Source organism: Frankia sp. CcI49, from assembly GCF_001983215.1.
Classification (GTDB): domain Bacteria; phylum Actinomycetota; class Actinomycetes; order Frankiales; family Frankiaceae; genus Parafrankia; species Parafrankia irregularis.
In genome coordinates, this window is record NZ_MOWP01000008.1 from 1 (window position 1) to 57,671 (window position 57,671).

The 57,671-nt window shown below is 72.4% G+C and carries 40 protein-coding genes and 1 tRNA gene; 23 read left to right on the forward strand and 18 right to left on the reverse strand.

Annotated elements, in window-relative coordinates; all coding sequences use genetic code 11:
• From fxsT to CcI49_RS07605, 3 genes are all read right to left on the reverse strand, one after another.
• The coding region (gene fxsT / locus CcI49_RS42470) for an FxSxx-COOH system tetratricopeptide repeat protein (protein ID WP_076825335.1) at nucleotides 1–1,837 on the reverse strand (1,837 nt) is incomplete at its 3' end.
• 354 nt (nucleotides 1,838–2,191) lie between these two features.
• Nucleotides 2,192–2,264 (reverse strand) — tRNA-Arg (locus CcI49_RS07600).
• Between the two features lie 243 nt (nucleotides 2,265–2,507).
• Nucleotides 2,508–3,389 (reverse strand): aldo/keto reductase, encoded by an 882-nt coding sequence (locus tag CcI49_RS07605; protein WP_054566865.1) that lies wholly within the window; start codon nucleotides 3,387–3,389, stop codon nucleotides 2,508–2,510.
• Between the two features lie 418 nt (nucleotides 3,390–3,807).
• On the opposite strand from CcI49_RS07605, the gene ssb reads away from it, so the two are divergent.
• Entirely contained in the window at nucleotides 3,808–4,761 is a 954-nt protein-coding gene (ssb, locus tag CcI49_RS07610; protein ID WP_083473269.1) for a single-stranded DNA-binding protein, read from the forward strand.
• 97 nt (nucleotides 4,762–4,858) lie between these two features.
• Nucleotides 4,859–7,096, forward strand: a complete 2,238-nt coding sequence (locus tag CcI49_RS07615; protein WP_076825560.1) for a glycosyltransferase family 39 protein — start codon at nucleotides 4,859–4,861, stop codon at nucleotides 7,094–7,096.
• Between the two features lie 116 nt (nucleotides 7,097–7,212).
• Here CcI49_RS07615 and CcI49_RS07620 read toward each other — a convergent pair whose 3' ends face one another.
• On the reverse strand, nucleotides 7,213–8,697 hold the full coding sequence (locus tag CcI49_RS07620; RefSeq protein WP_076825337.1) for a DUF1254 domain-containing protein: 1,485 nt from the start codon (nucleotides 8,695–8,697) through the stop codon (nucleotides 7,213–7,215).
• Between the two features lie 180 nt (nucleotides 8,698–8,877).
• Here CcI49_RS07620 and ettA point away from each other — a divergent pair, with 180 nt between their 5' ends.
• Nucleotides 8,878–10,560: an energy-dependent translational throttle protein EttA gene (ettA, locus tag CcI49_RS07625; RefSeq protein ID WP_054566868.1), complete on the forward strand. Its 1,683-nt coding sequence runs from the start codon at nucleotides 8,878–8,880 to the stop codon at nucleotides 10,558–10,560.
• 220 nt (nucleotides 10,561–10,780) lie between these two features.
• On the opposite strand, the gene CcI49_RS07630 is transcribed toward ettA, so the two are convergent.
• Both CcI49_RS07630 and CcI49_RS07635 read right to left on the reverse strand, forming a co-directional pair.
• Complete coding sequence (locus CcI49_RS07630; protein WP_076825340.1) at nucleotides 10,781–11,200, reverse strand: globin; 420 nt, start codon at nucleotides 11,198–11,200, stop codon at nucleotides 10,781–10,783.
• Nucleotides 11,201–11,334: 134 nt separating this feature from the next.
• Nucleotides 11,335–13,383, reverse strand: a complete 2,049-nt coding sequence (locus CcI49_RS07635) for a glycoside hydrolase family 13 protein (protein WP_076825342.1) — start codon at nucleotides 13,381–13,383, stop codon at nucleotides 11,335–11,337.
• A gap of 169 nt (nucleotides 13,384–13,552) precedes the next feature.
• On the opposite strand from CcI49_RS07635, the gene CcI49_RS07640 reads away from it, so the two are divergent.
• A complete protein-coding gene (locus CcI49_RS07640) occupies nucleotides 13,553–15,871 on the forward strand; it encodes a SpoIIE family protein phosphatase (RefSeq protein ID WP_076825344.1) in 2,319 nt (772 codons plus the stop codon).
• 163 nt (nucleotides 15,872–16,034) lie between these two features.
• Here the strand turns inward: CcI49_RS07640 and CcI49_RS07645 are convergent, their stop codons facing one another.
• Both CcI49_RS07645 and CcI49_RS07650 read right to left on the reverse strand, forming a co-directional pair.
• Nucleotides 16,035–17,675 (reverse strand): SDR family oxidoreductase, encoded by a 1,641-nt coding sequence (locus CcI49_RS07645; protein ID WP_076825347.1) that lies wholly within the window; start codon nucleotides 17,673–17,675, stop codon nucleotides 16,035–16,037.
• Between the two features lie 234 nt (nucleotides 17,676–17,909).
• Nucleotides 17,910–18,446: an HNH endonuclease gene (locus CcI49_RS07650; protein ID WP_076825350.1), complete on the reverse strand. Its 537-nt coding sequence runs from the start codon at nucleotides 18,444–18,446 to the stop codon at nucleotides 17,910–17,912.
• Between the two features lie 576 nt (nucleotides 18,447–19,022).
• On the opposite strand from CcI49_RS07650, the gene CcI49_RS07655 reads away from it, so the two are divergent.
• The 6 genes from CcI49_RS07655 to CcI49_RS07680 all read left to right on the forward strand — a co-directional run bounded on the left by CcI49_RS07655 (nucleotide 19,023) and on the right by CcI49_RS07680 (nucleotide 26,587).
• Nucleotides 19,023–20,357: a mechanosensitive ion channel family protein gene (locus tag CcI49_RS07655; RefSeq protein WP_054567245.1), complete on the forward strand. Its 1,335-nt coding sequence runs from the start codon at nucleotides 19,023–19,025 to the stop codon at nucleotides 20,355–20,357.
• A 117-nt stretch (nucleotides 20,358–20,474) separates the two neighbouring features.
• The gene (locus CcI49_RS07660; protein ID WP_054566873.1) at nucleotides 20,475–21,206 is read left to right on the forward strand and encodes a response regulator transcription factor; all 732 of its coding nucleotides are present in this window, start codon (nucleotides 20,475–20,477) and stop codon (nucleotides 21,204–21,206) included.
• Nucleotides 21,207–21,213: 7 nt separating this feature from the next.
• Nucleotides 21,214–23,142, forward strand: coding sequence for a HAMP domain-containing sensor histidine kinase (locus CcI49_RS07665; RefSeq protein WP_076825562.1), 1,929 nt, complete (start codon nucleotides 21,214–21,216; stop codon nucleotides 23,140–23,142).
• Nucleotides 23,103–25,652 carry a 4-alpha-glucanotransferase gene (malQ, locus tag CcI49_RS07670; RefSeq protein ID WP_241839951.1) on the forward strand — a complete coding sequence of 850 codons (2,550 nt, stop codon included), beginning with the start codon at nucleotides 23,103–23,105 and terminating at the stop codon, nucleotides 25,650–25,652. Before CcI49_RS07665 ends, malQ begins: the two co-directional genes overlap by 40 nt.
• 229 nt (nucleotides 25,653–25,881) lie before the next feature.
• Nucleotides 25,882–26,187, forward strand: a complete 306-nt coding sequence (locus tag CcI49_RS07675; RefSeq protein ID WP_241839952.1) for a hypothetical protein — start codon at nucleotides 25,882–25,884, stop codon at nucleotides 26,185–26,187.
• Nucleotides 26,174–26,587, forward strand: coding sequence for a DUF5130 family protein (locus tag CcI49_RS07680; protein ID WP_054566876.1), 414 nt, complete (start codon nucleotides 26,174–26,176; stop codon nucleotides 26,585–26,587). The genes CcI49_RS07675 and CcI49_RS07680 overlap by 14 nt, the downstream gene beginning before the upstream one ends.
• 111 nt (nucleotides 26,588–26,698) lie before the next feature.
• Here the strand turns inward: CcI49_RS07680 and pepN are convergent, their stop codons facing one another.
• Nucleotides 26,699–29,254, reverse strand: coding sequence for an aminopeptidase N (pepN, locus tag CcI49_RS07685; RefSeq protein WP_054566877.1), 2,556 nt, complete (start codon nucleotides 29,252–29,254; stop codon nucleotides 26,699–26,701).
• A 532-nt stretch (nucleotides 29,255–29,786) separates the two neighbouring features.
• On the opposite strand from pepN, the gene CcI49_RS07690 reads away from it, so the two are divergent.
• The 3 genes from CcI49_RS07690 to CcI49_RS07700 all read left to right on the forward strand — a co-directional run bounded on the left by CcI49_RS07690 (nucleotide 29,787) and on the right by CcI49_RS07700 (nucleotide 32,403).
• Complete coding sequence (locus CcI49_RS07690; RefSeq protein ID WP_054566878.1) at nucleotides 29,787–30,992, forward strand: AI-2E family transporter; 1,206 nt, start codon at nucleotides 29,787–29,789, stop codon at nucleotides 30,990–30,992.
• Nucleotides 30,993–31,131: 139 nt separating this feature from the next.
• On the forward strand, nucleotides 31,132–31,800 hold the full coding sequence (locus CcI49_RS07695) for a hypothetical protein (protein ID WP_054566879.1): 669 nt from the start codon (nucleotides 31,132–31,134) through the stop codon (nucleotides 31,798–31,800).
• A 117-nt stretch (nucleotides 31,801–31,917) separates the two neighbouring features.
• Nucleotides 31,918–32,403 carry a ribose-5-phosphate isomerase gene (locus CcI49_RS07700; RefSeq protein WP_054566880.1) on the forward strand — a complete coding sequence of 162 codons (486 nt, stop codon included), beginning with the start codon at nucleotides 31,918–31,920 and terminating at the stop codon, nucleotides 32,401–32,403.
• Here the strand turns inward: CcI49_RS07700 and CcI49_RS41445 are convergent.
• Complete coding sequence (locus CcI49_RS41445; RefSeq protein WP_131831031.1) at nucleotides 32,349–32,819, reverse strand: hypothetical protein; 471 nt, start codon at nucleotides 32,817–32,819, stop codon at nucleotides 32,349–32,351. The genes CcI49_RS07700 and CcI49_RS41445 overlap by 55 nt on opposite strands.
• An 885-nt stretch (nucleotides 32,820–33,704) precedes the next feature.
• Between CcI49_RS41445 and CcI49_RS44095 the strand changes: the two genes are divergently transcribed.
• From CcI49_RS44095 to CcI49_RS07715, 3 genes are all read left to right on the forward strand, one after another.
• Nucleotides 33,705–34,994 carry a glycosyltransferase gene (locus CcI49_RS44095; protein WP_277872698.1) on the forward strand — a complete coding sequence of 430 codons (1,290 nt, stop codon included), beginning with the start codon at nucleotides 33,705–33,707 and terminating at the stop codon, nucleotides 34,992–34,994.
• 445 nt (nucleotides 34,995–35,439) lie between these two features.
• A complete protein-coding gene (locus CcI49_RS07710) occupies nucleotides 35,440–39,696 on the forward strand; it encodes an alpha-(1->3)-arabinofuranosyltransferase family protein (protein WP_241839968.1) in 4,257 nt (1,418 codons plus the stop codon).
• Nucleotides 39,697–39,762: 66 nt separating this feature from the next.
• Nucleotides 39,763–41,532, forward strand: a complete 1,770-nt coding sequence (locus tag CcI49_RS07715) for a chromosome condensation protein (RefSeq protein WP_241839953.1) — start codon at nucleotides 39,763–39,765, stop codon at nucleotides 41,530–41,532.
• Here CcI49_RS07715 and CcI49_RS07720 read toward each other — a convergent pair.
• On the reverse strand, nucleotides 41,518–42,453 hold the full coding sequence (locus tag CcI49_RS07720; protein ID WP_054566883.1) for a hypothetical protein: 936 nt from the start codon (nucleotides 42,451–42,453) through the stop codon (nucleotides 41,518–41,520). The two genes, CcI49_RS07715 and CcI49_RS07720, sit on opposite strands and share 15 nt — an antisense overlap.
• Complete coding sequence (locus tag CcI49_RS07725; protein WP_076825361.1) at nucleotides 42,453–43,502, reverse strand: SPFH domain-containing protein; 1,050 nt, start codon at nucleotides 43,500–43,502, stop codon at nucleotides 42,453–42,455. The genes CcI49_RS07720 and CcI49_RS07725 overlap by 1 nt, the downstream gene beginning before the upstream one ends.
• Nucleotides 43,503–43,735: 233 nt before the next feature.
• On the opposite strand from CcI49_RS07725, the gene CcI49_RS07730 reads away from it, so the two are divergent.
• The 4 genes from CcI49_RS07730 (at nucleotide 43,736) to CcI49_RS43125 (ending at nucleotide 46,029) form a co-directional block, all read left to right on the forward strand.
• Nucleotides 43,736–44,566, forward strand: a complete 831-nt coding sequence (locus CcI49_RS07730; RefSeq protein WP_076825564.1) for an NUDIX domain-containing protein — start codon at nucleotides 43,736–43,738, stop codon at nucleotides 44,564–44,566.
• 168 nt (nucleotides 44,567–44,734) lie between these two features.
• The gene (locus CcI49_RS07735) at nucleotides 44,735–45,130 is read left to right on the forward strand and encodes a DUF2267 domain-containing protein (protein WP_054566885.1); all 396 of its coding nucleotides are present in this window, start codon (nucleotides 44,735–44,737) and stop codon (nucleotides 45,128–45,130) included.
• Between the two features lie 461 nt (nucleotides 45,131–45,591).
• Complete coding sequence (locus CcI49_RS07745; RefSeq protein WP_054566887.1) at nucleotides 45,592–45,798, forward strand: hypothetical protein; 207 nt, start codon at nucleotides 45,592–45,594, stop codon at nucleotides 45,796–45,798.
• Nucleotides 45,799–45,894: 96 nt separating this feature from the next.
• Nucleotides 45,895–46,029 (forward strand): type II toxin-antitoxin system HicA family toxin, encoded by a 135-nt coding sequence (locus tag CcI49_RS43125; RefSeq protein WP_241839969.1) that lies wholly within the window; start codon nucleotides 45,895–45,897, stop codon nucleotides 46,027–46,029.
• Between the two features lie 15 nt (nucleotides 46,030–46,044).
• Here the strand turns inward: CcI49_RS43125 and CcI49_RS07755 are convergent, their stop codons facing one another.
• Nucleotides 46,045–47,259, reverse strand: coding sequence for an MFS transporter (locus CcI49_RS07755; RefSeq protein ID WP_076825367.1), 1,215 nt, complete (start codon nucleotides 47,257–47,259; stop codon nucleotides 46,045–46,047).
• A 128-nt stretch (nucleotides 47,260–47,387) separates the two neighbouring features.
• On the opposite strand from CcI49_RS07755, the gene CcI49_RS07760 reads away from it, so the two are divergent.
• Nucleotides 47,388–48,071, forward strand: coding sequence for a TetR-like C-terminal domain-containing protein (locus CcI49_RS07760; RefSeq protein ID WP_116437357.1), 684 nt, complete (start codon nucleotides 47,388–47,390; stop codon nucleotides 48,069–48,071).
• Between the two features lie 340 nt (nucleotides 48,072–48,411).
• Here the strand turns inward: CcI49_RS07760 and CcI49_RS41975 are convergent, their stop codons facing one another.
• The 3 genes from CcI49_RS41975 to CcI49_RS07770 all read right to left on the reverse strand — a co-directional run bounded on the left by CcI49_RS41975 (nucleotide 48,412) and on the right by CcI49_RS07770 (nucleotide 51,375).
• Nucleotides 48,412–48,573, reverse strand: a complete 162-nt coding sequence (locus CcI49_RS41975; protein WP_158230723.1) for a hypothetical protein — start codon at nucleotides 48,571–48,573, stop codon at nucleotides 48,412–48,414.
• A gap of 143 nt (nucleotides 48,574–48,716) precedes the next feature.
• On the reverse strand, nucleotides 48,717–49,640 hold the full coding sequence (locus CcI49_RS07765) for a HEAT repeat domain-containing protein (protein WP_076825372.1): 924 nt from the start codon (nucleotides 49,638–49,640) through the stop codon (nucleotides 48,717–48,719).
• A 16-nt stretch (nucleotides 49,641–49,656) separates the two neighbouring features.
• Nucleotides 49,657–51,375 (reverse strand): glycosyltransferase family 4 protein, encoded by a 1,719-nt coding sequence (locus tag CcI49_RS07770; protein WP_076825566.1) that lies wholly within the window; start codon nucleotides 51,373–51,375, stop codon nucleotides 49,657–49,659.
• A gap of 363 nt (nucleotides 51,376–51,738) precedes the next feature.
• Between CcI49_RS07770 and CcI49_RS07775 the strand changes: the two genes are divergently transcribed.
• Together CcI49_RS07775 and CcI49_RS07780 are read left to right on the forward strand one after the other, a co-directional pair.
• Nucleotides 51,739–53,256, forward strand: coding sequence for a polysaccharide biosynthesis protein (locus tag CcI49_RS07775; RefSeq protein ID WP_076825568.1), 1,518 nt, complete (start codon nucleotides 51,739–51,741; stop codon nucleotides 53,254–53,256).
• Nucleotides 53,257–53,556: 300 nt separating this feature from the next.
• The gene (locus CcI49_RS07780) at nucleotides 53,557–55,560 is read left to right on the forward strand and encodes a hypothetical protein (protein WP_076825374.1); all 2,004 of its coding nucleotides are present in this window, start codon (nucleotides 53,557–53,559) and stop codon (nucleotides 55,558–55,560) included.
• A 151-nt stretch (nucleotides 55,561–55,711) separates the two neighbouring features.
• Here the strand turns inward: CcI49_RS07780 and CcI49_RS07785 are convergent, their stop codons facing one another.
• On the reverse strand, nucleotides 55,712–56,497 hold the full coding sequence (locus CcI49_RS07785; protein ID WP_054566892.1) for an ABC transporter permease subunit: 786 nt from the start codon (nucleotides 56,495–56,497) through the stop codon (nucleotides 55,712–55,714).
• The gene (locus CcI49_RS07790; protein WP_076825377.1) at nucleotides 56,494–57,576 is read right to left on the reverse strand and encodes an ATP-binding cassette domain-containing protein; all 1,083 of its coding nucleotides are present in this window, start codon (nucleotides 57,574–57,576) and stop codon (nucleotides 56,494–56,496) included. Before CcI49_RS07790 ends, CcI49_RS07785 begins: the two co-directional genes overlap by 4 nt.
• Nucleotides 57,577–57,671 lie beyond the last annotated feature (95 nt).

Sequence of the window (57,671 nt, forward strand, 5' to 3'; positions counted from 1 at the left end):
TGCGGCTGGTGAGGGTGTCGGGGTGGTGGGGGCCGAGGTGGGTTTCGGTGAGGTTGAGGGCGCGTTGGTGGTAGGGGATGGCGGTGTCGGGTCGGCCGTGGTGGCCGAGGTAGATGCCGGTGCGGTCGGCGAGCCAGGCGGCGGATTGGCTGTTGTTGCTCCAGATGGTGTCAGGGTGGTGGTCGAGCAGGGCGCGGACGTGCGGGAGGAGCTGGCGCCACTGGGGCCAGTTCTGTGGGTGTCCGTCGATGTCTTCGGGGAGGGCGTCGGTGAGGAGGGCGGCAAGGGTGGTGGCGGTGCTGGTGTGGGTGGTAGGAGTCATGTGGGTGCGGATGGCGGCGGTGGTGAGGCGGTGGAGGGTAAGAGAAGACCCGTCGCGGTGGGCGAGTCCGTAGCCGACGAGGGCGCCGACAGTGTCGTTCCAGATCGGGGGGTGTTCGGCGGCGTGGCGGAGGCCTGGGTCGGGGACGAGGTCGGGTCGGTCGGTGAGGAGGGTGAGGGGGATGGGGTCGGGGGCGCAGAGAGCGCAGAGGTCGAGGAGGGTGGTGGCTGCGGGGTGGTGGGTGATGAGTTGGGTGAGGGAGTGGTTCCAGAGGGTGGCGAGGGTGGTGTGGGGTCGGTCGGGGATGTGGCCGCGGTGGAGCATGTCCCCGAGTTGGTCGGTGAGCATGGCGATGTAGTGGTCGGGGGGTGTGCCGGTTTGGTCGAGGTAGCCGGCTGCCTGTTCCACGGCGAGGGGGAGGTCGCCGAGCAGGTCCGCAATGGTGTCGGCGGTGTCGGGGGTGATGTGGGGGACGCGTCGAGTGAGGAGGTCGACCGCTTCGGGCCGGGTGAGTTCTTGGAGGTTGAGGGTGGTCCCGTGGCGGGCGAGTCCGGTGCGCCGGGTGGTGATTACCAGGCGGCCGAGGGTGTCGGTGGGTCGGAACGGGTCGATGACGTCGGGGTGTTCGACATTGTCGAGGATGAGCAGCCAGCGTCGTTGCTCGCGGCGTAGGTGGGTGTGGATGGTGGGCCAGTCCGCGTCCGCGTCGGGGGTGAGGCCGAGGGCGGTGGCGAGGGTGGCGAGGTGGTCGGGGATGAGTTCGGGGTCTTCGGCGGGGATCCACCAGGCGACTTCGAACGCTTCGGCGTTGCGGTAGGCGTACTCGATGGCGAGTGCGGTTTTCCCGACTCCGCCGAGGCCACGTACCGCGCACACCGACACGGTGGCGGCGACGGTGAGGTCGTGGTGGAGCTGGTCGAGGAGATCGGTACGGCCGACGAAGTGTGCCAGCCGTGGGGGGATGTTCCACACCTCGGGCCGGTCGCCCGGGAACGCCGGCTGTCCCGGCATCGCCTGTCGGCCGGACGGGAGCGGCGGTTTGGTGTCGGGTTTCGCCCGTGCTCCGGACACGGCGAGGCGTGCGGCGCGTAGCAGAGTGGCCTGTGTCTGCTGCTCGGGGAGGCCGAACAGGTCGACGGGCACGATCTGGGCGAGCAGCCCGGGCGGGGCGCAGTCTGCGACCCGGGCGACCAGGAGCTTGCGGGTCTGCCCGGCCGGATCCGCAGCCCAGGCGGTCTGCCATTCGGCGGTGCCGTAGACCGACCGGGTGTACTCCTCGGACAGGACAATGATCGTCTGCTCCGCGCGCTGCACCCCTTCATGGATCCACTGCACCCGGTGTGACCCGGGGGTGAGGTCCCAGTCCTGTACCAGCACCCGGTACCCGGCTTCTTCCAGGGTCCAGGCGATCCACTCCGCCCACGGCTGGTCGGCCTGGGCGTAGGAGACGAAGAAGTACCAGCCTGCACCCTCACGGTCGGTGCTGTCTGTGTTGCCCCCGTCGTTCACCCGCACAGTGTGCCACCGGGACAGGTCGGGGCAGACCGTGCTCGTACGGCGTTGTTGGCCCAGGGCCGGACCGCCGGCCGGTCGAGGCGGCGAAGCCGTGAGTGGTGTGCTCCCCGGAGCCTGATCCTACCGCACCCACGCGATCTTCTACGGCTGGTAAAAATGCGAAAGTATCAGGTGTCTGAGCGCTGTGCGCCGGCGCGGACGGCCGGTTCTGGGCTGAAGTCGCAGGTCACGGGGCCTGCCGGACCTTGGCGGAACCCGCCTGCGGGAGGTGATTTTCCCCTTGCGCCGCAGCGCTTACCGACGCCGCCCGGCGGATCTTGAAATGCGAAGCTGCAGGTCAGGGTGGGTGTTTTGTGCGCCCGGCAGGGATCGAACCTGCGACCCAGTGCTTAGAAGGCACTCGCTCTATCCGCTGAGCTACGGGCGCGCTACTCCATTGTGGGGTCCGCGGACGGATCCCGGGTGGGATGGACAGTGTCCACCTCACGTCATCTGATGTCGCAATCGGCCCCCGGTCTGTCGTGGGTGGTGGCCGTGTCGCCGCAGGGTGGGGCCACCATCCCACATACTGCCGCATGTGCCGGGGGTTGCGCGGGCGGCCGGTGGGTGGATGCCCGATCCGCATCCACCCACAGACCACGAGAGCTCGCGGTGAGGCGCTGGCTGGCTGTCAGCCGGCTGCTTTGGCGAGGTCCTCGTACTCGTCGTCGGTGAGGGTGACGCCGGCGGCGGCGACGTTCTCCTCCAGGTGGGCGACCGAGGACGTGCCGGGGATGGGCAGCATCACGGGGGAGCGGCGCAGCAGCCAGGCCAGCGCGAGCTGGGAGGGCTTGCTGCCGTGGCGCTTCGAGGCCTCGTCGAGGATTCCGCCCGGGCGGGCGAGGGTGCCGGTCGCGATCGGGAACCAGGGGATGAAACCGATGTTCTCGCGGGTGGCGTAGTCGAGGACGTCCTCGGAGGCGCGGTCGGCGAGGTTGTAGCGGTTCTGGACGCTGACGATGTCGGCGAGGGTCCGGCTGTGCTCCAGCTCGGCGACGCTGACCTCGGAGAGACCGATGTGGCGGATCTTCCCCTCCTGCTGGAGGGCGCGCAGCTCACCGAGCGACTCCTCGACGGGAGTCTTGGGGTCGATGCGGTGGAGCTGGTACAGGTCGATCCGCTCGAGCTTGAGCCGGCGCAGTGACATCTCGACCTGCTGGCGGAGGTACTCGGCGCGCCCGACCGCGGTCCACTTGTTCGGGCCCTGCCGGGTGAAGCCGCCCTTCGTCGCGATGACGAGATCTGTGGGGTAGGGGTACAGGGCCTCGGCGATCAGGTCCTCGCTGATCTCCGGCCCGTACGAGTCGGCCGTGTCGATGAAGTTCACGCCGAGCTCGACGGAGCGCCGCAGCACGGCGATGGCCTCGTCGTGGTTGGCGGGTGGGCCCCAGACGCCTGGGCCGGTGATCCGCATCGCGCCGAAGCCGAGCCGGTTGACCGGCAGGTCGCCGCCGAGCTGGAAGGTTCCGCTCGCCGCCGCGTTCACGTCGGAGCTTGCCGCTTGTGTCGACATACCGTCCCATTCTGTGTAGGCGCGGGGTTCTGCTGCGGAGCGTCAGCCCGTCTGGGAGCAACTTTGGCACGCACGCTCGATGTTCCCGTGTCCGCGCGTGCCGAGAGCTCATGGCGCTTGGCCAAGCTGCGACCGCGTTCCAGGTCGGTGCGTTGTGTGGTGCGGCGGGTGGCGACAGGTTCGAGCATTGTGGACGGATGCGGCGCAGACCAGTCGGGTCGCCGTCCTGTGGAAAGCACGCAGTTATCCACAGTGAGCGAAGAAGTTGTTCCCAACTCGGAGTCGGTGGCGCAGAGTCGTGGCGTGGCTGCGGACCAGTCTCCATCCGCCTCACGTGCGGCGCACGGGCGGCGGATGGGCTGGCCAGCGGTCACCGAGTCGTCTCCCTGCCCCCGAGATGCTCTCCGAGGAGTGCTCCATGCCTGACACCGAGATCACGATGATCGGCAATCTGGTCGAGAACCCGGTCCTGCGGATCACCGCGAGCGGGGTCTCCGTCTGCGGCTTCCGCGTGGCGTCCACGCCGCGTCGCTATGACCGTGCCGAGCAGCGTTTCGTCGACGGGAACACGCTCTACATGCGGGTGTCCTGCTGGCGTCAGCTCGCCGAGAACGTGGCGGCCAGTCTTTCCCGGGGCGACCGGGTGCTGGTCGTCGGCCGCCTGCGCCAGAACAACTACGAGACGCAGGACGGTGACCGTCGGGTCAGCTATGAGGTCGACGCCGAAGCAGTCGCGGCGGAGCTGACATGGCGGCCTGTCGAGGTGCGCAGGGTGGCACGCTCGTCGCCCGGGCCCACGGATTCGCTCGCCACGTCGTCGGGCTACCCCGACCCGCTGGCTGATCCCGGGGCGGCCCAGATGGATCCGTTCGGTCACGATGACTCGGCGTTCGACGCGGAGGAGGCCGCCGATCCCGGCGATCCCGGCGCGGCCGACGCCGTCCACCACGACGCCGGTTCTGGTGGTGCTGCCGGCTCCGGCGGCGCGGCGGGTGGCGGGGCCGCCCAGACGATCTCTGCGGCCCTGGCGGATCCGTCGGGGCAGCCGGCAGGGCACGGCCTTGCGGCGGAGCAGGGCCAGGCCGGTCAGGTCCATCTCGAGCGAGTAATCGGGGCCGAGCAGACGGTCGGGGGCGGCGCAGGGCCAGAGAGCGCCGACTGCACGGCCCCGCTGACGGATCAGGGGGAGCGGGTGGTCCCCTCTCCGCCGCCTCTGATCGAGGGGCGGCGGACCGTCGGGCACCGGGTGTCCAGCCGGAGGTCGTCCGCGCCTTCCCGCGGCGTGACCGGCCGGTTGGGGGCGGCGGGTTTCGGGCTTGCCGATGTCGTGGGGGAGCACCGCCTGCTGGGGCCGGGGGGCGCCGCGGGCTGATCGTGGCCCGATCCGCGGTGATGTCGGTCGGCACGGCGCGCCCGGCGAGCGGCAGGGGGGTGGTCGCAGTGGTCGCGGGCTGTGTGAGGCCGCCGACATGCTGTTACCGATAGGCCCACCTGCGGCATCGGGGCATGTTCCGCTCGGTACCGTGCCGAGGGTGAGCAGGGCGAACGAACCCCGTGGCGGAGCGGGCCCGGCGCTGGACGAACCGTCCGGGCAGCCGGGCGCCGCGGTCCCCCGGCAGGAGACGGGCAGCCCGGTGCCGCCGCCGGCTCCCACCGGGGCGGCCGGGCTGTCGTTCGACCGGCTGTGGCGGCGGGCCCGTGAGATCAGCGCCCCAGGTCGTTACGTGGCCGTGCTCGCGGTGCTCAGCGCGACCGTCGCGGTCGTGCTCCGGCACAACCTGTTCCCCTACCTGTCGATCAACAACGACGAGGTCATCTACCTCACCCAGGCCCGGGCGATGGCCGGCGGGCACCTGTTCCCCGCGGCGCCCGACCCGGCGGCCTCCTACGCGCCCTGGCTGGCCGCCGTGTCCGACGGTCACTACGTCCTCAAGTACACGCCGTTCGTCCCCGGGCTCTTCGCGCTCGGCCTGCTGCTGACGGGCAGCATCTCGCCGGTGCTCGCGCTGGTCGCGGCGGCCGCGGTGGTCGTCACGTACCTGTTCGGCGTCGAGCTGTCGGGTGATCGCAGGGTCGCGGCGCTCGCGGCGACCCTGCTGGCGTTCTCCCCGCTGATGATCGTGCAGAGCGCGCTGGTGCTGAGCTACCTGCCGGTGCTGGTCCTGCTGGAACTGACCCTGCTCGGCCTGCTGCGGGGCCTGCGCGGCAGGGGCCGGCGGGGCGGCGGGGTGGCACTCGCCGGCGCGGGGCTCGCCGCCGGGGTGGCCGTGGCGGTGCGTCCCTACGACGTGGTGCTGGTGCTCGCCCCGGTGGTGATCTGGGCGGTGGTGAAGGTTCGCCGGGACGCCCGGCTCGGGTGGGCGCTGCGCTGGGCGGCGGCGGGGCTGGCCCTGCCGGCCGGGCTTCTGCTGGCCTTCAACGCGGCCGCCACGGGAAGCCCGTTCAGGCTGCCGTTCGCGCTGCTGGAACCCGATGACAAGCTCGGGTTCGGCTGGCGCCGGCTGTACCCGTCGGATGGCGGGCACGACTTCGGCCTCGGCGACGGGCTGGCGTCCGTGGGTGATCATCTGTGGCTGCTCGGGGGCTGGGCCTGCGGCGGTGTCCTCCTGGCGGTCGCCGCGGTCGTCACGGTGGCCCGCCGGCGGCTGGACGCACCCGGTTACCTGCTGGGCCTCGGGTCGGTGCTGTTCCTGATCGGCTACCTCGGTTTCTGGGGCGCCTGGAACGCGGCGGAGCTGTGGGGTGGGATCCGGTACGTCGGGCCCTTCTACCTGATGCCGGTCATGATCGGGCTGGTGCATCTCGGTGCCCGCGGAGTCGTCGATCTGGCCACCTGGTCCCGGCGCCGGGTCGCGCGGGGCCTCACCGGGGTGGGAACCGCGGGCGTCGTCAGCCTCACGACCTTCATCCTGGTCGTCGCGGTCGACGCGAACGCGACGATGACCGGGCACGACCGGGAGCTCGCCGGCATGCTGCGCTCGCTGCCCGACCGATCCCTGGTGCTGGTCTCGGCCACCCCGGCCTACCTGGGCCATCCGAGTGCCGTCACCGCGAACGGCCCGGATCTCGACGGTGCGGACGGCGACGGTGACCTGCTGTTCGCCGTCTCGCGTGGGGTCGCGGACCTGAAGGTCGTGGCCGATCACCCCGACCGAACCCCCTACCTGCTGCGGATGCCGGCCGCCTACAACCGTTCGCCCCAGTCGCCGACACGGTCCCGGGTCGATGCGCTCACCCTCGCGACGGGCCGCACCGTCGACGTCGAGGTGAGCGTCGGTGCGGCTCCCGCCGGAAGCCGGGCGGCGCAGCTGGTGTTCGAAGCCGGCGGAACCAGGCTGTCCTACCCGGTGCCCGTCACCGGGCAGTCCGCCGCGCGGCTCACCGTCGACGCGGACGGACTTGATGCCGACGATGTCACCGACGCGGTCAGCTACGACGGTGCGCGCACCCGCGGATCCCCCACCGGGCGCGAGGCCGGCAGCCCGCTCGGCAGGCCGCGGATCAGCACGGTGCCCGGTGCCGGGACGTCCATCACCGTGTCTCTGCTGGCGACACCGGCGTCGGGAGGCCGGGCCCGGACCGTCGACCGCCAGGTGCTCCCCGTCCTGGTCGAGGAGGGCGCGGACATCGCCGTACTCGCGCCGAGCGCCCAGATCGACGAGGTCGGAACCGGCAGCACGCTGCCGGTACGCATCACGCTGCCCTGACCGGTCAGGACGCACCCCCGGGGGCCGACGGCACGCTCCCCAGGGCGACGCGCCAGCCTCGGGGCGCCACAGCGCCCGGCAGCCGTGCGTGGTGCCCCCGGCAGGGGTGGTGTGGGTCAGTCGAGCCGGTGGATCGCCGGTGGTGAGTAGGCGCCGCGCAGGACCTCCTCACCCGGGCAGTACATGCGCAGGACCAGGCGGAAGTCGCCGCCGGCCGCCGGCAGCCAGTTCGCCGTCCCGGCAGCACCCGCCGCGGACGTCGATCGGGGCGTCGACACCGGTCGCAGTGCCGAGGCCGAAGGTCCTTGTGGCCCCGACGGCGCAGCGGACGACTGTGACAGTGCTTCCGGCCGTGGGGGCTCGCTCTGGATCAGCACGGGAATGGACCCGTCCGGCTCGTGGACGAGATCGTCCAGGCTGCTGATCGAGTAGCGGCCCAGCGGGTTGTCGACGAGGTAGCCGTCGGGCTCGTCGTACATGGTGAGGGTCCAGAAGGAGTCCACGGGCGGCGGCCGCAGGCGTAGCCGGTAGTCGTGCGCGCCGGTGAGGTGATGGCCTTCCAGGTCCACCGCACAGTGCGCGGCGGTCTCCTCGTAGGCGTGGACGATGCCCAGCGGGCGCCGGGCGGCCAGCGCCCGGGCGATGCGGGCCTGCGCCCGGTCCGGAATCTCCCAGGCGCGGTCGTCGCGGACGCCGGGGCCGAACCGGTCGAGGTTGTAGTCGGCCTCATGCAGGGTGCTGGCCCATCCCAGGTTGGTCCGCCGGCCGGCGTCCGCCAGCCGCTCCAGCTCGTCCCGACCGGTGCGCAGACCGGTGCGCAGCGACCAGGCGAGCGTCGGATCAGGATCTATGTAGGGGGACGGGTCGGCGAGCAGGCCCAGCGCCTCGAACCTGCGGGCGTACTCGCGTTCCATCGGCGGCGGCGGGAAGGCGCGCATCCAGGTGCGCAGTTCCTCCCAGAACCGCAGGTCGTCGCAGACCTGCTTGGACCGGTCCGGTGGCCCCTCCGGTCGGCGTGCGTCCGGGTCGAGTGGGCTCACGGCGAGCTGGTCCTGAAGCGCGCGGACAGCGGGCAGGTCCTGTCGGCCCCGGAAGGCGAACCTGGCGACGATGCTGAAGACCCGCGCGGGAGCCTCGATCACAAGCCGGCCGCCCGAGCCCGCATCCGCATCCGCATCCAGATCGGCGTCGCCGCCAGGTGGGACCAGCAGGACCTCGTGGCCCTGCCCGTCGCCGTCGCCGTCGCCGTTCTCGGTCCTGGTGTCGGTGCGGGTGCCCAGATAGGCGAACACGTTCAGCCAGGGGTCGTAGAAGGCGAGGACGTGATACCTGCCCGGCGCCGGCGGGACCCGCAGCACCGCCGGGCCCGGGCCGAGATCCACCTGGGCCATCGAGAACAGGACGTCGGGGTTCACGTTCAGGAACGGCGAGAGCGGCCCCGGAGGGTCGGTCTGGTGGGCGAACGCGTTGAAACCGACCGGCCTGATCGGCCCGATGCCCTCCTCCGCGGCACGGATGATCTGCCGAACCGCGCAGACCATCGGATAGCCGAAGCTGAACGCCTCCGCCGCGAGCCCGACCCGCTGGTCATCCGCGCGCATGCCGCCTCCCAGCGAACCCTGTGCCTGATGGTGGCCGATGTTCGATGGTGTCTGATGGTGGTCGTCCGACTCCGGTTAGTACCCGGCTGGGGGTGGGGTGAACACGGGTGGATGTGTCCGCTGGTCATCCTTCGGATCACCGCCGTGAGGTATCCGGGCACCATGCCCTAGGGTTGGCACATGGCGCAGTACGTCTTCCAGATGCGCAAGGCCCGCAAGGCCCACGGCGACAAGGTGATCCTCGACGACGTCACCCTGGCGTTCCTGCCCGGCGCGAAGATCGGTGTCGTCGGTCCGAACGGCGCGGGGAAGTCGTCGCTGCTGAAGATCATGGCCGGCCTCGACCATCCGAGCAACGGCGACGCGATCCTCAGCCCCGGCTACACCGTCGGGATGCTGGCCCAGGAGCCCGTGCTCGACGAGAGCAAGGACGTCCGCGGCAACGTCGAGGACGGTGTCCGCGAGATCCGCGAGGTGCTCGCCGCCTACGAGGCGATCAACGAGAAGATGGCCGCGCCCGACGCGGACTTCGACACCCTCCTGGCCGAGCAGGCCGTCCTGATCGACAAGATCGAGGCGGCGAACGCCTGGGAGCTCGACAGCCAGATCGACCAGGCGATGGACGCGCTGCGTCTGCCGCCGGGTGACGCCGACGTCGCTCCGCTGTCCGGTGGTGAGCGCCGCCGGGTCGCGCTGTGCCGGCTTCTGCTGGAGGCGCCCGACCTGCTGCTGCTCGACGAGCCGACCAACCACCTGGACGCCGAGAGCGTCGCCTGGCTGGAGCAGCACCTGGCGCGCTACGCCGGGGCGGTGCTGGCGGTCACCCACGACCGGTACTTCCTCGACAACGTCGCCGGCTGGATTCTCGAGCTCGACCGCGGCCGCGCCCACCCGTACGAGGGCAACTACTCCACCTACCTGGAGAACAAGGCTGCCCGCCTCAAGGTCGAGGGCCAGAAGGACGCCAAGCGGCGGCGCATGCTCGCCCAGGAGCTCGAGTGGGTCCGGTCGAACCCGAAGGCGCGCATGGCCAAGAGCAAGTCGCGGCTGTCCCGCTACGAGGAGATGGCCGCCGAGGCGGACAAGGCGCGGCCGCGCGACTTCGAGGAGATCCAGATCCCGCCGGGCCCGCGTCTGGGCAGCCTGGTGATCGAGGCAAGGAAGCTGTCCAAGGGCTTCGGTGACCGGATCCTCATCGGTGACCTGTCGTTCACCCTGCCTCGCGGTGGCATCGTCGGCGTGATCGGCCCGAACGGTGTCGGCAAGACCACGCTGTTCACCATGATCTCCGGTGAGGCGACGCCGGACAGCGGCGAGCTGCAGGTCGGCGAGACCGTCGACATCGCCTACGTCGACCAGGGCCGTGCCGGGCTCGACCCGAAGAAGAACGTCTGGCAGGTCGTCTCCGACGGGCTGGACCACATCGTCGTCGGCAAGACCGACATCCCCAGCCGGGCGTATGTGTCGTCCTTCGGGTTCAAGGGGCCTGACCAGCAGAAGCCGGTCGGCGTGCTGTCCGGTGGTGAGCGCAACCGGCTGAACCTGGCGCTGACCCTCAAGCGGGGCGGCAACCTGCTGCTCCTCGACGAGCCCACCAACGACCTCGACGTGGAGACCCTGCGCTCCCTGGAGGACGCGCTGCTGGAGTTCCCGGGCTGCGCGGTGGTCGTCTCCCACGACCGGTGGTTCCTGGACCGTGTCGCGACGCACATCCTGGCCTGGGAGGGCACCGAGACCGACCCGGCCCGCTGGTTCTGGTACGAGGGCAACTTCGCCGACTACGAGACCAACAAGGTCGAACGCCTCGGCCCCGAGGCGGCGCGCCCGCACCGGGTCACCTACCGCAAGCTCACCCGAGACTGACCGCCCGGCGGCGCATGCCGCCCGTGGGCACCACCCGCCTGCTGAGGCCGGTCACGCCAACCGGCCTCAGCGGCAGGCGATGCCCCGCCGACCGGACATCCCCGCCGACCGGACATCCCCGCCAGGCGGACATCTCGACCCTGCCCGGACATCCAGGCAGGCGCGGACATCCAGGCAGGGTGGGGCCCGGCCGCGGGTCGGCAGCCAGGCCGGTGGCAGGTCAGCCGGGGCGGTTCTGCAGGGAGTTCGCGGCCATCAGCAGGTAGTCCCAGAGTTCCTTGTGCAGGTCCGCAGCGAGGTCGAGGCTGTCGACGGCCGCCCTCATGTGCTTGATCCAGGCGTCCCGCTCCGCCGGGCCGATCGCGAACGGCACGTGCCGCATCCGCAGCCGCGGATGCCCCCGCAGCTCGCTGTACGTCGACGGCCCACCCCAGTACTGGATGAGGAACATCCGCAGCCGCTCCTCGGCGGCGGCAAGCTCCTCGTCCGGATAGAGCGGGCGCAGGACAGGGTCGCTCGCCACACCCTCGTAGAACCGTGCCACCAGCGCCCGGAACGTCGCCTCGCCGCCGACGGCCTCGTAGAAGTCTGCTCGTGGTCGTACGGGTGACGGTTGGTTCACCCATCCATTCTGCGCCACGAGAGGGCGACGTCTCCGCCGTGGCACCGTCCGGTTTTGGCCTTCATGGCATACAACGGCGCCGGGCATCCCGCATCTGCAGGTCAAACAGTCAATCAGATCCGCAGGTGCGGATCTGTTCTCTGTCGGCCGAGTCAACCCGAACGGGGGACGACCCAGACAGTGGTGGCGGGTGGGAGAACGAGCGTCGCACCGTCGTAGCTGACGGGACTGCTCGCCAGGACCAGGCGCCCGGCCAGCGCGAGGCGCACCTCCTCGTCGGTCGACATGACGCAGGTCAGCGCGGAACCGAGCGGGTGAGCACCCGCGGCCGGCGGGGGAGTGTCGTCGGGTGGTGCTGTCCGGCCGGGCGGCGCCGTGTCGCCGGGTGGTGCTGTGTGGGTCGGTGGTGCTGTGCCGGCCGGTGGTGCTGTGTGGGCCGGTGGTGGTGTGCGGGCTGGTGGTGCTGTGCGGTCGAAGGCGAGGCAGTCGACGGGCAGGTCGGCGAGCCAGCGGAACCCGGGCTGAGCCTCGTCCGGGCCAGCCGAGCTGCCGAGGAACGGCAGCGCCCGGCGCAGCGCCAGCGCGCCGTGCACGAGCACCCGGGTGGACAGCGGGTCCTCGGACTGGGCGGCGGCGGTCAGCGCACCCCAGTCCGGCGGCTGCGGGAGCCAGGGCTCGACCTCGTCTGCGGTGAAGCCGTACGGAGGTGACTGGCCGGACCACGGCATCGGAATCCGGGTCCCGTCCCGCCCCGGTGACGTGTGCCCGGAGCGTTCCCACACCGGGTCACGGCGCCGGTCGGGCGGTACGTCGACCTGCGGCAGCCCGAGCTCGTCGCCCTGGTAGAGATAGGCCGTCCCGGGCAGCGCCAGCATGGCCAGCAGGGCCGCCCGGGCCCGGCGCAGGCCCGTCGCGCCGCCGCCGTACCGGCTGACCGGCCGGATGACGTCGTGGTTCGCCAGCACCCAGGTGGGCACCGCGCCGACCGCGGCCGTGGCGGCCCGAGCCGCGTCGATGGCGCTGCGCCACGCCGGTGCCGAGAACGGCGCGTACAGCAGCGAGAACGTGAAGGTCAGGTGAAGCTCGTCCGGGCGGACGTACCGGGCGAGCCGTTCGGGGTCGGCGACCCAGGTCTCGCCGACGAGCACCCTGTCCCGCCCGTCGCGACGGTCGTAGTCGTCCAGGATCGCCCGCCATTCGCGGTAGATCTCGTGGACGCCGTCCTGATCCCAGGAGTAGGGCTCGAACAGCTCCCGGAAACCCGTCTCCGGGGTGGGGACCGCACCAGCCGCACCAGCCGCTCCAGTAGCTCCGGTGCCCACACCGTCGGCTCCTCTGTCGCCTTCTCCGTGACCTTCGCGGTCGCCGGCGTGGCCGTCGGCAGCGGGGGTGGCGGGGACAGCAATGGGGTTGGCGGGGTGAGTGGCGAGGGCGGGGTGGTCGCGCAGCGCGTCGTCCTTGACCAGGCCATGCGAGACGTCGATACGGAACCCGTCGACGCCGCGGTCGAGCCAGAAGCGGAGGATCTCCCGGTGCTCCGCGCGCACCTGCGGATGCCGCCAGTTCCAGTCGGGCTGCTCCCGGGCGAACAGATGCAGGTACCACTGGCCGTCCGGAACGCGGCTCCAGGCCGGGCCGCCGAAGACCGAGATCCAGTTGTTCGGCGGCAGCGCGCCGTCGGGCCCGCGTCCGTCCCGGAACAGGTACAGCTCCCGCTCGGGTGAGCCGGGCCCGGCAGCGAGCGCGGCCTGGAACGCCGGATGCTGCTCGCTGGAGTGGTTGGGGACCACGTCGACGATGACCTTCAACCCGCAGGTGTGCGCGTCGCGCAGCAGCGCGTCGAGGTCGTCGAGCGTGCCGAACAGCGGGTCGACGTCGGTGTGGTCCGCGACGTCGTACCCGTGGTCGGCCATGGGGGAGCGGTAGAACGGGCTGATCCAGATCCCGTCGACGCCCAGGTCCGCGAGGTCCGGCAGCCGGCCCCGGATGCCTTCGAGGTCGCCGACCCCGTCGCCGTCGGTGTCGGCGAAGCTGCGGATGTAGACCTCGTACATCACGGCGTCGCGCCACCAGGGAGCCTGCGCCGCACCGGAGCCCGGCTCGCCGCCGCCGTCGCCCGGCCCTGCACCGCTGCCCGGCTTCGTCGAGGTGCCGTCGGTCGGTGTCGGAGCGTCCGCACGGTCCGTGACAACGGGATCCATGACCGCATCAAACCCTCTCCGTGGGTGTGAAGTAAACGGGGTGCATGGTTACGGAAAGTGGTGGCCGAGCTGCTCGTCGGGCGCGATATCCGACTACCGGCCTACACTTCCGCGAGTGGATGACGTCACAGTCCGTTATGGATTGCTTCCATGGGGTGGAGGTGGCCTGGTGGCGAAACGTCCCGGCACTGCCGTGCCCGATATGGCCGCGGCTGATATGGATCGGGCCTGCGCGGACCCCGCCGGTGCCGATCGGGCCGGCCGCGATCGCGCCGGGCCCGATCCGGCCAACGGTGGCTGGGCGGCAACGACAGCCTCGGTCGGGCGCGCGGTGGTCCGGGAGCTGTCCGGCGCGTGGCGGCACCGTTCGCGGTCCGCGGAGGAGGCGGCGCTGCGGCAGTGCTCCTTCCTCATCGACGCGAGCATGGTCCTGGGCACCTCCCTCGACCCGCAGCGGATCGTCGAGATGACGGCGGCGCTGGCGGTACCCCGGCTGGGGAGCGCGGCGATCGTCTGGCTGCGGGGGGAGGGCAACTCCGTTCCGATCGCCGCGTCGTCCTTCCTGGACCCGAAGGCCGCCGGCTTCGTCCGGGCCGCGTTCCAGATCCGCCCGGCCACCGTCGACCAGGACATCCCGCCGGGTTCCGTCGTCCGGACCGGCCAGTCGTACTACGTCCCGAAATACACCGAGAAGATCGTCGGGAAGCTGTTCGCCCGCGAGGCCTACGACAGGTTCTGGGAGTTCCCCTCCGGACCCACGATCACCGTGCCGATCCACTCGCGCGGAAGGGTGCTCGGCGCTCTCACGGTCGACCGGGCCGGACTGGAGCCGTTCTCGGCATTCGACATCCATCTCGTGGAGGAGCTCGCGCGGCGCGGCGGCGCGGCGCTCGACAACGCGCAGCTCTTCCGCGATGTGGAGGAGTCCGCGCTGACCCTGCAGCGCTCCCTGCTCCCCGCCCACCCGCCGGCCCTGGACGGGATGGAGATCGCGTTGGAGTACCGGCCAGGAACGGCCGGGACGGAGGTCGGCGGCGATCTCTACGACGTCATTCCGCTGCCCGGTGGCCGTGCCGGCATCGCCATCGGTGACGTGATGGGGCGCGGGCTGCACGCGGCGGCGGTGATGGGCCAGCTCCGGGCCGCGCTGCGGGCCTACGCGCTGGAGGACTGGGGCCCCGCCGAACTGCTCGCGCGGCTGGACCGGGTCGTCGACTCGCTGCCCGGGCTGCAGCTCGCCACGTCGATGTACGCCGTGTACGACCCGTACTCCGGCCGCGCGACGATCGCCAGCGCCGGTCACCCGCCGCCGTTGCTGCTGCTGCCCGACGAGCAGCCGGACTACCTCGTCCTCGAACCCGGTCTGCCACTCGGGACGGGGGAGGCGGACGCGTTCTCCGAGACGACCATCACGCTGCCCCCGGGCTCCGCCCTCGTGCTGTTCACCGACGGGCTCGTCGAGTCCCGTCGGCGCTCACTGGCCGACGGCCTGGAACACCTGCGGTCCGGCCTGGGCGAGCAGGTCACCCGCCCGCGGGCCGCACGCGACCTTGCCTCGTCCAACGGAGCCTCGTCCAACGGGGCGGGATCCAACGAGGCGGCATCCAACGGGGCCGCCGACAACGAGGCCGCCGACAACGGGGCCGCCGACACCGGGGCCGCGGCGGACGTCCTGCCAGCCGACTCGGTGGCCGGTGCCTCGGTGGCCGGTGCTGTGGCCGGCGGTACCGGTGCCAGCGGTGCTGCGGCCAGCGGTGCTGATGCCAACGGTGCTGATGCCGACGGCACGCCGGTCGGTGGCCCGGCGACCACGGCACCGGCGTCCGCTGTGCTGCCTGAGCGGCGGATCCGTGAGCGCCGGTCCGGCCGGGACCGCCGCGGCGGTTTCCGCAGGTCACGCACCGCCGGTGACCGCCGCCGTGCGGGCTCCTTCGCCGCCCGGAGCTGGTCCGGCCCCGACGCCGTGACGTGGGACGGTCCCGGCCCCATCGAGGAGACCGCGCGGACGGTGCTCGAACGCTGCCTGCTCGCCGCCGAGCTGCCGGCCCGCACGGATGACGACATCGCGCTGCTGGTGCTGGTGACCAGGCCGGTGCGCCCACCCCTGATCCAGCTCGCGCTGCCCGCGGTGGCGGCCTCCGCGGGCCAGGCGCGCACCTCCGTGCGCGCGGCCCTGCACGACGCCGGCATCAGCTCCCTCGATGATGCGATCCTGCTGGTCAGCGAGGTCGTCACGAACGCGGTCCTGCATGCGCGCAGTGACCTTGTGCTGCGGGCGACGCTGGAGCCCGGGCGGCTGCGGATCAGCGTCGAGGACAGGGAGGGATCGGCGCTGCCGAGGCCCGGTGACGAGTCGACCGACCAGATCGACGCCGAGCACGGCTGGGGCCTGCTGCTCGTCGAGGCACTCGCCCAGGCCTGGGGCGTCGAGACGACTCCGGATGGAAAGCGGGTCTGGTTCGAGATGGAGATCCCGGACGAGGCCTGACGGCCCGCCGCACGGCGCCTGCGGTGCCGACCATGGCTCTCTGCTGGCCGTGGCTCCTTGGCTGACCGTGGCTCCCGTGCCGGCTGGGCCTGCCGTGCCGGCCGGGGCTGCCGTGCCGACTGCACCTACCGGTGCGCCGACAGCTCCCTACCGGACCGCTCGATCACGCATGGCCGCGTGCTGCGGGAATGGGACGTCCTGGGTCGGCCTCGGCGCGCTGGTCGGCCTCGGCTCGGTGGACGATCGTCCGCAACATGCCACCGAAGACCACGGCGTGGAAGGGGCTGACCGCCTTCCAGTAGAGATGCCCGGGCAGCCCGCGGGGCAGGAACAGCGCCCGCTGCCGGTAGACGACGCCCCGCTGACCACCGCCACCGCCGCCACCGCCGTCAGCTGGTTCGACCCGAAGCTCGAGCCAGGCCTGGCCGGGCAGCTTCATCTCCGCGCGCAGCCGCAGCAGCCGGCCCGGAACCATCTCCTCGACCCGCCACAGGTCGATCGCCTCGCCGGTTCTGAGCTGCCGCGGATCTCGCCGGCCGCGCCGGTGCCCGACCCCGCCGACCAGGATGTCCACCCATCCCCGCGCCGACCAGGCCAGCGGCCAGCTGTACCAGCCGTTCTCGCCGCCGATGCCCTCGATGACGGCCCACAGGCGGTCCGCCGACGCCGCGACCGGGCGGGTGCGTTCGTCGGTGTAGAGCGAGCCGCCGGCCCAGATCGGATCGGTGACGGCGGGCTCGCCGGGCGGTCCCGGAACGCCGACGAGCGCGGCGATGGCCTGTGGGAAGGGGGTGGTGGTCGGGGCGCCCGGCCAGCGGGCGGTGGACCAGCGTGTCTCCACCGCCCGGTCACGCACCTTCGCCAGCGCGTAGGCCACGGCGGTCTCGAACGGGACGAGTCCGTCGGGTGGATCGGGCACCCAGGCGGCGATGTCGTGCTCGCCCGCGACGACCTCCGTGCGCAGCGAGCGGACCAGCGGGCGCGCGATCGCCCGGGGCACCGGCGTGACCAGGCCGACCCAGAGTGAGGACAGGCCGGGCGAAAGCACGGGAACCTGGATGATGATTCGTTCGCGCAGCCCCTCGACGGCGGCGAAGCGCCGCATCATGTCCGCGTAGGTCAGGATGTCCGGGCCGCCGATGTCGAACGAGCGGTTGACCGTGGCCGGGATGTCCAGGCATCCGATCAGGTAGTAGAGGACGTCCCGGACGGCGATGGGCTGGATGCGGGTGCGCACCCAGCGCGGGGTCACCATGATCGGCAGTCGCTCGGTGAGATGGCGCAGCATCTCGAACGACGCGCTGCCGCTGCCGATGACGACCGCGGCCCGCAGGACGACGGTCGGAACGCCGGAGCCGAGCAGGATGCGGGCCACCTCCTGGCGCGACGCCAGATGCTCCGAGACCCCGCCGCTCGGCTGGCTGGCCGTCGCCCCGCTGCCCGCCTCCGCCGGTGTCGCGGGGCTCAGACCGCCCAGGTAGATCAGCCGGTGCACGCCGGCGGCCCGCGCGGCGTCGGCGAAGGCGTGGGCGGCCGCGCGGTCGACGGCGGAGAAGTCACCCCCGCTGTCGATGGAGTGGATCAGGTAGTAGGCGGTGTCGACGCCCGCCAGGGCCGGGCGCAGCGAGGCCGGATCCAGCGCGTCCGCGCGGATGATCTCGGCGTTGCGGTGGTGTGCCCAGGGAACGTCCGCGAGCCGGGCCGGATCGCGGGTCAGGCAGCGGACGTGGTGACCGCCCGCGAGCAGGCGGGGGGCCAGCCGGCCGCCGATGTAGCCGGTCGCGCCGGTGACGAGTACGCGCACGCGGTGTACCTGCCCCGGTGCCGCGGCGCGCTACCACGCCTCGGCGAGTATGGACGCATGCCGGCAGGAACCTGCCTGCGGACGCGTGAAGACGCACGCGTGCCACCGGGCGAACGCGTGCCAGTCGACGCGGCCGCGCGTCGGGCGCCTGTCAGCCCGCAGGCACCGGGCCGATGGCTCGGGACCGTGCGGGCGGCGTGTCAGGCACCCGACAGCGGGCTCGGTGTAGCACGATCAGGCGCTGGCGGCCGCCCCCGAGATGTCGGTGGGGACGTCGGACACGGTGCTCAGGTAGCGCGACCACCGTGGATCCATCCGCCGGGACCCCAGAATGCGCCAGGCGGCTCCGCTCGGCGCTCGAGGTGCCGTGCGAAGCCGCCAACCGAGATCGGCAACCGCTCGGTCGGCTTTGACATGGTTGCAGCGGCCGCAGGCCGCCACGACGTTCTCCCATACATGCGGCCCGCCGCGAGAGCGGGGGATGACGTGGTCCAGCGACGTTGCCGGGGCGTTGCAATACACACACCGATGATGGTCACGTGCCAGGACGCCCTTGCGGGTTAGCGGAACCTGGGAACGGTATGGCACGCGCACGAACCGCGCTAACCGCACCACGATCGGCACCTCGACCGAGCTCGTCGTCGAACGAAGTACCTGACCGGCGGATTCGACCATGACGGCCTTGTYGGTCAGGACCAGCACCAGTGCTCTTCTTTGTGACACCACGCACAGAGGCTCGTACGTGGCATTGAGAACCAGCGCCTCTGCCACGCGCCGACCTCCTGCCCACCCGAGGGTCCTCGCGGACCGTCCTACCCAGCGTCTCCGGTGACAATGGACAGTCAACCTTCTTCTGCGTCGGAACGCGAGCCTGTTTGCATGGTCATCGGCCCGGCCTAAGCGCTGATGTGCATATCCGGCCCGGTTTGTGACCAACAACAAGCCCATCAGGTCATGTGTCGTGACCGCATAATTACGTTGCGTGGTCGCGTGTAGCGTTGTGTCTGTTCGTGGTCGAGGTGGGGGTGTCCGGCCGTCGAAGGTCGCCGATGGGCGACACTGTCAAGGTCGACATCGGTGGCCGTGCGCGGGAGCGTGGGCGTTCGTCCACGGCTGGCCGTCCGCTGGCCTCCGCCGACCCTCCAGGTCGCGGGTGGCGCTGGGCGGGTCCCGAGCCGGCGCCGATGCGCCAGATCTGACCGACAGAACCAGCTACGGAGGATGGCCAACGGTGTGCCCATCTAGCGTTTCCGGTTCGGCGTGCTTCGCGTCAAGCCGCCGTGGGCCCGGGTGTCATGCGGTGTCGCAGGGCCGGGTCCGCCGGTGACGGCCAAGTCGGTCATCCCGATGCTCGGTGCGTTCCTGTCCCCGACGCCCGCGCCCACCACGGCGGCCGGGTCCGCCTCGCCTACCCCGATTCCCTCGGTGTCGGTGTCACCCGGCGCGACGGACGATCCGATCGTCTCGATCGAGGGGGTAGGCAAGGCGTTGCGAGAGGCCTGCGGCACCGACGCCAGCATCACCTGCCGGACGGTCTACAACGTCACTCACAGTGACTATCTTGCGTCTGGTGCCGAGGTGTTTCTCGGTACTCCGATCAAGATTTTGCTCATTCTGATGATCGCGCTGATGGTGCGATCGCTCCTGCACAGATTCATCCGGCGGGCCACCGGGCGGGCTGCGTCCGGCCGCAGTTCGGGGCCGTTGCGAGGGCTGCGCTCCAACACTCTGCTCGGTGCATTCGGCGATCCGACGGTGCTGATCGAACGCCGCCGCCAGCGTGCCGCGACCGTCGGTTCCCTGCTGCGTAGCGTGACGTCAATCTTTATCTTCGGGCTGGCTTTCCTGACGATCCTCGGCGAGCTGGGGATCAATCTCGCGCCGATCGTCGCCAGCGCCGGTGTGCTCGGGATCGCGGTCGGTTTCGGCGCGCAGAACCTCGTGCGCGACTTCCTGTCGGGCATGTTCATGCTTCTGGAGGACCAGTACGGCGTCGGCGACGTGATCGACGTCGGCCCGATTTCGGGCACCGTCGAGGCGGTGAGCCTGCGGATGACGCGTTTGCGGGACGTCGAGGGCACGGTCTGGTATGTGCGTAACGGCGAGATAACCCGGGTCGGGAACAAGAGCCAGCAGTGGGCCCGCACGGTTCTCGACGTTCCGCTCGACTACGACACCGAGGTCACCGAGGCCAAGCGCCTGCTGCGCCGGGCGGCGGACGAGCTGTGGCAGGACGACGAGTGGTCGGCCCTGATCCTCGACGAGCCCGAGGTCTGGGGCATGGAGACCATGACCGCCGACGGCTACACCCTGCGGATCGCGATCAAGACCCAGCCCCTCAAGCAGTGGGACGTGGCCCGCGAGCTTCGTGAACGGGTCCGGGCCGTGCTCAGCGCCGCGGGCATCGCGCTGGGCACGGTGCAGCGCAGTGAGGTCGTGGTGGTCGACGACGACGATGAGGAGGGGGCGGCCGCGGAGGAGGACGAGACGAGCTCGAACGACGGCTCCACCGACTCCTCCGGTCGCGGCGGTGGCGATCTGCCCGCGCCGCGGATCGACCCGCCGCTGCCGTCCTCGTCGACATCCGGCGGCGGCCAGGCCGGTGCCGGTGCGGGCGCTGGCGCCGGAGCCGGTGCGGGGGCTGGCCCGGGTCCCGGAACCGGCGCGGGAGGTCCGCGCTGACCCCGTTCGCGCCGCGTCGGCCTTCTTGTCTGAAGCTGGGCTGAGGATCCCGGAAGGTCTTGCTTACAGGCGCGTCCAAAGCCCGGAACCGTCCGCGGTGGCAGGCACACTGGGGGCGTGCGCGTACTGGTTGTGGACGACGATGACGCTGTCCGTGAGTCACTGGAGCGGTCGCTGCGCTTCGAGGGGTACGAGGTGCGTACCGCCGCGGACGGCGTGGACGCTCTCGATCTGGTGGGGCGTGAGCAGCTGGACATCGTCGTCCTCGACGTGATGATGCCCCGCATGGACGGGCTGGAGACCTGCCGGCGGTTGCGCGGGCGGGGCAACGACGTGCCGGTCCTCATGCTGACCGCCCGCGACGGCCTCGCCGACCGGGTCAGCGGCCTCGACGTCGGCGCCGACGACTACCTGGTGAAGCCGTTCGCGTTGGAGGAGCTGTTCGCCCGGCTCCGCGCCCTGATCCGCCGCGCCACGCTGACGACGCGCGGCGCGGCCGGCCAGGGCCAGGCAGCCGATCGGGACGCGGCCTCGGTGCTGCTGTACTCGGACGTCCGGCTGGACCCGGTGAGCCGCCAGGTCCTGCGCGGCCCGCGCGAGCTCACCCTGACCAAGACCGAGTTCGAGCTGCTGGAGCTGTTCCTGAGCCATCCGCGCCAGGTGCTCTCCCGCTCGACGATCATGGAGAAGGTGTGGGGCTACGACTTCGGCCCCTCCTCCAACTCGCTGGAGGTGTTCGTGAGCTACCTCCGCCGCAAGCTGGAGGCGGACGGCGAGCCCCGGCTCCTGCACACCGTGCGCGGTGTCGGCTACGTCCTGCGTGAGCTGCCCGCCGCCGACCGGGCGTGAGCATTCGATGAACCTGGAGGCGGAAGGGCGGCGGATCGGGTCCGCGGCGCCTCGTGAGCCCGAGCACCGGCCGCCCGGCTGGTCGGGGCTGCTGTCGCGGCTGACGTTGCGGGCCCGGATGTCCCTGCTCGCGGGCGTCGCCGTCGCGGCGGCGGTCGCCGTGGTCGCCGGCGTCGCGCTCGGCGTGACCAGAATCGTGCTCAACCAGGCGATCGACGACCAGCTGCTGGAACAGGCCAGAGCCTCCGCCGCGAACGTGCAGGCGATCGTGGACCTGCAGACGAGCGAGATCAACGTCGGCGCGCTGACCTTCGGCATGGAGATCCAGTTCCTCGACTCCGACGGCGTGCCACGGCGCAAGGAGTTCCCCTCGCTGGACAGGGTCGCGATCCCCGTGGACGCGCAGGACGTGCAGGTCGCCCAAGGCCTGCGGCGGAAGAACCTGCACACGGTGACGGTCGACGGCGCGCGCTACCGGGTGGTGACAGTCCCGCTGCGCTACCCGCCGCCGCTGAACGGCACCGGTGCTCTCCAGTTCGCCCGCCCCACCTCGGACGTCGACCGGACCCTGCGTGACCTCGGCGTCGTGCTGTTCGTCGTCGGCCTGGTCGGCGTCATCGGCTCGGTGATCGCCGGCCGGCTCGTCGCACGGGCGTCCCTGAAACCGGTCGACGCCGCCGCGGCCGCCGCGGAGGAGGTGGCGCGGACCCAGGACCTGTCGGCGCTCATACCCGTGACCGGCAGCGACGAGATCGCGCGCCTCGCGAGCAGCCTCAACAGCATGCTGCGGGCGCTGGAAGCCTCCAGGCTGCGGCAACGCCAGCTCGTCGACGACGCCGCCCACGAGCTGCGCACCCCGCTGACCAGCCTGCGCACCAACATCGAGCTGCTGCTGCGGGCGGAGTCCACGCCGAACCGGGCCCTGCCGGCGGAGGACCGGGCGGCGCTGCTGCGCGACGTCGACGCGCAGATGCGGGAACTGACCGATCTGGTCAACGAGGTCATCGAGCTCGCTCGGGACGAGGCGCCCACAGAGGAAGTGGAACGGCTCGACCTCGCCGGCATCGTGCGTTCCGCCGTCGAGCGGGCGCGGCGGCGGGCGAAGTCCAGGAACATCCACATCGAGGTGGTCACGGAGCCCTCGATCGTGGCCGGGCGCCCCGGCCTGCTGGAACGGGCGGTGACCAACCTGCTGGACAACGCCGTGAAGTTCAGCCCGGCGTCTTCCACCGTCCGGGTGGCCAGCCGCGGCGGGGAGGTGACGGTCTCCGACGAGGGGCCGGGCATCGCGCCGTCCGACCGGGAGAAGGTGTTCGAGCGCTTCTACCGGGCGATGTCGGCCAGGGGCCGGCCGGGCTCCGGCCTCGGGCTCGCGATCGTGGCGGACGCGGTCGCCATGCACGGCGGGACCGTTCGCGCGGAGGCCACGCCGTCCGGCGGGGCGCTGATGCGCATGACGCTGCCGCTCGCGGCACCCGGCTGGTCGGTCGGGCTTCCGTGGGAGGGTCCTGCCGGGCCGCCCGGTCCTGCCGGGCCGCCCGGTCCTGCCGGGCCGCCCGGTCCTGCCGGGCCGCCTGGGTCCGCCGGGCCGCCTGGGAGCGCGATGCCCGTGGGTCTCGCTCATCCGGCCCCACCAGCCGCGCCTGGTGGCCCGGGCACTCCGAGCAGGCCGGGCACTCCGAGCAGCCCAGGTGGTCCAGTCGGCCCGGAGTCACCCTGGCAACGCCCGGCCTCGCCGCCCGTTCGCCCGCCGGCGCCCCCCGCGCCCCCAACCCACCCGGCGCCGCATTCGCCTCCGGCGCCGCATTCGCCCCCTGCGCCGGGTGCCGCGCCGTCGCCTGGCGGTGGTGATCCACCTACCACAGCCGGTCCGGAAGGCGAGCGGTCCCCAGGTGCATGGGCGCAGCCCGATCAACGGGCAATATCTGGCAGGTGACGTCCGCAGACGAAGGCTCCCGACGACGCGATCCCTCCGTGGCCCAGAACGAACCGGACCAGGAACCCGCCGCTGCGGGTGCCCAGGCCGAGGCGGTCTGGTCCGGCCTCGGTGACCTTGCGCGGCTCGCCGCCGAGTTCGGTGTCGCGACGTCCTACGACGGGCAGAACGGCGCGCCGGTCACGGTCGCGCCGTCGGCGGTCCAGGCGGTGCTGAACCTGCTCGGGGTCGACACCAGTGATCCGGCCCGGGCCCTGGACGACACCCACGCGGCCCGCTGGCGGCGACCGCTGCCGCCGGTGGCGGTCGCCCGGTCCTCGGCTCCGGAGCCGGTCGCGGTGCACCTGCCCGCAGGCCCGCAGACCACCGGGACAGTCGCCGGCACCCCCAGCCCCAGCCCCAGCCCGGCACCCGTCCCCGCCGCCACCGCGTTCGTCGCGTTGGCGGACGGCGGCGAGGTCGCGGCAGCGGTTCGGCTGACCGACGACGCGCGGGAGGTGGACGGCAACCGGGTCCAGGCCGGGCTGGTGGATCTCCCGGCCGGCCTGCCGCTGGGCGATCATCAGCTGGTGCTGCGGCTCGGCACGGACACGGCACAGTGCCCGCTGATCGTGGTGCCGGACCGGGTACCCGACGTCCTCGGCGACGCCGACGGCCTGCCCGCCGTGGGCGGTCCGGGCGGGCGCGCTCTCGAGGGGGCCGCCAGCGGGCGTGCCTGGGGCTGGATGATCCAGCTGTATGCGCTGGCCTCCGCCGGATCCTGGGCGATGGGTGACTTCGCCGACCTCGCCACCATCGCCGCCTGGTCCGGCCGCAACGGCGCCGATGTCCTGCTGGTGAACCCCCTGCACGCGGCGGCACCGACGTTCCCGGTCGAGCCGTCGCCCTACTCGCCGTCGAGCCGTCGCTTCGTCTCGCCGCTGTACCTGCGGCCCGAGATCACGCCCGAGTACCTGGCCGCGGACGGCGCGGTGCGGGCGGAGGTCGACCGGTTGGCGGGCCAGGCCCGCGCCGACGGGATCCAGGCCGGCCTGATCGATCGGGACGTCGTGTGGCGGGCGAAGCTGGCCGCACTGGAGCTGCTGTTCGCGAGCCAGTCCCCGGCTGCTCCCGGCGCGCCGGCTGCTCCCGGCGCGCCGGCCGCGCCGGGCGCGGAGACGCCGAACGGCGCGGGCGGTGGCGGGCACGCCTCGGGTGCCCCGGGCGGTGAGCGTGGCGCGCTGGCCGACTTCGCGCTCTGGTCGGCGCTCGCGGAGCGACACGGCCGGGACTGGCGGGTCTGGCCGGAGGACCTGCGTGACCCCGCCGCTCCCGCGGTCGCCACTGCGCGCGCCGAGCTCGCGCACCGCGTCGCCTTCCACACCTGGCTGCAGCGGCGATGCGACGAGCAGCTCGCGGCGGCGCAGGAGGCCGCCCGGTCGGCGGGGATGCGGGTCGGCATCGTCCACGACCTGGCCGTCGGCGTCGATCCGGGTGGCGCGGACGCGTGGGCGATGCGTGCGGTGCTCGCCGCCGGTGCCTCTGTGGGAGCCCCGCCGGACGGCTTCAACCAGCAGGGCCAGGACTGGGGCCTTCCGCCGTGGCGGCCGGCGGCGCTGGCCGAGGCGGGCTACGCCCCGTTCCGGGCGATGGTCCGCGCGGTGCTCGCCCGGGGCGGCGGTATCCGGGTGGATCACATCCTCGGGCTGTTCCGCCTGTGGTGGGTGCCGGTCGGAGCCGGTGCCGCCGGGGGGACCTTCGTCCGGTATGACGCGTCGGCGCTGCTGGGGCTGCTCGCGCTGGAAGCGGCCCGGGCCGGCTCCCTGGTCGTCGGGGAGGATCTCGGGACCGTCGAGCCGTCGGTCGCCACCGCCCTCGACGAGGCCGGGATCTTCGGCTCCTCGGTGCTCTGGTTCGAGCGCGCCGCGGACGGGTCGCCGCGCCGGCCGGATGAGTACCGGGTGCGTTCCATGGCCAGCGTCACCACGCACGACCTGCCGACCGCCGCCGGGTTTCTCGACGGCGAGCATGTGCGGGTGCGCGAGCGGCTCGGGGTGCTCGCCCGTTCGGGGGACGCCGAGCGCGCGGCCTGGCTCGCCGAGCGCGCCGACCTGTTGCGGCTGCTCGCCGCCGAGAACCTGCTTCCCGACGCGGGCCTGGCGGAGAAGGGACCGGCCGACGAGGATGTGGTGCTCGGGATGCACGCGGTGCTCGGCCGGTCGCGGGCCCGGGTCGTCCTGATCGCTCCCGGTGACGCGTTCGGTGACCTTCGCCAGCCGAATCTGCCCGGCACCGTCGACAGCTATCCGAACTGGCGGCTGCCGGTGCTCGACGGCGACGGCAGGCCGGTCACCGTCGAGCGGTTGCTCACCGACCCGCGGCCCCGGCGCCTCGCCGAGGCCCTCGGCGCGCGTCCGGCCGACGGCGCCCGTCAGGCTGACAGCGCGCGTCCGGCTGACAGCGCACGCCCGGCCGACCGCGGCGCACGCACCGTCGATCGGGCGGGCACCGGCACCCCCCGGCGCCCCTGAACCGCTGTGTCCCACCTCGCGGCGCCGAGGTCGGGCCGGTCGGCGGCCTCGGCGAGCTAGCTCGCACCCCTGAGGTCGGACCGTGACACCTGTTCCCGGTACCCTTCCGGTCGTGATTCCACGTCGTCCGCGCCGTACGTCTCGGCGGTCCGTCGCGGCCAGCGACCTGTCCTCGACCTCCCGGTCGGGCCGACGGGTCGCCGCGCGCCGCGCTCTGACCGTTGCCGCGTTGTCCCTGTTCACCGTGCCGTTCCTGGCGGTGTCCGCGTCCGCGCAGGATGTGGGGACCACCTACGACCCCGACCCGCTGTCGGCCGTCCATGCCTGGACGATCTACGGTGGCACGGTCGTCGGTGGCTTCCTGCTGGCGTTCATCCTCACCGCGCTGACGAGCCGTCTGAGCCGGCCGTCGCGCTACCGTCCGGGTCAGCCGTGGGAGCACGACACGACCTGGATCGGTGAGAAGTCGGAAGACCTCGACGACAAGCGCTCGGCGGCGAAGCCGGGCACGGGTGGTGCCAGTGGCACCTGGTGAGGCCTTCACCTCCGAGCAGGCTGACCGGCTCGAACGCGCCCGCCAGGCGGCGCAGAGCCAGTCCGGCATCCGGTTCGCCGTCCGCATCGGTGGTCTGGGCGACGACCCGTTGCTCACCGCCGAGCGTCTGCTGGGGGGCCTCGCTGATGGGCACGACGACGAGGCGGTCCTGATCGCCGTCTCGCCTGGGCAGCGGTTCGTCCAGATCGTGACGACGCCGGCCGCGAGGAAGCGCGTCAGTGACGCCGCGGCCGGCCTCGCCACCCTGGCGATGACGTCCAGCTTCGCGCTGGGCGATCTCGTCGGCGGTCTGGTCACGGGCCTGCGCCAGCTGGCCGACGCCGCCGGGGCGCCGGCCGCTGTCCGCGTGCCCGCCGGCCACGCCGCTGCTCGTCGCTGAGCCGCCCGCCGCGCCGGCTGTCATGCCCGGCGCGGCGGACCCGATCCCTCCGGATGGTCCTTTCACCCAGGGCCGGCCCCTCTCAGGACCGGCCCTTCGCCGACGGGCCGCTCAACCCGCGGCGGCGTCCTTCGCACGTGCGGCGAGCGCACGCACCAGACCGTCCCGGCCTTCCATCAGTGCCCGCCGCAACGCCGGCACCGGCTCCTGCTCGGCCAGGTAGGCGTCCACCCGCCGCACCGTCTCCTCCTCGATGACGTCGGAGGGGAAGAGCATCTGGGTGATGGTCTGGGCGCTGTCGAACGTCCGGGTCGCCCAGATGCCGCCGATCTCGCTGAAGAACCGGTCGACATACGGCCGGGTCAGCTCCAGCTGGTCGCTGATCCAGAAGCCGTTCATCGTGGCGACCGCCAGATGGTTCGACAGCGTGTCCGACTCCATCACCGCCGCCCAGGCGGCGGCCTTCGCCTCGGCGGTCGGCCGGGCGCTGCGTGCCGTGGCGGCTCGCTTCTCGCCGGTCGCGGTGTTGTCCCGGGCCAGCTCCGCGTTGATCTCGGCGTCGCCGTAGACCCCGCGCGCCACCAGCTGGATCAGCAGGGTCCAGCGCAGCTCGGTGTCCAGGACGAGCCCGTCCACCACGTCGGTGCCCTCGAAGATCGCCTTCACCCGGGCGATCTGCTCCGGCTGCTCGGTCTGGGCGAACGCGGTGGCGAAGACGAGCTGCAGGTCGCTGCCCGGTTCCGCGGCGCGCATCAGCTGCTCGGCACGGGCCGTCAGCTCCCGCAGTGCCGCAGGTCGGTTCGCCGGATCGCCGTAGCTGTCGACGGTCAGCGCCGCCTTGGCGACCAGTGACTGGACGACGCCGATGTCGTCCTCGGCGTCCACCCCGGACAGGACGAGCCGGACGTAGTCACGCGCGGCCAGCTCGGCGTCGCGGGTCATGTCCCACGCCGCGGCCCAGCACAGCGTCCGTGGCAGCGACTCCGAGATCGTCCCGATCGAGTCGATCAGGGTGCCGAGCGACCGCTCGTCGAGGCGCACCTTCGCGTAGGTGAGGTCGTCGTCGTTGAGCAGGACGAGATCGGGCTGGCGCACCCCGATCAGCTTCGCGACCTCGGTGCTCGCACCGACGACGTCCAGCTCGACCCGCTCGCGGCGGACCAGCCGGCCGTCGGCGCCCCGGTCGTACAGGCCGATCGCGACCCGGTGCGGCCGCAGCGTGCGTGACGCGGTGGCCGGCGCGCTCGCCGGCTCCTGGACGACCTCGAACGAGGTGAACAGACCGGACGAATCCGTGCTGAAGCGGGGGCGCAGCGTGTTCGCCCCGGTGGTCTCCAGCCAGTCGGCCGACCAGGGCGCCAGATCGCGCCCGCTGGCCTTCTCCAGCTCGACGAGCAGGTCGCGCAGCGAGGTGTTGCCGTACTCGTAGCGGCGGAAGTAGCTGCGCAGCCCGGCGAGGAACTCCTCCTGGCCCACCCAGGCGACGAGCTGCTTGAGCACCGAGGCGCCCTTGGCGTAGGTGATGCCGTCGAAGTTGGTGCGGACCGCGTCCATGTCGGGGGCGTCGGCGACGATCGGGTGGGTGGAGGAGAGCTGGTCCTGGCGGTACGCCCAGCCCTTCTCCGCGTTCGCGAAGGTCGTCCAGCCGTTGGTGAACCGGGTGGACGTCACCTGGGCGAGCACCGACATGTAGGTGGCGAACGACTCGTTGAGCCACAGGTCGTCCCACCAGCGCATGGTGACCAGGTCGCCGAACCACATGTGCGCCATCTCGTGCAGGATCGTCTCGGCGCGGCGCTCCCGGCGCGCCTCGGTGACCTTCGCCCGGAAGACGTAGTCCTCCAGGAAGGTCACGCAGCCGGCGTTCTCCATCGCGCCGGCGTTGAACTCCGGCACGAACAGCTGGTCGTACTTGCCGAACGGGTACCGGTAGTCGAAGACCCGGTGGTAGAAGTCGAAGCCCTGCTTCGTGATCTGGAAGATCTCGTCCGGGTCGAGGAACTCGGCCAGCGAGCCGCGGCAGTAGATGCCGAGGTCGATGCCGTCGTGGTGGTCGCGCACCTCGTGGTAGGGCCCGGCGACCAGCGCGGTGATGTACGTCGACATCACCGGGGTCGGCGCGAAGGAGGTCCGGGTGGCCCCGTCGGCGGGCCCGGTGCCGGCGGCGGTTCCGGTGACGACGCTGTTGGAGATGATCTTCCAGTCGGCCGGCGCCGTCACCGCGAGGGTGAAGGCCGCCTTCAGGTCGGGCTGGTCGAAGCAGGTGTACATGCGGTGCGCGTCGTACGTCTCGAACTGGGTGTACAGGTAGACCGCGCCGTCCACCGGGTCGACGAAGCGGTGCAGGCCCTCACCGGTCCGGGAGTAGGCGCATTCGGCGACCACCCGCAGCTCGTTCGTCGCGGCGAGGCCGGGCAGGGCGATCCGCCAGCCGTCGAAGACCTCGGCCGGGTCGAGTGGGCGGCCGTTGAGCACGATCTCGCGCACCGCGGGYGCGGCCAGCTCGACGAAGGTCGACGCACCTGGTTCGCCGCAGGTGAACGTGGCGGTGGTGCTGGACAGGAACGTCTCGTCACCGGTCGTCAGGTCGAGCTCGACGTCGTAGGACGAGACGGCCAGCAGGCGGGCGCGCTCGCGCGCCTCGTCGCGGGTGAGGTTGTGAGGCACCCGGATCCTTTCGCGGAAACGCCGCGGTGTCGGCGGGAACGGCGGTGTCGGCGGGAACGGCGGTGTCAGCTGGGACGGCGGTGCCAGCTGGAAGAACGGTGCCAGCTGGAAGAACGGTGTCAGCTGGGACGGGCGTTGCTCGTTGGTCAGTCTCCCACGCCCGGCGGTGGGCTCCGTCCACCTACGGGTTACGCCGCACAGCGCCGGATGGCCTCGCCGGAGGCCGTCGAATTCTGGTGCGGAAACGGCGCGACGTCGCCGCGGCCCCGGGATGTTCCGATCCGCGCGCGGGCACGCCGGTTGCCTCCCGACCGCGTACGGAGCGCGGGTTCTTCGGGGACTTGGTGGAATTCGGCCCGGCCCGTCGGGTTGGATGTCCGTGAGGACAGCACCTGACGGGCCGGCGGGCCCGGGGCCGGCGGACAACGCGCCGGCGGTCACAGGGCCGTGGGTGCAGGGCCGTGGGTGCATGTGCCGGAGGGCGCAGGGGCCGGTGGGCGGATCGTCGGACGCCGGAGCGAGGGGGTGGGCCGTGCGTCGGGTTGCGGGGCTGGGGCGGGTGCCCCTGCGGGGTGAGCGGCGGCTGTCCGGGGCCGACGGCGCGGGTGACTCCTCGGCGCCCGGCCGGCGCACGATCGTGAACGGAGCCCACGCGAGCTCGACGGTGCGCCGCGCCGAGCAGCACGTCCCGGTCGCCCTGCGGGTCGCCGCCGGGTGGTCATGGCGCCTGATCGTCATCGGCACCGCCGTCTACATCCTGAGCATGATGGTCGGCAGGGTGCGCACCGTCGTCATCCCGGTGATCGCGGGCCTGCTGATCGCCGCGCTGATCCATCCGCTGGCGCAGCGCTTCCAGCGGATGGGCCTGCCTCGGCTCGGCGCGGCGTTCGCGGCGCTGATCGTGTTCTTCCTGATCGTGACCGGGGCCGGCGTGGCCGTGGGCTTCAACGCCGCCAACGAGATCCCGGCCGTGGCCGACCAGGTCAGCAAGGGCATCGACCAGATCCGTGACTATCTGACGGACGGGCCGTTCCACCTGTCCGAGGGGCAGATCGACGACCTGGTCGACGACATCCGCAAGAGCATCACCGACAACCGGGGGAAGGTGGTCTCCGGCGTGCTCTCGACGGCGTCGGTGGCCGCGGAGGTCCTGACCAGCATTCTCGTCGCGCTGTTCTCCACCTTCTTCTTCCTCTACGACGGTGAGCGGATCTGGAACTGGATCGTCACCCGGTTCCCCGCCGGCGCGGAGGACCGGGTCCGCGGCGCCGGCCGCGAGGCCTGGAACACGATCACCGGCTATATCCGCGGGACGGTCTTCGTCGCCGCGGTGGACGCGATCGGCATCACGATCGGGCTGCTCGCGGTCGGTGCGCCGCTCGTGGCGCCGCTGGCCCTGCTGACGTTCTTCGGTGGGTTCATCCCGATCGTCGGTGCGACCGTCGCCGGGATCGCCGCCGTGCTCGTCGTGCTCGTGTCGAACGGGCTGGGTGACGCACTGATCATTCTGGGTGTGGTGATCGCCGTGCAGCAGCTGGAGGGCCACCTGCTGCAGCCGCTGATCATGCGCCGGGCGGTGCGACTGCATCCGCTGGCCATCGTCATCGCGCTGTCGGCCGGCACCGTGCTCGCCGGCATTCCGGGGGCGATCGCGGCGGTGCCCTTCGTGGCGGTGGTGAACCGGATCGCGACCTATCTCGCCTCAGAAGGGAAGGATCCGACGCCCGCGGACGGTTGAGGTGTGCAGGGGATCGCTGCGGCCGGTCCGAGAAATGGTCCGGTCACGGTGCGGTCACGTTCCATGCGCGCGGGCAGGACCCCGCCCGCGCGGCCCTGTCCGTTCAGCCGTACCGCCGTACAGGCGTACAGGAGGATCCATGACAGCCGATTCCGCCCTCGCGGTCGACTCCGTCAACAGTGATTCCGGCTCCGCGGCGGACCAGCCGCTCCTCGACGCGGACTTCTGGTTCGACCCGCTGTGCCCGTGGGCGTGGCTGACATCGCGCTGGATGCTGGAGGTGGAGAAGGTCCGGCCGGTGCGGACGCGCTGGCACGTCATGAGCCTCGCCGTGCTCAACGAAGGCCGTGACGTTCCCGAGCAGTACCGGGAGGCCATGCGGCAGGCCTGGGGGCCCGTCCGGGTCTGCATCGCCGCGGCGGCCACCGCCGGTGACGAGGTGCTGCTCCCGCTCTACACGGCGCTCGGTGAGCGCCGCCACCTGCAGAAGGCCGAGCTGACCGAGGAGACCTTCGCCGCGGCCCTGGTCGAGGCGGGCCTGGACCCGGCGCTGGCGGCCGCCGCGCGTTCGACCGAGTGGGACGAGCGCCTGCGCGCGAGCCACACCGACGGCATCAGCCGGGTCGGCATGGACGTGGGGACACCCGTCATCGCCGTCGCCGGCACGGCGTTCTTCGGCCCGGTGGTCACCCCGGCGCCCCGGGGCGAGGCGGCCGGCAGGCTGTGGGACGGCGTCCTGCTCGTCGCCCGGACCCCCGGCTTCTACGAGCTCAAGCGCACCCGCGATCAGGACCCGGTCTTCGACTGAACCGGTCCGCGGAGCGTGACCGAGGTGCGACCTGAGGTGGGGTGAAGGCGCGGCTGGGGCGAGCGGTACGTCACCGGCCGCGCGGTGGTGGGCGGCGAGCAGGCATGATGGCGCATCATGCGCGTCCATCTTGGTTCTGATCACGCTGGGTTCCACCTGAAGGAAGCTCTCGTCGCACGGCTCGCCGAGCTCGGCCACACCCCCGTCGACCACGGGCCCGCCGAGTACGACCCCGACGACGACTACCCGCCCTTCGTGATGGCCGCCGCGGCCGCGGCGGCCGCCGAGTCCGACAGCCTGGGGATCGTGATCGGCGGCTCCGGCAACGGCGAGGTGATCGCCGCGAACAAGGTCGCCGGGGTGCGGGCGGCGCTGGTGTGGAGCGAGCAGACCGCCACGCTGGCCCGCCAGCACAACGACGCGAACGTCGTCAGCGTCGGTGCCCGGATGCACTCGGTGCCCGAGGCGATCGGGTTCGTGGAGGCCTTCCTGACGACGCCGTTCAGCGAGGAGCAGCGTCACGTCCGCCGGCTGCGGATGATCTCTTCCTACGAGCGTTCGGGTGAGCTCCCCGAGGCGTCGCCGGCCGCGCCGGCGTCCTGACCGCCCCGCCCCGCCCCGGGGCGGGCGCTGCCCGGTCGGGGGCGGGTGCCCCGACCCCTACCCCGCCCGTCCGCGGTGCCTGGCGGCCGCGGGTGCACGTTCGGCGGTGACGCCGCGCGCCGGGAGGCCTCTGCCTGGTCGCCGGGCGGCGTGGTCGGGCGCCTGCGCGCCTCGCCAGGGTCCGTGACCGCTCCGGGCCCCTGTGCCGGTCCGGCTCCGGCTGCGGGCTCGGGCCGCGGTGGCGCCGGATAGGCGTGGCGTAGCACCACGGTCGCCTCCGCCCAGGCGAGATCGGCGTCGGTGAGCTGGGCGACGTCCCGTGCCCGCATCGCCGCGCTGAGGCTGAGTCGCGAGCGGCCGCCGCCGACGAGCCCCCGCAACATCGCGTCCGCTCGATGCTGATCATCTCTTGGCATGCGGGCCCCCTCGGATCCGGGCGTACCGGCGTGCTGGTCGGGTGGCTGGGACGGCCGGTGTACCTGCGGCGCCGACCCGGTGGCCGATCCGGTCGCTGTGGCCGCTGTGGCCGTCCGCGCGGTGCCTTTCCGTATGGTGCACGAGACGACGCCCGGACGCGTCGCGGCGCCCCGCGAGCGGGTGGACTTCTCCGCCCGATCCGGTGGCTCAGCGTCCGTTTGCTCGATGGTGCTATTCCGTTGCCGCAGTGACGACCTGCATTTCGTGATGATGAGCGGGCCTGGTTCGGCGGTTCGACATCACCGGTGAAACCGCTGGTGACAGTGGGTGTGACGCGATTGCGCCGCCCGGTATGGCGCTTCGCGGGCGGCGGATGTGGAGCGCCGGTGAGGCCCGGCGGGGGCCCGGTGCGCGGTTTGCGGGCGGCGCACCAGCTGACCTGTCGTGCAAGTGTCTACGTCGACAGCGGCGGTGACCGTTCGACCGGTCGCCTCACCGAGTCCCGTTTCCGCAGGTGACAGGACGGACGCTCCCGGGAGGTGGCAATGGCGTTGGGTGACGGGGCGGTTTCTTTGGGTCCCGCCCTTCTGGTTGCGGGTGTGYCGGCGACCGGCCATGACCGCTCCGAAAGTGCGACCTCCGGGGTAGTCCGTGTGCTGACGATCAAGTTGTTGCCGTTGTTGTGCCGGCATGGGTGGTAAGCGTGGGCCCCGGTGGCCTTCAGGCGCGCTGGCCATGCCAAGATGGTGCGAAGTTGACAGGGAACACAATTCCCCCGAAACTCGGCAATTCAGACTGGTCGCCACGGACAGAAGCCATCCGATGAGAGTCCGGTCATCACACCTGTCGTCGCAGCCGAGGGGTGAGTAGTGGACCGAGTGCCCGTGAGCGTCATCATCCCCGCCTACAACGAGGCGAGGCGACTTCCACAGTCGCTGCCGCACCTGCTGGCGGTGGTGAGCCGGATCCCCAGGGTCGAGGTGATCGTCGTCGACGACGGCAGCACCGACGGCACCGCCGGCATCGCCGAGGACCTGTTCGGTGATCATCCGAGCCATCGAGTCGTGCGCCTGCCGTGGAACTGCGGGAAGGGCACCGCGGTGCGGGCCGGTGTCGCCGCCGCCCACGGCCAGTCGATCGTCTTCATGGACGCCGACGGCGCCTCCGACGTGAACGACCTCCCGCTGCTGCTCGCCGCGCTCGAGCACGCGGAGGTCGCGCTCGGGTCGCGCCGCATCGGTGACGGTGCGACCAGGACCAGCGGCCGCAAGGCCGGGAGCTGGGCCTTCAACCAGCTCACCCGTTCGCTGGCCGCGTTGGACGTGGCCGACACCCAGTGCGGCTTCAAGGCCTTCCGGCATGCCGAAGCCAAGATCCTGTTCAGCCTCGCCCGGTCGACCGGCTTCGGTTTCGACGTCGAGGTGCTCTCGATCGCGCGTTCGATGGGCTACCGCATCGCGGAGGTTCCGGTGCGCTGGAACGAGACCCCCGGCGGGACGTTCCGGATGACCCGACACACCCCGGCAATGATCGTCGACGTCGTGCGGGCCCGGCGCTATCTCAGCCGGGCTGGGCTGCCGCCGGTCACCCGTCGGGAGCGACTCGATGAGCTGGGCGTCGTGGACGCCTCGGACCTCATCGGCGCTCCTGTGCCCCCGCGCGCCGTGCCGTCGAACGTCCCGCCGGCGGGTGCGGTGCCGTCGCGTGTGGTGCCCTCGAACACGGCGCCCTCGGGTGCCACGGCATCGGGCGCGGCACCGTCGAATGCGGCGCCGCCGCGCCAGGCGCCTACCCGCCCGGGTCGGCCGGCGTGGCCGGCGTCGTCCCCGCGGCCGGCGTCGCCCCGGCGGCCAGCCGCGGCCGCCCGTCCCGAACCGCTCGCCCGGCCGGTGGTGGTCGCCCGACCCGCGGTGGCCGGGCGCTCTGGCTCCACCGAGCCGGTCACGCCGCCGGCCGTCGCCAGCCCGGCACCAGCGATAGCGCCGGCACCAGCGATAGCGCCGGCACCAGTGGCAGTGCCGGCACCGGCGGCACCGGCTGCGTTGCAGACTCCGGGGCCCAGGGTCGCCGCGGGCGGTCCACTGGCGGCGCCGGAGCCTTCCGTGCTCTGCGCGTCCAGCTGGCTCGTCCCACCCGGGGACCCGGGCGACCTCCCAGGGCGCACCAGGCCGTGAGGATGGCCCAGACGGGCGGTTCACCCGGCCGTGGAGGCCGCGCCAGGCGGCGCGGCGTGGTCGGCTCACCCGCACCGGGCCTGCCACCAGGATCAGGCCGACCACCAGGATCCGGCCTGCCACCAGGGCCCGGCCCTCTACCAGCGCCGACGACCGCCCGACCAGGCCCGACGACCGCCCGACCACCCGGACGGGACCGGTACCGTACGGTTTCGCGTGAGGATGTATGAACGTCGGGTCAGTCCCGACTACCGCCCTGGAGCCTGATATCTCTGCCATCCCGGCCGACAGCGCCCTTCGGCCGGGTCTGTCCGACCCGGCCGGTGACCCTGAGCCCGTGCGGTCCCGGGGGCGGCGGTTCGGGGTCCTCCCCGGGTCGCTGCGGCTGCGTCCGGGCCAGGCAGGGCCGCGGCCGGACCGCGCGTCGCGCTGGTCGCTGGCCGCGATGTTCGTCGGCTTCGCCACCCTCTTCCTGCTGCAGGCACCGGGCAAGCTGACCGCCGACACCAAGCTGGACGTACCGCTCGAGCCGTGGCGCTTCATGGAGGCGGCCACCCATCTGTGGAACTCGACGTCCGACTTCGGCTACCTGCCGAACCAGTACGCCGGCTACCTGTTCCCGATGGGGCCGTTCTTCGGGATAGGGGACCTGCTCAACATCCCGCCGTGGATCACTCAGCGGCTGTGGATGGCTGTCCTGCTCACCCTGGCGGCCTGGGGAACGGTACGGCTTGCCGAGGTGCTGGGGATCGGCGGCCACGCCTCCCGCATCCTGGCGGGGCTGAGCTACGCGCTGTCGCCGATGTTCCTCGGCAAGGTCGGCGCGACGTCCGTGGCGCTGGCCGGGGCCTCGATGCTGCCCTGGATGGTCGTGCCGCTCATCCTCGCGCTGCGCCCCGACGGCGCCGGCGGGGCCGACACCGGCCACCACGACGACGACAGCGAGCATGCCCGCGCACTGACCGCGGCCCGGTTCTCCCCGCGGCGCGCCGCGGCGCTGTCCGGCCTGGCTGTGCTGGGCACCGGAGGCATCAACGCGACCGTCACCCTTTGTGTCCTGCTCTGCCCGGCTGTCGTGCTGGTGTTCGCGGGCGGTGGGCGGCGGGCCTGGGCACTGCGGGGCTGGTGGTGCCTGTGCGTGGTGCTGGCGACGGCGTGGTGGGTCCTGTCGCTGATGGTCCAGGGCCGGTACGGAATCAACTTCCTGCCCTTCACCGAGACCGTCCAGACGACCACCGCGACGACCTCGGTCGGGGAGACCCTGCGCGGCGCCGCGGACTGGATGGCCTACCTCGCGCTGCCGATGGCCTGGCTGCCCGCGGCCAGGGAGTACGTGTCCAGCGCCGCGCCGATCGTCGCCTCCGCGCTGGTGGCCGGGTTCGGCCTGGTCGGCCTCGCCCGCCGCGACCTGCCGGCGCGACGGTTCCTGCTGGTCAGCCTCGCTGTCGGTGTCGTCGCGGTCTCCTCGTCCTACTCGGGTGAACCGGTCAGCCCGCTGGCGAGTGGCCTGCGCTCGCTGCTGTCGGAGCCCTTCGGGTTCCTCCGCAACGTCTACAAGTTCCAGCCGGTGGTGCGACTGCCGCTGGCGCTGGGCCTGGCACACATCCTCGCCGTGGCCCTGGCCTGGCGTCCTGGCCAGGCACCCGAGCGGGAACCTGGGCGCGATCCCGGCCGCGGCCGGCTGCGTGGCGGCGCACTGCTGCGGCGCGGCCGCGGCGCGGCCGGCCAGCCCGCGCGGCATGAGGAAACCATGCCGCTGGTGATCTCGCCGGCGGCCAGGGCCTCGGGCCGGAACGCCGGTGCGGCGAACGGCACGGCTGGCACGGCCGGTGCGGGCGGTGCGGCAGCCGGTACGGGCGGGGCCGCCTCCCGGCGCCGCGTCCTGCCCGTGATGGTGTCGCTGACCGCGGTCGCCGCCCTGGTCGTCGCGATGCTCCCGCTGCTGCAGGGCAAAGGCCTGCAGCCCAGACCGTTCGACAAGGTGCCGGACTACTGGTCCGCGGCGGCGGACTGGCTCGCCGATCACCCCGAGAACGGACGCGCCCTGGTGCTGCCCGGCGCCCCGTTCGGCGAGTACGAGTGGGGCCGCCCGCTGGACGAACCACTGCAGTGGCTCGCCGACTCCCCCTGGGGGGTGCGCAACCTGATCCCGCTGGGCGGCGTCGGCACGACCCGGCTGATGGACGGCATCGAGGACCTGATGGCCACCGGCGACACGCCGGGGCTGTCGACGACGCTGGCCCGCGCCGGTGTGGGCATGGTGCTGATCCGCAACGACATCGAGATCAAGGACTGGGACATCCCCCCGTCCACCGACCAGCTGCACCGCTCGCTGGAGAGCTCGGGCCTGCAGCTGGCGGCCTCCTTCGGGCCGACCACCGAGGCCCGCACCAGCTCCAAGGCCCGCCTGATCAAGTCGCTGCGCCGGTCGGAGGAGCGGGTTGCCGCCCTGGAGGTCTGGACGGTGCCCGGGGGCGCCCGCATGGTCCAGGCCTACCCGCTGAGCACCGGGGTCGTCGTCTCCGGCGGGCCTGAGGCGACCGTGCAGCTCGCCGACCAGGGCCTGCTCGGGCAGGACCGTGCGACCGTCCTGGCGAGTGACCTCGCCGAGGCCGACGAGTACTCGGCGGCGGCGGGCGGTTCCGACGCCGACCCCACGACCACGCTCGCGCCGATCGCCGATCCACCACCCGCCTCGAAGGTCATCACCCCGACGACCGCGCTCGCGGTGACCGACACGAACACGCGCCGTGACTTCACCTTCGGCATCGTGCACGACGGGACGTCCTACCTGCTGGGCCCGGACGAGAGCGTCGCCGGCGAGAACGAGCCGCCCCGCCAGTGGAGCGACCGGCCGACGGCGGGCCACCAGACGGTCGCCGGCTACGCCGACGGGATGTCGGTCACCGCGTCGTCCTACGGCTACGAGCTGATGGCCGCCCCCGACTTCGCCCCGCAGGCCGCCGTCGACGGCCAGACGTCGACATCCTGGACGGCGATGCGCCGGCAGGGCGCCACCTCGCAGGGTGAGTGGATCCAGCTCGACGTCGGCCGGCAGCTCGAGGCGCCCTACATCGACGTCCGGCTGCTGGCGGAGGGGGACTGGCGGCCGGAGGTGCACGCGCTGCGGGTCACCACCGAACACGGTTCCGTCGTCACCCAGGTCAAGCCGGTCGAGGACATCCAGCGGCTCGCCGTGCCGGCGGGGGAGAGCCACTGGTTCCGGATCACGCTGGAGAAGGTCACCAACGAGGGCGACCCGTCGCTCGGCGCCGGTATCCGTGAGATCGACATCCCCGGCGCGAGCTTCCACCGGTACGCGCAGACGCCGTCCGACCTGACGAGCGCGTTCGAGTCCCTGAGCCAGGGCCTCGTCGCCTACTCCTTCGAGCGTTACCGGGTCGACCCGCTGCAGCCCTTCGGCGGCTCCGAGGAGCTGACGTTCGCGCGGAAGTTCGACTCCCCGCGCGAGATGACCTTCAGCGTCAAGGGCACCGTCACCGCCCTGCCACCGCCGGCCGGCTCTGCGGTCAACACCTCGAACGCGCCGCTGGTCATCCCCTGCGGGCAGGGCCCGTCACTGATCATCGACGGTGTCCGGTACGACCTGGAGATCTCCGGCGTCTACAGCAACATCTCCACGGCCAAGCCGTTCCAGCTGAAGCTGTGCACCGACAACAGCCAGATCAGGCTCGGCGCGGGCTCGCACCTGCTGTCGGTCGACCTCGGCGGCTCCACCATGGTCGTCGACTCGATCAGCATGGTCGGCGAGAGCACGGCGGTGAGCGCGGAGAAGCCCCGGACGACGGCGATCGGGCACTGGGACTCCGAGCTGCGCACCATCGACATCGGCGCCGGCGCCGCCTCGTTCGTCTCGGTGCGGGAGAACGCGAACGCCTCCTGGACGGCGACGCTGAACGGCACGGAGCTCACCGCGGTGCGCATCGACGGCTGGGCACAGGGCTGGATCGTCCCCGCCGGCCAGGGCGGGACGATCGTCATCGAGAACCATCCCGGCCAGACCTTCCGCCGCAACCTGCTCGTCGGGCTCGGTCTGGTGCTCATCCTCGTCGCGATCGCCGTCATCCCGGACTCCGTCGGCGCCGAGCGCCGGCGTCGACGCCAGGAGCGCGGGGGTGGCGCCGGCCGGCTGGCCGATCGCTTCGCCCGCCTCAGCCCAGCCCGGCTACCCGGGATGACGGCCCTGGGCCGCCTGCGGCTGCCGACCCTGTGGGCGGGTCTGGCGCTGGCGATGCTGGCGGTGTTCCTGGTCGCGGGCCCGGTCGCGCTGGCCGTCCCGGTGATCATCCTGCTCGGTCGGCGGCTGCGCTGGTTGCCGGGCCTGCTGGCACTGACCGGAATGGTCGGCTCCGGAATCGTGGTGTCGACCGTTCCGGACGCCATCCCGTTCTCGGACGAAGGCGCGTTCAGCTGGCCGGCACAGGCTCTGGGCGCACTCGCCTTCGCCGCGACGATCTCCGCCTTCGCCCTGCGGCCGGCAGCGCCGCGGCTGCGTGCCCCCGAGGAGCCGCAGGAGGAACAAGCGCCGCACGCGGCGGGCAACGGCGCGCCGCGGCGATCGGCGGCGGGGGCTGACGCGCCCGTAGGCCGGGATCTCGGGCGTTTCATGACTGCAGATGATCATGCCTCCAGATCGCGGCTGCCCCGGCAGTCATGGGGAAACGATCACAGGCCGAGCTGAAGGGTCGGATGGATGTTGTTCCCGCTCAGTAGGGACGTGCCGGGAGCGGAGTCCCAGCCCGGACGCGTGACCACGCGTCCGTGGAACCTGCTCCGCAACCAGGACGTCCACCGAGCCTCGGAGGGGCCGTCGGCCGCCCGGCAGCCGTCCTGTGCAGCGGCCGTTCCCGGCGCCGGTGGGGGCCGGTCGCGGGGCGTGGGCGGGGGGCGTGGCCGTGGCTCCGACGGTGCTCGCGCCGAGGGCGGCGACCGGGAACCTGCCGCCGTCTGGCTGTCGAGTGCCGGGCAGGGGCGGGCGCTGACCCTCGACGAGGAGCTCATCCTCGCCTCCGACCGCAGCCATTCACCGCTCACCGTCGGAGTGGTCGCGGAGACGGACGCCGCCATCCACCCGGCCCGGCTGCGCAGCTCGCTGTATCGCGCCCTGTGTAACCATCCGATCGCCCGGGCGCGGCTCGCGGGCGGTCTCGGTACCGCGTCCGCGTGGGAGTTCCCGGCTGAATCAGGGCTACCAGTGGATCTAATATCCGAGATCCATGTTGAGGCGACCGACGGGCCGGGCGTGGACCCCGCGAGCTGGCGGGCGGCCGAGTCGCTGTGCTCGCGCCCGTTCGACCTGCGCAGGGAGCCTCCGGTGCGGCTGCTGCTCGCCCACCGGCCGCAGGGGGACGTGGTCGGGATAGTCGCCCACCACACCGCGCTGGACGGAATGAGCGCCCTGGCCCTGTTCCAGGAGATCCTCGCCGGCTGCGCGGTCGACGGTCCGGAGCCCGTCGGCGGATGGCTGGCCCGGCGTCCCGGCCCGACGGCAAGGATCCAGCAGAGAGCGTGGACTCATCAGCAGCGGACCCAGCAGGGGACGACTCCTCGGCACGAGAGGATCAGCCCGCGGCACGCCGCGGGCAACCCGCGGCGCACGCCGTCCGTGGACGTGGCGGCAGCCGCGGCCGAGCCCGGCCCGCGCGGGGAACTCGCGGGATCGACGAAACCGACGGGATCAACGGAATCAGCGGGTTCGGCGGAATCGGCGGGTTCAGCGGAGTTCGTCGGATCGGCCGGCCTGGGTGACGGAGCCGGCGGTCGGCGGCTGGCACGGCATCTTGTTCCGTGCGGCCCGAGCCTCGCGCAGGGCTACGGTGTGTACCCCGTCGACCTGCCGGTGCCACGACCGCTGCTGCTGGCGGACGGGCGGCGGATGACGGTCAACGATCAGCTGCTCGCCGCTGCGCATCTGGCGGCGGAACGCTGGAACAGCGAGTGCGGACACCGCAGCGGCACCGTGCGGGTTCGCATGCCGCTCGCCGTGCGGGACGCCGGTCCGGCCGAACCTCGTGAGCTGGGAAACCGGTCGGGTCAGGTGATGATCACCTCGACCGCGGCGGAACGACGGGAGCCGGTGCGACTGGCGGCAGCCGTGGTGGATCAGACCGCGGCGGCGAAGCGCGGCCCGGCAGGCTGGGCCGGTACGCGGATGACCGCGGCGGTGCGGGCCGTCACGGCGGCCACGCCCAGCTCGCTGCGGACGACGGTGCTGCGCGGCGGTGTGGCACTGGCTCGCCCCTTCCTCACGCCTCACCTGGCGGTGAGCAACGTCGGGCCGGTCGACCTGCACGCGGCGGCCGCGGCGGGCGGCCCGCGGATCAGGAGCCTGTCCTTCATCGGTACGAGCGGCATGCCACAGGGACTGATCATCTGTGTGGCCGGCAACGGCGACCGCCTGCGGCTGACCTTCTGTCACCACCGGCGCCTGTTCGACCCCGCCGGGGTGGCCCGGTTCGCGGAGATCTACCAGGAGGGCCTGGCCGCACTGGCCACGGCGGTGTCAAAGCAGATGTAGGCGGCGCTCGGCCACGCCGACCGACAGCCGCTGCCCCCAGGTGAGCGTGATCGTGTCGGACTCGATCCCGTCCCCGAAGACCACCAGGCGTTCGGACTCGGCCCGTAGCTCGATGCGGGCCGACGCGGGAAGCAGGCCCTCGACCATGCTGGCGCCGGTGCTCGGTGACGGCCAGGCCTCCCGCACGAACCAGACCAGACCGGGCGAATCGGGCCGGGGTAGAGCCAGGCGGCTGCCGCGCTGGCGCCACACCGACTGACACCAGCCGCCGCAGCCGGTGCCAGTCCCGACCAGCAGCCCCGAGGACGCCTGCCGCTCCAGATGGACGGTGCCGGTGTGGTCCGGTGCGGCCAGCTCGTAGCGGGCTGTCTGGTGGGAGGCGTGACCGACGTAGATCTCGTTGAGGGCGAGCAGCCGCTGGCCGTCATCGGATCTGGCCTCGACCATGGTCACCGCGCGGACGGCCGAGGTGGTCCCGGCTGTCGCGGCTGTCGCGGCTGGGGTGTCCGCCGCCATCTGGAGCAGGGCTCCGAGCTTGCCGACCGGGTGCCGGGCCAGCACCCCGGGATTGCGCCCGGGTTCCGGGTCGATGCCGATGACCGGCTGCCCGTCGAGGTACTTGGCCACGTTGGCGACCAGCCCGTCCTGGCCGACGCAGACGATCAGGTCGTCGGGGGCGAACAGGAAGCGGTCGAGGTCGGCGCGTTCCACCTCGCCGTGGCGCCAGTCGGCCGGGACGGCCGCGATCGCCGCCCGGCGGGCCGCGGTCACCGCCGCGTCACGCGCCCGCACCTCGGTGAGGTCACGCCCCCGGCTGGCCAGGAAGAACGCGGCCTGGCCGGCGGTGCCGTGCCGTTCGAGCAGCTCGGCGTACTCGGTGCGGCGATGCACCAGAACGACTCGCGGGGCGAGCGTCGCCATCAGGCACCACCGCCCGGGCGGGCGGTGGTGGCCAGCCGGGTCAGCAGCTCGCTGAGGACGTCCGGAGTGATCGTCAGCGCCTGGATGTCGGGGAGCCTGCCGGCCAGGTCACGCACGGCCAGCGTCATCGCCGCCCGGTTGTCCAGGTCGCGCAGGGCTTCGACCCGGGCCCGCTCGGCGGTGCCTTCGGCCGCGCCGACCCGCTCGATCTCCTCGGCGCGGGCGGCGGCCGCCAGCCGGGCCGCCTCGGCGGCGCCGGCCGCGGTGAGGCGGGCGTGCTCGGCCTGTGCCTCCACCGCGATCCGTGCCGCGGCCGCCTTCTCCGTCGCGGTCCGCCGGTCGTTGGTGCCGCGCTGGGCGACCAGCTCCTCCTCCCGGCGGGCGAGCTCGATCTGGTTCTGCATCTCGTTCTCGGCGATCCGGCGCTCCTGTTCGACGGCTCGGGCGCGCCGGCCGTAGGTCGCCCGGTCGGCCTCGGTCTGCACCTGCTCCCGGGTGGGTGTGCGCAGCGCCTTCTCCAGCTCCGGCTCGGGGCGGATCGCTACGACGCGGACCCCGACGACCGCCACCCCGGTCTCGGCCAGCCGCGGGTCGCCCTCGAGCCCGGCCGCGATGCGCTCCCGGACGGCCGGCACCCCGTCGACCAGCGCGTTCGTCAGCGTGGTGCGGGCCAGCAGGTCGAAGGCGTGCTGCTGGGCGGTCTCGACGATCAGCCCACCGAGCTGCTCCAGCGGGTTCGTGCGCCAGGCGCCCGTCTCCGGGTCGATGCCGAAGTCGAGGCGGCTGACGGCCAGCGTGGGCTCGGCCACCCGGTAGGTGACGGTGGCCTGCACGGTGACGTCCTGGAAGTCGGCCGTGCGGGCGTGGAAGAGCAGCGGGAGCTCCCGGTCCTCCACCGGAACCTCGCTGATCACCGCGGTGCGCGGCTGGTACCAGAAGGTCAGCCCGACCCCCTCGTGTCGGGCCCGCCCGCCGCGCAGGTGGCGGACGTACGCCGTCGGGGTGCCCCGCAGGTGGCGCAGGAACAGTGCGCGGCTGATGTCGGCCATGGGGGTCTCCTTGTGTTCACGGCCGGCCTGATGGCCGGTGTCTCGGCTGGTCAGGCCCGGTGTCGCTCGATCTCGTCGAAGTGACGATAAGGGGATGAGCCGGTTCTCGTCAATATGACGAGATTGCCGGTACAGTCGGCTGCGTGACCGACGACGACAAGCCCGCGGCGACCGGCAGGCCGTCCACGAACGCCGAGTCGTCCGCGCCTGCCCAGCCGCCCACGGCCGCCCGCCTGCCCGCGGACTGCTACGTCCCCTACGGGGTGACCGTCGACCTGGTGATCCTCACCATCCGGGCGGACCGGCTCTGCGTGCTGCTGATCCGGCGCGGCCTGGCGCCGTTCGAGGGCGCACTCGCGCTGCCGGGCGGCTTCGTCCGCCCGGACGAGACACTGGTGGCCGCGGCACGCCGTGAGCTGGCCGAGGAGACCGGCCTGCGGCTGGCGGAGCCGACGTCCGGCGTGCATCTGGAACAGCTGGCCGCCTACGGTGCCGTCGACCGTGACCCGCGGGCGCGCATCGTGACCATCGCCTTCCTGGCCCTCGCCCCCGACCTGCCCGAGCCGCGGCCCGGTACGGACGCCGCGGCAGCCGAGTTCGTCCCCGTCGCCGCACTGGCCGCGCTCACCGGCACCGGCACCGGCACCGGCACCGGGACCGGGACCGGGACCGGCCTGTCCTGCGGCGGCCCGGCCGGCGCGGAATCAGTCGCCGGAGCCGGCGGCGACGATGGTCCCGGTGCGGTTCTGGCGTTTGACCATGCGGCGATCCTGGCCGACGGGCTGGAACGGGCCCGGTCGAAGCTGGAGTACACCGCGCTGGCGGCCGCGTTCTGCCCGGTCGAGTTCACCGTGGCCGAGCTGCGCCGGGTCTACGAGCTCGTCTGGGGCGCCCCGCTCGACCCGCGCAACTTCCACCGCAAGGTGACCGGAACACCCGGTTTCCTGCAGCCGGTGGGCCGCTCGACCGCCCGAGACGGCGGCCGGCCGGCCGCCCTCTACCGCCGGGGGGCAGCCGAGATCCTCCACCCGGCGATGCGCCGCCCACACCTGCCCGAGGCCTGATCCGGGTGTCCTGATCCGATCATCGATCGGTGGCGCATCGTCATCGGCGTGGAGCCATCCGGTACCGGGAAAGCTGCCGACGTGGGGGATGTCGCCCACGATCCGCCGATCTGCCTCCGGCGATCAGCTCGCGGGACGGGCAGGAGAGTACGAAGAGGGGCGCAGCTGATGAAACGCGACGAACTCGTCTCGGTGGTCCGTGAGACCGGCCGGATGGACAGTGTCGAGCACGCCGAGACCGCCATCCGGGCCACGCTGGCGGTGCTCGGCGAGCGGCTGTCCGGCGGCGAGACCAAGGACCTCGCCTCGCAGCTACCGCCCGCGCTCGCCAGGGCGTTGCCGCCATCCGGCCGCGGCGAGCGCTTCGGGCTCGACGAGTTCTACCGCCGCGTCGCCGAGCGGGAGGGCGGTGGCTGCGACCGGGCGCATGCCCGCCAGCATGCCCGCGCCGTGGTCGCCGCCCTGAAGACGTCGGTCAGCCCCAACGAGTTCGAGGACGTCGCCGGGCAGCTTCCCCACGGCTACGACGAGCTGCTGGGCCGCGAGCCGGTCATCCACTACTGAGGAGGCCGCCGTCGCCGCAGGGCGGGCGGCCTGACAGCGCCGGCTCCAGTGCCACCGGCGAACGCCCGGCGAATCATCCTCGCCTCCCGGCGGCGCTTGGGATTGTTTCGGTCGGAGAAAATGGCAGGGCTGCTCATGCCGGAACCGGCAGCATTGATTATCGCCAGGAACAAGACCGCGATGAAAGCTGTGAGGAGCCCGTAGGGTGGCCGGCGAAGCACCGCGTCCGCCCAGGCGGACGCCGTCTGGCGGACATCCGGATCCGGATGCAGCAGCCCTGCCCGGGCCTGGGCCAGCACCGCTGTCCTGGTCTGCTCATCCAGCCGGGCCCAGGCGGCGTACGCGAGCTCGTCCCTGGCGCTCGCGTCGCGCTGCCTCATCCCCAGCCGGCATTCCACCCTATGTACTCCCGTCGTTTCTCTCTGCGGTCGAGATGGGTCGAGTCGCGTACCGTGGTGGCCATGAGCCGAGTGGTGCACATCCCCTACACCGTCGCGCAGGACGAGGACGGCGTCTGGTGTGCACACGCCTACGTGGGCCGTACCGGCTGCAACGGGTTTGGTGGCACCCGGGACCAGGCGGTGGCGGACCTGAAGGACGCGATCGTGATGGTCATCGAGGACGACGGTGCGCCGGAGGAACTCGCCATCACGGTCGATGTGGCCTGATGCCCCCGGTACCGTCGCTTCCGGGCAAGGACGTCGTCAGGGCTCTGCAGAAGGGCGGGATTCGAGCTCGTTCGGATCAAGGGCAGTCATCATCGGCTGCGTGACCCCGACCGGGCGGGCATCGATGTCACGGTTCCAGATCATGCCGGGCGTGACATCCCGAAAGGAACACTCCGCCAGATTCTCGCGGACACCGGTCTGACGATCGAGGATCTCCAGAAGCTCCTGTAGTTTCCGACGCTCCGCCTACGCCGTGATCGGTGCCATGCGGCTGGTGGGCGTACGCAGCCAGTGGGCGAAGCCGACCAGTGGCAGAGCTCCGGCGAAGATCGCCACCCCGGACCAGTCGTGGGCGTCGTAGATCGCCCCGGACAGCGCGGAGCCGATCGCCCCGCCGGCGAACATGGTGGCCAGGTACACCGCGTTCATCCGGGCGCGGGACTCGGGCCGGGTCGTGTAGATCTCGCGCTGCCCGAGGACCTGCGTCGCCTGCACGCCGAAGTCGAGCAGCAGGCCGGCCGCGGCCAGCGCGATCACCGAGCTCTCGGCGACCAGGGCGAGCAGCATCGCGCCGGCGGCGAGCAGCAGGCCGGCGCCGGTTCCCGCCCGGGTCCGTCCGAGGTCGCCCAGCCGCCCCGCGATCGGCGCCGCGGCCGCGCCGCCGGCCCCGACGAGGGCGAAGACACCGATCGCGACCTGGCCCAGGCCGTGGCGTTCGTGCAGGTCGTAGGCGATGGACGTCCAGTAGGCGCTGAACGCGCCGAACATCAGCGTCTGGTAGAAGGCCCGTCGGCGCAGCACGGGCTCGTGGCGCACCAGCTCGACCAGCGAGGCGATGAGTGCCGGGTACCGCGGGCCGGGGGCGGGCCGGCGCTCCGGCAGCACCCGCAGCGCGGTGAAGGCCACCGCCACCATCAGCGCCGCGGATATTCCGTACACCCACCGCCAGGACAGCGCCGCGGCGATCAGGCTGGAGGTGGTCCGGGCCAGCAGGATCCCGAGCAGCAGCCCGCTCATGACCTGACCGACGACCCGGCCCTCCCGGCCGGCCGGGGCCAGGTGGGCCGCGAACGGCACCAGCACCTGCGCCACCGTGGATGTCGACCCGATCACCAGCGCCGCCACCATGAAGACGGGCAGCGACGGGGCCGCGGCCGCTGCCACCAGCGCGACCGCGGTGCCGCTGACCAGGCAGACGGCGAGGCGCCGGTTGGCCAGCAGGTCGCCGAGCGGGACGATCAGCAGCAGACCCAGCGCGTAGCCGATCTGGGTGATCGTCACAACGAGCGCGGTGGTGCCCTGGCTGACATCGAACGCACCCGCCAGCTCGGCGAGGATCGGTTGCGAGTAGTAGATGTTCGCGACGGTCAGCCCGCAGGCCGCAGCCAGGAACAGGGCCACGACGCGCAGGCGCTGGGGGTCCGCGCGGACGTCGTGGAAGGATGCGGTCGACTCGGCCATGATCAACCTTCGATAGTGAACGCTGTGTTCATGAAAGCTTATATCTGAACGTAGCGTTCATGAAATAGGCTGCCGATGTGACCGACGATCTACCCGTCGCCCGTCCAGGGGGCGCCGGGTCAGCCCAAGTGCGCGGTACACCAGCGGCGCTGGGTGACCCGGCGGTACCCGTCGGTCCCGGGTCGGGCCGTCCCGGGTTGGACCAGACCGGGGCGGGGCGGTCTGGGGCTGGCCGGCCTGGGCCCGGCYGGCCGCGCAGTGAGCGGGCCCGGCTGGCGATTCTCGACGCCGCCGCGGATCTGCTGATCGAGGGCGGCCTCGCCGCGGCGACGATGGAGGCGATCGCGGCCCACGCCGGGGTCAGCAAGGTAACGATCTACAAGTGGTGGCCCAGCCGGGGTGCCGTGGCGGTGGACGCCTACTTCCACCGCTACCGGCCCGAGATGGGCATGTTCGACTCCGGTGACCTCGCCCGCGACCTGACCGCACAGATCGCCCTGATGGTGGACGCCTTCCGCGGCCGCGCCGGAGCCATCATGGCCGAGCTGATCGGCGCGGCCCAGACCGACGCGGCGCTCGCGGACCAGCTGCGCGCGCTGTGGATCCAGCCCCGCCGGGACGCCGGCACCATCCTGATCCAGGGCGCGATCGACCGCGGCGAGCTACGGCCCGACCTCGACATCCAGATCGGCCTGGACCAGCTGTTCGGCCCGCTCTACTTCCGGCTCCTGGTCCGGCACCTGCCCCTGGACGACCCGATGCCCGCGGCGCTCGTCCGCGCCTTTCTGGACGGAGCCCGGTCAAAGCCCTGACCCGCTCCCACTGAGCGAGAGTGCCGACGCGCGTACCTCGATGGGTGCCGCGAGCTGGCGAACATCGGGCGGCAGTTGCTGCCAGACGAGAGTCGAGGATTTTGGTCGTCAGGACGACCAAAATTCCATGATCCTCGAGTGGCTCCCCAGGGTCCGTGTCTCGGTAACCGTTGCGACCAGGCAGGAGTTGAGGATCAGGGCTGCGGCAGCGACCGAAGCCCTCATTTCTTGTGGATCGTCCAACGACTCTCTGTCCTTTTTATCGCTATTGGCATGAATCGCTGGAGCTGGGTGGAGGTGCGGGATCCCCCGTGGGTCGGCGGGGCGGGTGCAAAAGGAGCTACTGAGGTGCACCACTGATGTCTTCTGGGCCTGCGACCGGTTCGTCGCCGACGATGGCGGCTGGCTTCTTCTCCGATATCGCCACCGCTGCCACTGCAATGCCCTCGATGAGGGTGCGGAACGGGTCGAGGACGACAAGGGCCACCGTCAGCACGACCATCAGCACCCATTCTGCGGCGCCGAATCAACCGACCAGAGGTCCACCGGCCAAGGGTAGGACGAAGTGCCGTCCGCCGGGTGCTTTCCACCCGGCGGACAGGTGTCTCATCCGAGACCGACACGGTGGGTTTCAGCGGTCTCGGATCAGGCGACGATGCGCGCGCCGCGGCGCTGGTGCTCGATCATCTGCGCTTTCAGCGTTGCGACGGCTTCGGTGGTCGGGGGCTGGAGCGGTTCCCGCGCGTGCGGTGCCACCTGGGGGAGAAACCGTGTGATCCAGTAGGTCTCCTCCTCATTGCGTTTCGCCCACGTGGACACGACGATCTCACGTGCGGTAGCGAATGCGTCAGGGCGCTCATGGGCATGCTGGCCGAGGAAGTTCAGCTCGAGCTCGACGAAGGGCGTCTCGAGGCCGGACTTCCGGGCCGCATGGGTCCGTAGCCGGTTCAGGATGGCGTCCACCGCGCGGGCGTCCCCGACGACCCCGAGAGCCAGGAGAGCGGACTCCCAGGTGGACCGGTCCGGTCGTGCCAGCGCCTCGAGGAGATGTGGGGTACAGGTCGAGTCGCCACGCCGCCCCAGCAGGCCCAGCGTCGTGTGTCTGACGAACCGGTTGGGGTGACGGATGTATTCGCTGAGCAGGTCGGCGTCGAGGGGTACGGAACCGTCCCTGAGCGCGCCRATGGCGAGGGAGAGCTGGTAACCGCGAATTCTCGGAAGGGCGCGGATGAGTGCCTGTTCTCCTGCCGGGCCGGCCATCACGAGCAACTTGGCGGAGAGGGAGCTCACGTTGGTCTCAGGGACGGCGGCCAGCCGGGTGAGGCATTCGAACGGGCAGCCGAGAAAGGAGCTGCGGACCATTTCCTGGAGCAGCACGGTCCGCTTGGTGTCGGAGCGTTCCATGTCCACCCAGTGGTAAAGGAGCTCCTCCGCCCAGGGGGCACCTGACCGGGCGTTCCCGGCGACTCTGTCGACCAGCCGGGCGAACGCGTCGTTGGGCATGGACGCGGTGTAGCGCCGCACGCACTCGTTGCGCTCCAGCGTGCTTCTGACCTCTGGCGCGGCCACTCGACCGGGTCCGCGGTCAGTCGCGCGTGAATGGGTGCGCGGCCGCGACCAGGAGATCCTCGCCGGTGGCCGGGCGCGGGCGGCTGGCCGGGCGCAGCCCCCGGCGGGCCAGCGCCGTCCGGGCGCCGGTGTTGTCGGCACCGTAGAAGAGCGCGGCGAAGCGCCGGGTCCGCCCGTCGTCCTCGGTTGCCGGATCGGTTGCCGTGTCGCCGCCGGGCTCGGTCCGCGGGGTCAGCTCGAACAGCAGGTCGGTCCGTCGCAGCACGGGCAGGTCGGAGCTGGCTGCAAGGTCGAACTCGACCAGGGTCAGCTGGTCGTCGGGGCGCCGCCGGTCGCGGGCCGGCCGGTGCCCGATGCCCGGCGCCCGGTGGGCTGGGCGCGGCGCGCCACTGAGCCGCCGGCCGCGGGTCCTGGTGGGCGGCTCACCCGGCCCGGCGGGCGCCGCGGACCGGGCGCCGCCGAGGCGGTCGAGTTCGGAGGCGATGATCCCGGCCAGCAGGTCGGCGCTGGTGTCCCAGCTGAAGCCGTCCGCCCAGGCGCGGGCCGCGGCGCGCACGGTCCTCGCCTGTGCGGGGTCGGCGAGGCGGGTCAGTGCGGCCGAGATGGTGTCGCCGAGCTGCGCTGGATCGTCCACCAGCCAGCCGGTGACCCCGTCGCGGACGGAGTCGCGCAGCCCCGGGACCCGGAAGGCGACGGCGGGCACGCCCAGCCCGTTCGCCTCCAGCACGGACAGGCCCCACCCCTCGCCGTGGGACGGGTTCACCGTCAGCCACGCGGAGGCGAGCACGGCGTCGCGCACCTCGGCGGGGGCGAATCCGTGCCAGCGCAGCGTCGCGTCCGAGGCGCCGTCGCCCTGAGTGATCATCAGTCGGGCCGCGAGGTCGGCGAGGCGGGCGCGGTCCGGCCCGTCGCCGACGATGTGCACGGACAGGTCCGGGTGTGCGCGCAGCAGCGCGGGGACGGCCTCGATCAGCAGGTGCAGGCGCTTGTGCGGGACGAGCCGCCCGACGCACACGATGGTCGGCCCGGCGGCCCGCCCGGCGAGATCATCCGCGTGCTCTGGTCCGGTCACCCGGTCTGGTCCGGTCACGTCGACCGGGCTGGTCACGCCGTCAGGGCCGGTGACGCCGTCAGGGCCGGTGACGCCGCCGGGCACGGTGACGCCGTTGGGGACGAGGAACCGGGCGCCGGGCAGGGCCAGCACGCCACGGGCCTCGTCCCGGGTGGACGGAGAGACCACGGCCACCGGCCGGCGCCGGTAGACCCACCGGCTGCCCGGGGCCTCCAGGAGCTGCCCGACCCGGGCGACCGGGCCCGGGAAGTACAGCGGGAACTGCTTCTGGTGGACGTGATGGAGGACCTGCACCACCGGGATGCGGGCGGGGAGCACCAACGGGCTGAAAAAGGGGATCCCGTTCTGGCAGTCGACGACCGCGTCGACGCCGTCGGCGGAGCGGACCATCCGCGCAAGCCGCGCCAGGACCGACGGGTACACCCCGAAGGTGCCACCGCCTCGGCGCACGGCGACTCCGTCGACCATGCTGTGCGCCGCGGCACCGGGCGGGCGGGACGTGAGCAGGGTGACCCGGACACCGGCCGCGGCGAACCGCTCGGCGATCGAGTGGCAGAACAGCTCGGCCCCGCCGGCCTGCGGGTGCACGCTGTCCCGCCAGTTGAGGAAGACCAGGTGCCGGCCTGCCAGTGCCTGGGTGGGCCGCGGTGCAGCTGTCGTCACCAGATCGCTCCCGTCGTCCTGTCCGGCGCGCCCTGCACGCGCCCGCACGCCCCGGACGCCCGGCACGTGCGGTGCGTCGGGTGCGTCCGGTGTGACCGGTGTGTCCTCGGCCGAGAAGTTACTCACAGCGCGCCGCATCGGTGGCGGCGGTACCGGGTGGCCGGGCCTTCCGGCCGGGTCGGTCACGTCGCGCCGGTCGGTGTCCGCCTGGCTGCTGACACCGCTTCCAGGTGCCGCGTTATACCTCCGGTGGGGTCAGGGCCGTACCATTGCGGCATTTCCTGTCATCATGACCAGTGATCCGCCTCACGTCCGGTGGAGGGGAGCCGGGCGGCCGACGCCGACCGGGACCAGGGAGCGATCATGGTGACGCGTGCTCGGGCGACCATCGCCGGGTTGATTGCCGGCCCCGCGGCCCTCGCGGTCGCCGGTGCGTTCGCCAACGGCATCAACCTGCTGATGAACCTGGTGTTGGCACGGGTTCTCGACCCGGCCGCCTATGGGGCGGTGGTCGTCCAGGTGAGCATCTTCATGGTGCTCTCGGTGGTCGGCAACGCGCTGCTCATCGCGGTCGTGCAGAAGGAGACGGCCGCCGACGGCGACAGCCGGCGTGACCAGTGGGGCTGGATCCGTGACCTGCGCCGCCAGTGTCTGTTCGGTGTCTTCGTCGCCACGGTGGTGGCACTGCTGATCTGCCGGCCGGTGGCGGCGGTGCTCTCCTACGCGCATCCGTTCGCGGTCGCCGAGGCGGTCATCGGGGCGGCGGTGTGGACGCTGCTGTGCATCGAGCGCGGGGTGCTCCAGGCGCGGGGAGCCTACCGCCGGCTCGCGGGCAACTTCATCGTCGAGGCGGCGACCCGGGTCAGCCTCATCATCGTGTTCGTCGTCGCCGGGCTCGGGGTGAACGGCGCCGGGCTCGGGCTCGTCCTGGGCACCGCGCTGGCCACCGACCACGCCCGCAAGGGCCTGGCGAAGGTGCCCCGAGCCGTGGTGGCACTCCCGCGGCGGGCCGCCCGGTCGGCGTCGCTCGCCGCCACCGGCCCGCTCGCGATCCCGGAAGCGCAGATCCTGCGGCGGTCGGGGCTGCTCGCCAGCACCTGGGTGGCGCTCGGCGCGCTGGTCCCGCTGGCCCTGCTGCAGAACATGGACGTCGTCATCGTCGGCTGGCTGGACCACGACGGCGCCGGCGCCTACGCGGCGATCGCCACCGCCTGCAAGGTGCCGGTGTTCATCGGTCTGGCGGTGGCGAACTTCCTGCTGCCCGAGGCGGCCCGGCGCCGGGCCGAGGGCCGCGGCGCGACCGCCGCGCTCACCGTGGCGTGCGGGCTCGTCGTGGCACCAGGCCTCGCGCTCGCCGCCATCGGCGCGGTCGCGGCGAAGCCCCTGCTGTCGCTCGTGTTCGGCCCGGAGCTCACCGGTGCCGCCTCCTCGCTGTCGATCCTCGCGCTCGGCATGACCTTCCTCGCCCTGACCCTGATGTTCGCGACCTACCTGCTGGGGTCCGCCCAGCGGCGGGTGGTCGTGGTCCTCGCGGTCTGCGCCGCTGTCACCGCGGCCGCGATCGGGGCGGCGGACGGTGACGCGATGCGCACCGCGGTGGCGATGCTCGGCTGCCAGGCTGTCACCGCCTTCGCGGCGGGAGTGCTGGTGCATCTCGTGCACCGCGCCGACGCCCGTGCCGCGGCCGAGGCTGCCGCCGGGGTTCCGGCGGCGGCTGCGCCGATGTCCGTTTTCCCGGCGGTCCCCCCACCTCCGCCACCGGCGCCGGCACCGTCGGCCTGGACGTCCGGCGCGGCGGCGGAGGGTGCGTTAGGTCCGGGCTCGGGCCGGATTCCGCCCGTTTCCGGGGCGGGAGAGGCGCGGTCCGCGGGCGCCTGGTGACTTCGGTGCGGATTTCGTCCACCTCATGTTCTTTAATATCTGCGGCATAACTGAGCCTTTCCGTCGTCGAGCCGGATCTGCCCCATCCCGGACCACGCGCCGTGAGAGGGCAGGGCTCACCGGGTATCGCGGTACCAGAGTCAGATCTGATCGACCCTCGCACCGACCCTCCCTGCTGGTCGCGGCCGGATCCGAATGACGGCCCGGCGCCACCGCGGAGGGCCGTCCGAACGGAGTACATGTGGCGTTGACCAGTCCTGGGCCCGACCGCGCCCAGCCGCCCGGGACCGACCAGGTCTGATGCCCGACCCCGCGAACATCGACCCGGACGCGACGAAGATCCTGGGCCCGGGCGGTCCGTCCCACCCGCCCGGCTGGCCGCGGGCTCATCACGGTTCGACGCCCCAGCATGCGCCGCGGACCTGGGGTGGCCCGCCGCCGGACCAGACCGGCCGCCCGGCGGGCTCCGGCGGTAACCGGCCAGGGCCGGGCGGCCAGGCCGGCGGACCTGCCGGCTCCGGCGCGGCTGACAGGTCTGGCGAGAGTGGTGGGCCTGGAGGTTCAGGCCGCCCGGCCGGCCCGGGCGAGCCCGCCGCATCTGACAGGTCGGGCGGTCGCCCCCTCACCCGGCGCGGTCTGATCACCGGAGCGGCCGGGCTCGGTGCGCTCGCCGCGGGCGGCGCGGCCGCGTGGCGGCTCACCGGCGGCGGTTCCGACGGCCAGCAGTGGTGGCCGGGCAACCCGGATCTGCCTGTCCGCGCGGACGGATCAACCCCCGCGCCGACCACGGCCTCGAAGCTCCCCACGGGCATGCTGACGATCTTCGGGGCGCCGGGCAGCTTCGGCGGGCTGGACGCCTCGTCCCCGATCGGCGTGGTCGAGGTTCCCGGCTGGGGGTTCGGGCCCGGCCAGGCGGCCTTCATGTCGGCGGTGGCCGCCGACGGGACGGTCCTCATCGGCACCACCCCGTTCACCGACGACCAGTCGGCGCTCACCGGCACCGGCATGGAGCTGGGGCTCTTCGAGCCGGGCACGCGCCGCTTCACCCGGATGGTGGTCCCGTCGTCCACCGGGCGGCAGACCCAGCCACGCACCGACCCGCTGTTCCACGGCATCGGCGGCGGTGACATCTCGGACGTCATCGTCGTGCCCGCCCCGGCGGGCGAGCAGGGCGAGCGCGCCGTCTTCGTCTCACTGATGCCCTACTACTTCTGGGATGTCCGCACCTACGGCCAGCTACCAGCGTTCGGGCAGCTGCGCCGCGGCGGAGCGGACGGGGCCTGGGGCTACGAGCCCGACCTGTCCCGCACCGGAGACGCGCTGGCGGGCAGCACGGAGCCCTGGGTCGCGGCCACCGCCTTCCCCGCCGGCACGAACGGGCAGCCGCGCTCGGCGCGCGGGATGACGTCCATCGCCCGGCTGCCTCGCAGCGGCCACCTGGTGGTCGCCCAGTACCTGGGCACCGGGAAGGGCGGCACCGACAACGGCGCGCTGCTGGTCCTCGACCTGGACGGCAGGGTCCGGGCGTTCTGGCAGTACCCGCAGGTCCGGCCGCTCGGGGTGGAGCTGGTGGTCAATCCGCGTGAGGTCGCCGCCGATCCGACCAGTGAGCCCGATGACGAGCGGTTCGTCCTGATCTGCGATGTGCGGGACACGAACCACCGCACGCAGCCCTTCCCGATCCAGGAGTTCTCCTACCAGGCCTCCACCGGACGGATCACGCCCCGCAGCACGGCCGCGCGGGCCGTGCAGGACGGATCCCGGATGGAGACCGCCGCGTTCGGCGCGGACGGCACCCTCTACGTGGCCCGTACGAAGGCCGACGGGCTGCGCGCGGACAAGCTCGCCGTCTACCCCAGGATCGGCCGGGAGCGCGGCCTGGTCAGCCGGACCCCGGCCACCGGCAACTGGCCGGTGGACAGCTGGGGCCGCGACAATCCGGCCGACTTCCTCGTTCCCGGCACCGACCGCGGCGGCCTGGTGCGCAGCCTGACGATCGATCCGGTCACCGGAGCCGTCCTGCTGGGTGGGCTGGACGGTTTAGTGACGGCGGTACGTCCCGCCGGCAGCGGAAGCCGCATGACGTTCCGCACGCTCGACCCCGTCGATGTGGGGCTTGACCGGCTGCGCGGCCCGTCGACCCGCTACGTCGGGCTGCGGCGCGGCGCGGTCGACGCACAGCGGCGGACGCTGTGGCTGCCGGTGAACCAGATGGTTCTCGACGGCATCCGCTGGCCCTATCCGCCGTTCAAGCTCGACCAGTGGCTGCTGGGCCTGAACCTGGACTTCCTGCTCGAAGGCTGAACCGCGGGCACGCCGCCGCCGTCAGGACCCCAGGCCGGTCCGGCCGCCGGGCCGATCCGGTCGCCAGGCCAGGCCAGGCCGGTCGCCAGGCCAGGCAGGCCGGTCCCGGTGCCAGGCCAGGCCAGGCCAGGCCCTCAGGCCTCCGACGAGACTAGGCGGTGACGTCGCGGCGGCGGAACATCAGGGCCGTGAGCAGCGCGGCCACCGCACAGAAGACGCCGACCCGCACGCCGGCCTGCAGGTAGGGCGTCGCGTAGCCCGTGCCGCCGACGGAGAAGACTTCCATCAGGTGCATCGGAAGCCAGCCCGCGGCCGGGCTGTAGATCCGCGACACCAGCATCTCCACCGGCAGCGCGTAGGCCAGTCCGACCGCGATCGCGGCGGCCGGTGAGCGCAGCACCACCGCGGCCAGCGCACCGACGACGGCATACCCCAGCGACCCGAGCGACACGTTGACCAGGCTCTTCCCCAGCGCGGCCAGACCGGACAGGGACGCCCACTGATCGGTCGGGATGCCCTTCACCGGCGCCAGCGCGAACGAGAGCGCCACCGCGACGACGGCCGCCGCGAGGACCACCCCCACCACGAAGACCGCAAGCGCCAACACCTTGCCGGCGAGCAGGCGCAGCCGGTGGGGCTGTGCGACGAGCTGGTTGCGCAGCGTGCCGCGGGAGTACTCGCCGGCGAGCGTCGCCGCGGTCACCGACAGTGCGACGACCCCCAGCAGGATGGTCACCGCCTCGAGGCCCTCGCTGATCCCCGACGGCGCGGCCAGCATCGCGACCGTCACCGGATCGCCGTCGAAGTCAGTACTGCCCGCGGAGAAGATCGTCAGCAGCGCACCCAGCGCGGCGACGGCGGCCACCGCGCTCACCGTGCCGAACAGGAAGCGCGGGCGCAGCAGCGGTACCCATTCCGATCGAAAAGAACTGATCACGTGGCGCCTCCTCGCATGGTGAGATCTCCGTCGACGTCGCCGGTGGCCCGCAGGAACGTCTCCTCCAGGTTCGGGCGATGCGTCCGGATCGAGCGCAGCGTGATCCCGGCCCGCATGGCCAGCCGGTTGATGCCCGCGGCCAGGCCGTCGGGCGCGTGCGCCACCACCACCGGATGTCTTTCGACCAACGTCGGCAGGGAGCGCGCCTCGTCGGCCATCTCGATCTCGGTGTGCAGACCGGCGGAGCCCAGGACCGCGGCGAGGCGTTCGGCGTCATCGTCACGTTCGGGCACCATGAGGATGCGCGGGTCCTCGGCTGCCAGCAGATCGGCGACATGCCCCTGGAAGAGCATGCGACCACTGCGGATCATCACCAGGTGGTCGCAGATCTGCTCGACCTCGGAAAGCAGGTGGCTTGAGACGAAGATGGTCATTCCGGTGCCGGCGAGATCCCGCAGGAGGGTGCGGATCTCCCGGATTCCGGCGGGGTCCAGCCCGTTAGTCGGTTCGTCCAGAATCAACAGTTTCGGGCGGGGGAGAAGGGCCGCGGCGATGCCGAGCCGCTGTTTCATGCCCAGCGAGTAGGTGCCGAAGCGGTCGTCAGCCCGGCCGGCGAGCCCGACCTGTGCGAGCACCTCGTCGATCCGTTCGCGCCGGGCGCGTCGCCGATGCCCGAGGCGGCTGCCGCGCCCGACGCCGCGCAGCAGCGCGAGCTGCTCGAGGTTGCGCCGGCCGGACAGGCCCGGGTGGAACGTCGGGCCCTCGATCATCGCGCCGGTGCGGTCGAGGTAGCCCTCGGGCGAGGTCACCGGCTCGCCGAGGACGAAGGCCTCGCCCGCGCTCGGGCGGACCAGCCCCAGCAGCATGCGCAGCGTCGTCGACTTGCCGGCTCCGTTCGGCCCGACGAATCCGGACAGGGCGCCGGCCGGGACGAACAGGTCGAGGTGGTCGACGACCCGCCGCGGCCCGTACTCCTTGGTCAGGCCGCGGGTCCACACCGCCGCGTCGGCGGGCATGACGCGAGTGTCGGACGCACTGGATACCCCGGGCGCGGCAGGCACGCCGGGCGCGGCAGGCATCCCTGCAGGCATCCGCGGTCTGGCAGACACGCCGGGCGCGGCCGGCACCCTCCGCGCTGCGGACGCCCCGGGCGCGGCAGGCGCATCGGGCGTGA

What these genes read in the sequence shown, in the direction of transcription:
- CcI49_RS07605 (WP_054566865.1), bottom strand. Translation starts at nt 3,389, where the DNA reads ATGTCGACACAAGCGGCAAGCTCCGACGTGAACGCGGCGGCGAGCGGA.
- ssb (WP_083473269.1), top strand. Translation starts at nt 3,808, where the DNA reads ATGCCTGACACCGAGATCACGATGATCGGCAATCTGGTCGAGAACCCG.
- CcI49_RS07615 (WP_076825560.1), top strand. Translation starts at nt 4,859, where the DNA reads ATGCTGTTACCGATAGGCCCACCTGCGGCATCGGGGCATGTTCCGCTC.
- CcI49_RS07620 (WP_076825337.1), bottom strand. Translation starts at nt 8,697, where the DNA reads ATGCGCGCGGATGACCAGCGGGTCGGGCTCGCGGCGGAGGCGTTCAGC.
- ettA (WP_054566868.1), top strand. Translation starts at nt 8,878, where the DNA reads ATGGCGCAGTACGTCTTCCAGATGCGCAAGGCCCGCAAGGCCCACGGC.
- CcI49_RS07635 (WP_076825342.1), bottom strand. Translation starts at nt 13,383, where the DNA reads ATGGATCCCGTTGTCACGGACCGTGCGGACGCTCCGACACCGACCGAC.
- CcI49_RS07655 (WP_054567245.1), top strand. Translation starts at nt 19,023, where the DNA reads ATGCTCGGTGCGTTCCTGTCCCCGACGCCCGCGCCCACCACGGCGGCC.
- CcI49_RS07665 (WP_076825562.1), top strand. Translation starts at nt 21,214, where the DNA reads ATGAACCTGGAGGCGGAAGGGCGGCGGATCGGGTCCGCGGCGCCTCGT.
- malQ (WP_241839951.1), top strand. Translation starts at nt 23,103, where the DNA reads ATGGGCGCAGCCCGATCAACGGGCAATATCTGGCAGGTGACGTCCGCA.
- CcI49_RS07695 (WP_054566879.1), top strand. Translation starts at nt 31,132, where the DNA reads ATGACAGCCGATTCCGCCCTCGCGGTCGACTCCGTCAACAGTGATTCC.
- CcI49_RS07700 (WP_054566880.1), top strand. Translation starts at nt 31,918, where the DNA reads ATGCGCGTCCATCTTGGTTCTGATCACGCTGGGTTCCACCTGAAGGAA.
- CcI49_RS41445 (WP_131831031.1), bottom strand. Translation starts at nt 32,819, where the DNA reads ATGCCAAGAGATGATCAGCATCGAGCGGACGCGATGTTGCGGGGGCTC.
- CcI49_RS07710 (WP_241839968.1), top strand. Translation starts at nt 35,440, where the DNA reads ATGTTCGTCGGCTTCGCCACCCTCTTCCTGCTGCAGGCACCGGGCAAG.
- CcI49_RS07720 (WP_054566883.1), bottom strand. Translation starts at nt 42,453, where the DNA reads ATGGCGACGCTCGCCCCGCGAGTCGTTCTGGTGCATCGCCGCACCGAG.
- CcI49_RS07725 (WP_076825361.1), bottom strand. Translation starts at nt 43,502, where the DNA reads ATGGCCGACATCAGCCGCGCACTGTTCCTGCGCCACCTGCGGGGCACC.
- CcI49_RS07735 (WP_054566885.1), top strand. Translation starts at nt 44,735, where the DNA reads ATGAAACGCGACGAACTCGTCTCGGTGGTCCGTGAGACCGGCCGGATG.
- CcI49_RS07745 (WP_054566887.1), top strand. Translation starts at nt 45,592, where the DNA reads ATGAGCCGAGTGGTGCACATCCCCTACACCGTCGCGCAGGACGAGGAC.
- CcI49_RS07755 (WP_076825367.1), bottom strand. Translation starts at nt 47,259, where the DNA reads ATGGCCGAGTCGACCGCATCCTTCCACGACGTCCGCGCGGACCCCCAG.
- CcI49_RS41975 (WP_158230723.1), bottom strand. Translation starts at nt 48,573, where the DNA reads ATGGTCGTGCTGACGGTGGCCCTTGTCGTCCTCGACCCGTTCCGCACC.
- CcI49_RS07775 (WP_076825568.1), top strand. Translation starts at nt 51,739, where the DNA reads ATGGTGACGCGTGCTCGGGCGACCATCGCCGGGTTGATTGCCGGCCCC.
- CcI49_RS07780 (WP_076825374.1), top strand. Translation starts at nt 53,557, where the DNA reads ATGCCCGACCCCGCGAACATCGACCCGGACGCGACGAAGATCCTGGGC.
- CcI49_RS07790 (WP_076825377.1), bottom strand. Translation starts at nt 57,576, where the DNA reads ATGCCTGCCGCGCCCGGCGTGCCTGCCGCGCCCGGGGTATCCAGTGCG.